This window comes from Azospirillum sp., assembly GCF_035628975.1.
Lineage (GTDB): Bacteria > Pseudomonadota > Alphaproteobacteria > Azospirillales > Azospirillaceae > Azospirillum.
Window position 1 is genome coordinate 1 of the sequence record NZ_DASPIS010000072.1, and the last position, 56111, is coordinate 56111.

57 protein-coding genes and 1 pseudogene (1 of these 58 running past the window's edge) are annotated in these 56111 nt (G+C 67.4%); 28 read left to right on the top strand and 30 right to left on the bottom strand.

The window, feature by feature from the left end; genetic code table 11:
• A partial coding sequence (locus VD964_RS16050) for a flagellin (protein ID WP_414637165.1) occupies positions 1-894 on the bottom strand: 894 nt, incomplete at its 3' end.
• A gap of 366 nt (positions 895-1260) precedes the next feature.
• Here VD964_RS16050 and VD964_RS16055 point away from each other — a divergent pair.
• Complete coding sequence (locus VD964_RS16055) at positions 1261-1728, top strand: RidA family protein (RefSeq protein ID WP_324869541.1); 468 nt, start codon at positions 1261-1263, stop codon at positions 1726-1728.
• Between the two features lie 105 nt (positions 1729-1833).
• Positions 1834-2997 carry a GNAT family N-acetyltransferase gene (locus VD964_RS16060; protein WP_324869542.1) on the top strand — a complete coding sequence of 388 codons (1164 nt, stop codon included), beginning with the start codon at positions 1834-1836 and terminating at the stop codon, positions 2995-2997.
• A gap of 3 nt (positions 2998-3000) precedes the next feature.
• On the opposite strand, the gene VD964_RS16065 is transcribed toward VD964_RS16060, so the two are convergent.
• The 3 genes from VD964_RS16065 to VD964_RS16075 form a co-directional block, all read right to left on the bottom strand.
• A complete protein-coding gene (locus VD964_RS16065; protein ID WP_324869543.1) occupies positions 3001-4113 on the bottom strand; it encodes a CoA transferase in 1113 nt (370 codons plus the stop codon).
• Positions 4114-4313: 200 nt separating this feature from the next.
• On the bottom strand, positions 4314-5354 hold the full coding sequence (gene moaA / locus VD964_RS16070; protein ID WP_324869544.1) for a GTP 3',8-cyclase MoaA: 1041 nt from the start codon (positions 5352-5354) through the stop codon (positions 4314-4316).
• Between the two features lie 133 nt (positions 5355-5487).
• Positions 5488-7542 (bottom strand): 4Fe-4S binding protein, encoded by a 2055-nt coding sequence (locus tag VD964_RS16075; protein ID WP_324869545.1) that lies wholly within the window; start codon positions 7540-7542, stop codon positions 5488-5490.
• Between the two features lie 160 nt (positions 7543-7702).
• On the opposite strand from VD964_RS16075, the gene VD964_RS16080 reads away from it, so the two are divergent.
• The gene (locus VD964_RS16080) at positions 7703-7984 is read left to right on the top strand and encodes a type II toxin-antitoxin system ParD family antitoxin (RefSeq protein ID WP_324869546.1); all 282 of its coding nucleotides are present in this window, start codon (positions 7703-7705) and stop codon (positions 7982-7984) included.
• The gene (locus tag VD964_RS16085) at positions 7981-8196 is read left to right on the top strand and encodes a type II toxin-antitoxin system RelE/ParE family toxin (protein WP_324869547.1); all 216 of its coding nucleotides are present in this window, start codon (positions 7981-7983) and stop codon (positions 8194-8196) included. Before VD964_RS16080 ends, VD964_RS16085 begins: the two co-directional genes overlap by 4 nt.
• A 126-nt stretch (positions 8197-8322) precedes the next feature.
• Here VD964_RS16085 and VD964_RS16090 read toward each other — a convergent pair whose 3' ends face one another.
• Both VD964_RS16090 and VD964_RS16095 read right to left on the bottom strand, forming a co-directional pair.
• Positions 8323-9180 (bottom strand): substrate-binding domain-containing protein, encoded by an 858-nt coding sequence (locus tag VD964_RS16090; RefSeq protein ID WP_324869548.1) that lies wholly within the window; start codon positions 9178-9180, stop codon positions 8323-8325.
• Positions 9181-9302: 122 nt separating this feature from the next.
• Positions 9303-10001 (bottom strand): ABC transporter permease, encoded by a 699-nt coding sequence (locus VD964_RS16095; RefSeq protein WP_324869549.1) that lies wholly within the window; start codon positions 9999-10001, stop codon positions 9303-9305.
• 87 nt (positions 10002-10088) lie between these two features.
• Here VD964_RS16095 and fdhD point away from each other — a divergent pair, with 87 nt between their 5' ends.
• The 11 genes from fdhD (at position 10089) to VD964_RS16150 (ending at position 19812) form a co-directional block, all read left to right on the top strand.
• Positions 10089-10970, top strand: coding sequence for a formate dehydrogenase accessory sulfurtransferase FdhD (gene fdhD, locus VD964_RS16100; RefSeq protein ID WP_324869550.1), 882 nt, complete (start codon positions 10089-10091; stop codon positions 10968-10970).
• Complete coding sequence (mobA, locus tag VD964_RS16105) at positions 10960-11619, top strand: molybdenum cofactor guanylyltransferase MobA (RefSeq protein WP_324869551.1); 660 nt, start codon at positions 10960-10962, stop codon at positions 11617-11619. Before fdhD ends, mobA begins: the two co-directional genes overlap by 11 nt.
• Positions 11619-12128, top strand: coding sequence for a DUF3305 domain-containing protein (locus VD964_RS16110; protein ID WP_324869552.1), 510 nt, complete (start codon positions 11619-11621; stop codon positions 12126-12128). Before mobA ends, VD964_RS16110 begins: the two co-directional genes overlap by 1 nt.
• Positions 12125-12682 carry a DUF3306 domain-containing protein gene (locus VD964_RS16115; RefSeq protein WP_324869553.1) on the top strand — a complete coding sequence of 186 codons (558 nt, stop codon included), beginning with the start codon at positions 12125-12127 and terminating at the stop codon, positions 12680-12682. The genes VD964_RS16110 and VD964_RS16115 overlap by 4 nt, the downstream gene beginning before the upstream one ends.
• A 449-nt stretch (positions 12683-13131) precedes the next feature.
• Positions 13132-13758, top strand: a complete 627-nt coding sequence (locus VD964_RS16120; RefSeq protein WP_324869554.1) for a TorD/DmsD family molecular chaperone — start codon at positions 13132-13134, stop codon at positions 13756-13758.
• A 17-nt stretch (positions 13759-13775) separates the two neighbouring features.
• On the top strand, positions 13776-14030 hold the full coding sequence (locus VD964_RS16125; protein ID WP_324869555.1) for a formate dehydrogenase: 255 nt from the start codon (positions 13776-13778) through the stop codon (positions 14028-14030).
• A 13-nt stretch (positions 14031-14043) separates the two neighbouring features.
• Positions 14044-16944: a formate dehydrogenase subunit alpha gene (locus VD964_RS16130; protein ID WP_324869556.1), complete on the top strand. Its 2901-nt coding sequence runs from the start codon at positions 14044-14046 to the stop codon at positions 16942-16944.
• 18 nt (positions 16945-16962) lie between these two features.
• A complete protein-coding gene (gene fdh3B / locus VD964_RS16135; protein WP_324869557.1) occupies positions 16963-17640 on the top strand; it encodes a formate dehydrogenase FDH3 subunit beta in 678 nt (225 codons plus the stop codon).
• Positions 17641-17642: 2 nt separating this feature from the next.
• Positions 17643-17837, top strand: coding sequence for a hypothetical protein (locus VD964_RS16140; protein WP_324869558.1), 195 nt, complete (start codon positions 17643-17645; stop codon positions 17835-17837).
• 25 nt (positions 17838-17862) lie between these two features.
• The gene (locus VD964_RS16145) at positions 17863-18918 is read left to right on the top strand and encodes a formate dehydrogenase subunit gamma (protein ID WP_324869559.1); all 1056 of its coding nucleotides are present in this window, start codon (positions 17863-17865) and stop codon (positions 18916-18918) included.
• A gap of 204 nt (positions 18919-19122) precedes the next feature.
• A complete protein-coding gene (locus tag VD964_RS16150; protein ID WP_324869560.1) occupies positions 19123-19812 on the top strand; it encodes a class II aldolase/adducin family protein in 690 nt (229 codons plus the stop codon).
• 15 nt (positions 19813-19827) lie between these two features.
• Here VD964_RS16150 and VD964_RS16155 read toward each other — a convergent pair whose 3' ends face one another.
• The 10 genes from VD964_RS16155 to VD964_RS16200 all read right to left on the bottom strand — a co-directional run bounded on the left by VD964_RS16155 (position 19828) and on the right by VD964_RS16200 (position 29773).
• A complete protein-coding gene (locus VD964_RS16155) occupies positions 19828-21831 on the bottom strand; it encodes a HAMP domain-containing sensor histidine kinase (RefSeq protein WP_324869561.1) in 2004 nt (667 codons plus the stop codon).
• A gap of 191 nt (positions 21832-22022) precedes the next feature.
• Positions 22023-22823 carry a class III extradiol ring-cleavage dioxygenase gene (locus VD964_RS16160; RefSeq protein ID WP_324869562.1) on the bottom strand — a complete coding sequence of 267 codons (801 nt, stop codon included), beginning with the start codon at positions 22821-22823 and terminating at the stop codon, positions 22023-22025.
• A gap of 175 nt (positions 22824-22998) precedes the next feature.
• On the bottom strand, positions 22999-23478 hold the full coding sequence (locus VD964_RS16165; protein ID WP_149223115.1) for a F0F1 ATP synthase subunit B: 480 nt from the start codon (positions 23476-23478) through the stop codon (positions 22999-23001).
• The gene (locus tag VD964_RS16170; protein ID WP_149223116.1) at positions 23475-24125 is read right to left on the bottom strand and encodes an ATPase; all 651 of its coding nucleotides are present in this window, start codon (positions 24123-24125) and stop codon (positions 23475-23477) included. Before VD964_RS16170 ends, VD964_RS16165 begins: the two co-directional genes overlap by 4 nt.
• A 94-nt stretch (positions 24126-24219) precedes the next feature.
• A complete protein-coding gene (locus VD964_RS16175) occupies positions 24220-24444 on the bottom strand; it encodes an ATP synthase subunit C family protein (RefSeq protein WP_012973363.1) in 225 nt (74 codons plus the stop codon).
• Between the two features lie 80 nt (positions 24445-24524).
• Positions 24525-25268: a F0F1 ATP synthase subunit A gene (locus tag VD964_RS16180; protein WP_149223117.1), complete on the bottom strand. Its 744-nt coding sequence runs from the start codon at positions 25266-25268 to the stop codon at positions 24525-24527.
• A gap of 12 nt (positions 25269-25280) precedes the next feature.
• A complete protein-coding gene (locus tag VD964_RS16185; protein ID WP_324869563.1) occupies positions 25281-25649 on the bottom strand; it encodes an AtpZ/AtpI family protein in 369 nt (122 codons plus the stop codon).
• 251 nt (positions 25650-25900) lie between these two features.
• Complete coding sequence (locus VD964_RS16190) at positions 25901-26515, bottom strand: SCO family protein (protein WP_324869564.1); 615 nt, start codon at positions 26513-26515, stop codon at positions 25901-25903.
• Between the two features lie 75 nt (positions 26516-26590).
• Positions 26591-28801, bottom strand: a complete 2211-nt coding sequence (locus tag VD964_RS16195; RefSeq protein WP_324869565.1) for a bacteriohemerythrin — start codon at positions 28799-28801, stop codon at positions 26591-26593.
• Between the two features lie 216 nt (positions 28802-29017).
• Positions 29018-29773: a PhoH family protein gene (locus VD964_RS16200; protein ID WP_324869566.1), complete on the bottom strand. Its 756-nt coding sequence runs from the start codon at positions 29771-29773 to the stop codon at positions 29018-29020.
• 795 nt (positions 29774-30568) lie between these two features.
• On the opposite strand from VD964_RS16200, the gene minC reads away from it, so the two are divergent.
• The 8 genes and pseudogenes from minC to dgcA all read left to right on the top strand — a co-directional run bounded on the left by minC (position 30569) and on the right by dgcA (position 38887).
• Positions 30569-31336 carry a septum site-determining protein MinC gene (gene minC / locus VD964_RS16205; RefSeq protein WP_246024252.1) on the top strand — a complete coding sequence of 256 codons (768 nt, stop codon included), beginning with the start codon at positions 30569-30571 and terminating at the stop codon, positions 31334-31336.
• Positions 31337-31430: 94 nt separating this feature from the next.
• Positions 31431-32246 (top strand): septum site-determining protein MinD, encoded by an 816-nt coding sequence (gene minD / locus VD964_RS16210; RefSeq protein WP_149223123.1) that lies wholly within the window; start codon positions 31431-31433, stop codon positions 32244-32246.
• A pseudogene (minE, locus tag VD964_RS16215) lies at positions 32243-32491 on the top strand (cell division topological specificity factor MinE); the annotation flags it as partial. The gene minD and the pseudogene minE, both read left to right, overlap by 4 nt.
• A gap of 393 nt (positions 32492-32884) precedes the next feature.
• Positions 32885-34297 (top strand): CRTAC1 family protein, encoded by a 1413-nt coding sequence (locus VD964_RS16220; protein WP_324869567.1) that lies wholly within the window; start codon positions 32885-32887, stop codon positions 34295-34297.
• 239 nt (positions 34298-34536) lie between these two features.
• Positions 34537-35061, top strand: coding sequence for a PAS domain-containing protein (locus VD964_RS16225; protein ID WP_324869568.1), 525 nt, complete (start codon positions 34537-34539; stop codon positions 35059-35061).
• The gene (locus VD964_RS16230; protein ID WP_324869569.1) at positions 35036-36364 is read left to right on the top strand and encodes a methyl-accepting chemotaxis protein; all 1329 of its coding nucleotides are present in this window, start codon (positions 35036-35038) and stop codon (positions 36362-36364) included. Before VD964_RS16225 ends, VD964_RS16230 begins: the two co-directional genes overlap by 26 nt.
• 378 nt (positions 36365-36742) lie before the next feature.
• The gene (locus VD964_RS16235) at positions 36743-37789 is read left to right on the top strand and encodes a methyl-accepting chemotaxis protein (protein WP_324869570.1); all 1047 of its coding nucleotides are present in this window, start codon (positions 36743-36745) and stop codon (positions 37787-37789) included.
• A gap of 105 nt (positions 37790-37894) precedes the next feature.
• Complete coding sequence (gene dgcA / locus VD964_RS16240) at positions 37895-38887, top strand: N-acetyl-D-Glu racemase DgcA (protein ID WP_324869571.1); 993 nt, start codon at positions 37895-37897, stop codon at positions 38885-38887.
• A gap of 182 nt (positions 38888-39069) precedes the next feature.
• Here dgcA and VD964_RS16245 read toward each other — a convergent pair whose 3' ends face one another.
• Positions 39070-39480 (bottom strand): 4a-hydroxytetrahydrobiopterin dehydratase, encoded by a 411-nt coding sequence (locus tag VD964_RS16245; RefSeq protein ID WP_324869572.1) that lies wholly within the window; start codon positions 39478-39480, stop codon positions 39070-39072.
• A gap of 154 nt (positions 39481-39634) precedes the next feature.
• Between VD964_RS16245 and VD964_RS16250 the strand changes: the two genes are divergently transcribed.
• Positions 39635-40240 (top strand): uracil-DNA glycosylase, encoded by a 606-nt coding sequence (locus tag VD964_RS16250; RefSeq protein WP_324869573.1) that lies wholly within the window; start codon positions 39635-39637, stop codon positions 40238-40240.
• 47 nt (positions 40241-40287) lie between these two features.
• Here the strand turns inward: VD964_RS16250 and VD964_RS16255 are convergent, their stop codons facing one another.
• Positions 40288-40947: a class I SAM-dependent methyltransferase gene (locus tag VD964_RS16255; RefSeq protein WP_324869574.1), complete on the bottom strand. Its 660-nt coding sequence runs from the start codon at positions 40945-40947 to the stop codon at positions 40288-40290.
• A 142-nt stretch (positions 40948-41089) separates the two neighbouring features.
• Between VD964_RS16255 and VD964_RS16260 the strand changes: the two genes are divergently transcribed.
• Positions 41090-41935, top strand: coding sequence for a CHAP domain-containing protein (locus tag VD964_RS16260; protein ID WP_324869575.1), 846 nt, complete (start codon positions 41090-41092; stop codon positions 41933-41935).
• A gap of 225 nt (positions 41936-42160) precedes the next feature.
• Here VD964_RS16260 and ubiA read toward each other — a convergent pair whose 3' ends face one another.
• Positions 42161-43108: a 4-hydroxybenzoate octaprenyltransferase gene (gene ubiA, locus VD964_RS16265; RefSeq protein ID WP_324869576.1), complete on the bottom strand. Its 948-nt coding sequence runs from the start codon at positions 43106-43108 to the stop codon at positions 42161-42163.
• A gap of 232 nt (positions 43109-43340) precedes the next feature.
• Here ubiA and VD964_RS16270 point away from each other — a divergent pair, with 232 nt between their 5' ends.
• From VD964_RS16270 to VD964_RS16280, 3 genes are all read left to right on the top strand, one after another.
• The gene (locus tag VD964_RS16270; RefSeq protein ID WP_324869577.1) at positions 43341-43724 is read left to right on the top strand and encodes a response regulator; all 384 of its coding nucleotides are present in this window, start codon (positions 43341-43343) and stop codon (positions 43722-43724) included.
• Between the two features lie 169 nt (positions 43725-43893).
• The gene (locus tag VD964_RS16275) at positions 43894-44673 is read left to right on the top strand and encodes a 16S rRNA (uracil(1498)-N(3))-methyltransferase (protein ID WP_324869578.1); all 780 of its coding nucleotides are present in this window, start codon (positions 43894-43896) and stop codon (positions 44671-44673) included.
• Between the two features lie 48 nt (positions 44674-44721).
• Positions 44722-46086, top strand: a complete 1365-nt coding sequence (locus VD964_RS16280) for a glutamate--cysteine ligase (protein WP_324869579.1) — start codon at positions 44722-44724, stop codon at positions 46084-46086.
• A gap of 170 nt (positions 46087-46256) precedes the next feature.
• Here VD964_RS16280 and fdxB read toward each other — a convergent pair whose 3' ends face one another.
• The 11 genes from fdxB to VD964_RS16335 form a co-directional block, all read right to left on the bottom strand.
• On the bottom strand, positions 46257-46550 hold the full coding sequence (gene fdxB / locus VD964_RS16285) for a ferredoxin III, nif-specific (protein WP_324869580.1): 294 nt from the start codon (positions 46548-46550) through the stop codon (positions 46257-46259).
• A gap of 55 nt (positions 46551-46605) precedes the next feature.
• A complete protein-coding gene (locus tag VD964_RS16290) occupies positions 46606-46806 on the bottom strand; it encodes a CCE_0567 family metalloprotein (RefSeq protein ID WP_310114587.1) in 201 nt (66 codons plus the stop codon).
• A 31-nt stretch (positions 46807-46837) separates the two neighbouring features.
• Positions 46838-47293 carry a NifX-associated nitrogen fixation protein gene (locus VD964_RS16295; protein WP_324869581.1) on the bottom strand — a complete coding sequence of 152 codons (456 nt, stop codon included), beginning with the start codon at positions 47291-47293 and terminating at the stop codon, positions 46838-46840.
• 2 nt (positions 47294-47295) lie between these two features.
• The gene (nifX, locus tag VD964_RS16300) at positions 47296-47694 is read right to left on the bottom strand and encodes a nitrogen fixation protein NifX (protein WP_324869582.1); all 399 of its coding nucleotides are present in this window, start codon (positions 47692-47694) and stop codon (positions 47296-47298) included.
• Positions 47695-47732: 38 nt separating this feature from the next.
• Positions 47733-49103, bottom strand: a complete 1371-nt coding sequence (nifN, locus tag VD964_RS16305) for a nitrogenase iron-molybdenum cofactor biosynthesis protein NifN (RefSeq protein ID WP_324869583.1) — start codon at positions 49101-49103, stop codon at positions 47733-47735.
• A 5-nt stretch (positions 49104-49108) separates the two neighbouring features.
• Positions 49109-50515 (bottom strand): nitrogenase iron-molybdenum cofactor biosynthesis protein NifE, encoded by a 1407-nt coding sequence (nifE, locus tag VD964_RS16310; protein WP_324869584.1) that lies wholly within the window; start codon positions 50513-50515, stop codon positions 49109-49111.
• A gap of 351 nt (positions 50516-50866) precedes the next feature.
• A complete protein-coding gene (locus VD964_RS16315) occupies positions 50867-51004 on the bottom strand; it encodes a hypothetical protein (RefSeq protein WP_324869585.1) in 138 nt (45 codons plus the stop codon).
• Positions 51005-51120: 116 nt separating this feature from the next.
• Positions 51121-52680 carry a nitrogenase molybdenum-iron protein subunit beta gene (nifK, locus tag VD964_RS16320; RefSeq protein ID WP_324869586.1) on the bottom strand — a complete coding sequence of 520 codons (1560 nt, stop codon included), beginning with the start codon at positions 52678-52680 and terminating at the stop codon, positions 51121-51123.
• A gap of 31 nt (positions 52681-52711) precedes the next feature.
• On the bottom strand, positions 52712-54151 hold the full coding sequence (gene nifD, locus VD964_RS16325) for a nitrogenase molybdenum-iron protein alpha chain (RefSeq protein ID WP_111065782.1): 1440 nt from the start codon (positions 54149-54151) through the stop codon (positions 52712-52714).
• Between the two features lie 201 nt (positions 54152-54352).
• Positions 54353-55249, bottom strand: a complete 897-nt coding sequence (gene nifH, locus VD964_RS16330; RefSeq protein WP_098740339.1) for a nitrogenase iron protein — start codon at positions 55247-55249, stop codon at positions 54353-54355.
• A gap of 437 nt (positions 55250-55686) precedes the next feature.
• Positions 55687-56111: the 3' end of a hypothetical protein gene (locus tag VD964_RS16335; RefSeq protein WP_324869587.1), read on the bottom strand. The gene runs 889 nt beyond the window's last position; 425 of the gene's 1314 nt are visible here — the last part of the coding sequence; the start codon falls outside the window, past its right edge; the stop codon is at positions 55687-55689.

Here is a 56111-nt window from a genome sequence, read left to right on the forward strand (position 1 = left end):
GCTGAAGGTCTGGCCTTCGACCGTGATGCTGAAGATGTCGCCTTCTTCGACGGTGCCCTTGACGTTCACACCCGATGTCTGCGGGTTGCCAGCCGTGGCGGGCGTCGCCAGGTTGGTCGTCATCGTCTGGGTGTTGTCGAAATAGGAGATCGTGCGGCTTTCGTTGCCGTCCGACACGATGAAGTCGCGGGTGCGGCCGTTGGCGCCGCGGACTTCGATCTGGACGTCGGAGAAGCTGCCCAGCGTGCTGGACATCGTGCCCGACAGCTTCAGGCCGGTCAGGCCATGGGCGTTCTCGGCCTTGGAGATGTCGGCGGTCTTGCCCTCCACCGAGCCGTCGCCCTTGATGCGGATCGAATAGGTGTCGGGGGCGATGACGTTGGTGACGCGGGCGTTGTCTACGCCGGTGATGGTGTTGACGGCGGCACGGGACTCGCTGGTGCTGTCCATGCTCATGCCGTTGCCGTTGATCAGGTTCTTGCCCTGATAACCGCTGTCGGCGGCCAGCTTGTCGATCTGGTCCTTCAGCGTGTTGAACTGGGCGGCCAGCGACTTGCGGGTGGCCACGGAGGCGGCGTCGGTGCCCAGCGCGGCGTAGGCGGCGGTGGTCAGGCCCTTGGCCTGGTCGACCAGCGAGTCGATCGAGGTCAGGCCCTTGTCGGCGGCCTGGATGGTGCTGATCGACTGGCCCATCGCGTCCTTCAGCGACGACAGGTCGCCGGCACGCTGGTTCAGGCCCTTGGCGGCGAAGAAGGAGGTGGGACCATCCAGAGCCGAGTTGATCTTGTTGCCCGTCGACAGGATGTTCTGCTTCTTGTCGATACCGGCCTGCGTGCTCTGCAGCTGCAGCAGGTTCGTGCGCATCGAGGCGGTCAGGGTCACATTACCGGCCATGGTCCTAGTCTCCTTCTGAGGCTGTCCCCGCCCTTGGTCATTTGACCGGCGAGGCAACGTGCGTTTTCCTGACACCACTGTTTCAAGCGCCGTGCCAACTGCAGTGGTGTGCCATAAGTCACTGATTTCCCTATGGAATAAAAATAGGTCGGCAAAAAGGGCAGGGTTGGGGCGAGCCCGGCCGGCGGCAGGCCCGAAAAAGATTCCCGGAATCTTTTGCCGGTGACGGACGGTTCTGCCGATGTGGCCGGCGGTAAGAATCTTCCCACCGCCTTGCCGGCGCGGCTATGGTCTGGCTCCAAACCGCGTCCCAAACATCGAACGCATGGCCCCGACGCGGGCCACAGCAGGGAAGGGAGAAGCATCATGACCGGTCGGATCGACGCGCGCCTGGCGGAACTGGGCATCGAACTGCCGCAGGCCGCGGCCCCGGTGGCGGCCTATGTGCCCTACACCCGTTCGGGCAACACCCTATACATCTCGGGCCAGGTCACGGTCTGGAACGGCGAGCGCAAGTTCGTCGGCAAGGTCGGCCAGGACTTCACGGTGGAGCAAGGCAAGGAAGCGGCGCGCCTGTGCGCGCTGAACATCCTGGCCCAGGCCAAGGCCGCGCTGGGCGGCGACCTGGACCGCGTCACCCGCGTGCTGCGGCTTGGCGGCTTCGTCAACTCCGGCCCGGACTTCCACGATCATCCGCTGGTGATCAACGGCGCGTCGGAACTGATGCGCGACGTCTTCGGCGAGCCGGGGCAACATGCCCGCGCCGCGGTCGGCGCCCCGTCGCTGCCCGGCAACGTCGCGGTCGAGGTCGACGCCATCCTGGAAGTGGCCTGACCCGCGTCCCGGCGGTGCGGGCGCCTTGCCGCCCGGCGCCGACGGCGCCTTGCCGCAAAGCGGCATGAGGCTTACCTCCTTGCCATGGTTCAAGGAGACGCATGCATGCCCGACGGCAACGACGCCATCACCGTCAAGGTTCTGACCGGGGTCGGCGAGGCGGACCAGCAGGGCTGGGACGCCTGCGCCGGTCCCGGCAACCCGTTCCTGTCCCACGCCTTCCTCCTGGCTCTGGAGGAATCGGGATCGGCGGCCGGGAAGTCCGGCTGGCAGCCCAGCCATCTCGCCGCCTATGACGGCTCCGGCCGGATGGTGGGCGCGGTGCCCGCCTATCTGAAAAGCCATTCCTACGGCGAATATGTCTTCGACCATGCCTGGGCCAACGCCTATGAGCGGGCGGGCGGCAGCTATTACCCCAAGCTGCAGGTGGCGGTGCCCTTCACGCCGGTGCCGGGGCCGCGCCTGCTGGTGGCGCCGGGACCTCAGGCGGATGCCGTCGCCGACGCGTTGATTTCGGCGCTGGAGCAGGTGGCGGAACGTTACGGCGTCTCTTCCGCCCATGTCACCTTCCCGGAGCGCGCGGACTGGGACCGGCTGGGCAGGGCCGGCTGGCTTCAGCGGACCGGCGTGCAGTACCACTGGCACAACCGCGGCTATGGCAGCTTCGACGAATTCCTGGAGGCGCTGAACTCCCGCAAGCGCAAGGCGATCCGCAAGGAGAGGCGCGAGGTCGCCGACAGCAGCGTCCGCCTGCACACCCTGACCGGCGACGAGCTGAAGCCGGAGCATTGGGACGCCTTCCACCGCTTTTATATGGACACCACCGACCGCAAATGGGGCGGCGGCTATCTCAACCGCCGTTTCTTCCAGCTGCTGGGCGAGACGATGGCCGACCGGGTGGTTCTGGTGATGTGCGAGGATGGCGGGGAGTGGGTGGCGGGGGCGCTGAACCTGCTGGGCGACGATGCGCTGTACGGCCGCAATTGGGGCTCGGACGGCCGCTACCGCTTCCTGCACTTCGAGGCGTGCTACTACCGCGCGCTGGATTTCGCCATCGAACGCGGGCTGGCGCGGGTCGAAGCGGGTGCGCAGGGCGAACACAAGATCCAGCGCGGCTATTTGCCGGTGCCGACCTACAGCGCCCATTGGATCGCCGACCCCGGCTTCCGCCGCGCCGTGGACCGCTATCTGGCACAGGAACGCCCGGCGGTGGAGGCGGAGATCGAGGCGCTGGGCGACGAGCTGTCGCCCTACCGGCGGGAGGGCTGAGCGCTACGCCCAGCCGGCCAGCACCGCTGCGGCATCGCTCTCCCGCAAGGGGGCGCGTTCCGGCGGCGGGGCGCCGTCGACGCGCAGGCCCATCAGCGTTTCCACCAGCGGTTCCGGCCCCTCCGTGACGCGGACCTGCCCGCGAGCGGCGACATGCGGGTGGGCGGGCACCTCCGCCAGTTCGGGCAACGCCTCGAAACAGCAGTCGACGGGATCGAGCAGGGCCTTCCACTCCGCCAGCGTCCGCATCGCGAACAGGGCCTCCAGCTCCGCCGTCAGGGCGGTCTGGGGCAGGGGGTCGTCCTGGCGGGCGATCCAGTCGGGGCGGCCGACCGCCTCGCAGAAGCCTTGCCAGAACTTGGCCTCCAGCGCCGACAGGGTGGCGAAGCGGCCATCGGCGGTGCGATAGATGCGATAGCAGGCGGCACCGCCCGACAGCAGCGCCTCGCCGCGCTTCGGCATGGTGCCGCGTGCCGCCGCGGTCAGGGTCAGCCCCTGCCAGCCCAGCACCGATTCCATGATCGACAGGTCGAGGAAGCAGCCCTGTCCCGACCGCTCCCGCCCGAACAGCGCGCCGGCCACCGCCAGCGCCGTCTGCTGGGCGGACGCGAAATCGGCCACCGGCAGATAGCTGATGACCGGCCGGTCCGGCAGCCCGGAGGCATCGAGCCCGCCGCCGACCGCCATGTAGTTCAGGTCGTGCCCGGCCCGCGTGGCGTAGGGGCCGTCATAGCCCCAGCCCGACAGGCTGGCATGCACCAGCCGCGGATTGATCTGCCGCAGCCGCTCTCGCCCCAGCCCCAGCTTGTCCATCACGCCCGGCCGATAGCTCTCGATCAGTGCATCGGCCTTCGCCAGCAGATCTTCGAGCGCCTTGCGCCCCTCCGCCGACTTCAGGTCGAGGCGGATGACGGTCTTGCCGGCGTTCAGCAGCTTGTAGGCGGCGGTGGTGCCGTCGCTGTCCGTGGGACCCAGCCGGCGCAGCGGATCACCCGTCGGCGGCTCCACCTTCACCACCGTGGCGCCCAGGTCGCCCAGCAGCTGGGCCGCATGCGGCCCCGGCAGATACTGGCCGAGGTCGATGACGCGCAGGCCGGTCAGGAAGGGCAGGGGCATGGCGGTGCTCGCTCTTGGTTGGTGGTGGGGAAGCCCATACACGCGCTGCCCCCTCCCCATCCCTCCCCCACCTTTGGTGGGAGAGGGGGCAGGAGCTTTGCGGGAGTTCCTCAACGGACGGCGGCAGTTCCCTCTCCCGCGGAGCGGGGGAGGGTTAGGGAGGGGGCATCGGAGCGAGAGGCTTCACAACCCCTGAACCCTCACCCCCCCGTAACGCTCATATGCCGCCCGACGGCCGGACCCTGGTGGCGGCGGTCGATGATGAAGTCGTGGCCCTTGGGCTTGCGGGTGATGGCCTCGCGCACCGCGTCGATCAGCGGGCCGTCCTCGTCGCTGACGCGCAGCGGCGTGCGCAGGTCGGCGGCGTCCTCCTGGCCCAGGCACATGTACAGCGTGCCGGTGCAGGTCAGCCGCACGCGGTTGCAGCTTTCGCAGAAGTTATGGGTCAGCGGCGTGATGAAGCCGACGCGCTGCCCGGTCTCCTCCACCCGCACATAGCGGGCGGGGCCGCCGGTGCGGTGATCGCTCTCGGTCAGGGTCCAGCGCTTCTGCAACTCCGCCTTCAGCATGGTCAGCGGCCAATACTGGTCCATGCGGGCGCCCTCGCCGATGTCGCCCATCGGCATGACCTCGATGAAGGTCAGGTCGAAGCCCTGCTCGCCGCACCAGGCGACCATGCGGTGGACCTCGTCGTCGTTCACGCCCTTCAGCGCCACCGTGTTGATCTTGATCTTCAGCCCGGCGTCCTTGGCCGCCTGGATGCCGCCCAGGATCTTGTCCAGCTTGCCCCAGCGGGTGATGGCCTGGAACTTGTGCGGGTCGAGCGTGTCCAGCGACACGTTGATGCGACGCACGCCGGCCTCGTACAGCCCGGCGGCATGCTTGAACAGCATGGTGCCGTTGGTGGTCAGCGTCAGCTCGTCGAGATCGCCCGACTCGATGTGGCGGCCGAGCGAGCGGATCAGCCGCATCACGTCGCGCCGGACCAGCGGCTCGCCGCCGGTCAGCCGCAGCTTGCGCGTGCCGAGCTTCACGAAGGCACTGCACAGCCGGTCCAGCTCCTCCAGCGTCAGCACCTCCGCCTTGGGCAGGAAGCTCATGTCCTCCGCCATGCAATAGACGCAGCGAAGGTCGCAGCGGTCGGTCACCGACACGCGCAGATACTCCACCTTCCGGCCGAACGGGTCGATCAGCGGAGCGGTGGCGGCTGACGGCAAGGCTTCGGACACTGGCTCTATCATCGGTGGACTCCACGGGCGGCCGCTGGCGGGCCGCCACAGTATATGTTCGCTACACATACGATGTGCAACGATCGCGGGAGCGTATTCCACATCACGGTATGCCGACTTTGACGGTGATCAAGAGTTCGCGGCGTCACATCAGCTTTTGTCGCACTGCCGCCAGTTGTGCTTCCCTCTGGGCCTCTTCGCGTTCGCGCAGGTCGTCGTCGGTGGTGCGGGGCACCGGCGGCCGGCCCAGGGCGAAGGGCTCGTCGCTGCGCTCGAACTGGTCGCGGACGCGGCAGTCCTCGCACATGCGGATGCGGTTGGCGGCCTCCGGAGTCGCGAACATCGAATGCTTGCCCGCCAGCGTCGCCACGATCTTGTCGATCGCCGACTTGGCAGCGAAGGGCTTGCCGCAGGACACGCAGCAGAAGGGCTCCTCCTCCTTGATCACCGTCGCGCCGCGCGCCTGATCGCGGAAATCGATCTCCGGCACCAGCGAGATGACCTTCTCCGGGCAGGTGGTCTTGCACAGGCCGCACTGCACGCAGGCATCCTGGGCGAAGGACAGCATTGGCTTGTCGGCATTGTCGAGCAGCGCCCCGGTGGGGCAGGCGCCGACGCAGGACAGGCAGAGCGTGCAGCCCTCGACATTCACCGACACCCGGCCAAAGGGGGCGGCCGGCGGCAGCGGCAGCACCTCCACCGGAGCGGGGGCCACCTTGTGCAGGTGGCGCAGCGCCAGCATCGTCACCGTGCGCTTCGGCCCCATCGGCAGGAACATGCCGGCCTCGACCGGGTCGGCCGGCAAGGCCCACAGCTCGTCCGCCACCGCGTCGGGGTCGGCGGCGTCGATCACCGCCACCCGGCCGGAGCCGTAGCCGAGACCGCTGAAGGCGGCTTCCGCCAGCCCGACCTGCGAGGCCAGCCCGGCGGTTTCCCCCTCGTTCTCCGGCCCGGTCAGGACGCGGACATGGGTGCAGCCATAGGAGAGGGCCAGGGCGAACAGGTCGATGCCGACCTGCGTCACCTCGTGCAGGGCGAAGGGCAGCACGCGGGCCGGCAGGCCGCGGCCGTGCCGGGACATCATGCCGACCAGTTCGTCGCCATGGCGCGGGTCGTGGATCAGCAGGGCGGGGGCGACGCCACCGGCCTTCCGGTAGGTGGTCAGCAGCGTGCGCAGCCGCTCATACACCGTGGTGGCCGGCGGCAGGGCGTAGGTGGCGGCGCCGGTCGGGCAGACCGCGGCGCAGGACCCGCAGCCCGCGCAGACATGCGGGTCGATGGACACATGGTCGCCGTTGGGCGTGACCGCACCGGTCGGGCAGACGTCCAGGCAGCGGGTGCAGCCGGTCTTGCGGCTGCGCGAATGGGCGCAGAGATCGGCCTTGAAGTCGACGAAGCGCGGCTTCTCGAACTCGCCGACCAGATCGGCCATTTCCAGCAGGGCGTTGGCCACCTGGACCGGGCTGTCGGGATCGGGGCGGATGTAGCCGTCGCGGCGCTTGTGGTCGGGGAACAGCGGCGTGCCGCCGGTGAGGTCGAGGATCAGGTCGCAGCGGGCCGACGCCCCCTGCCGCACCGGCTCGAACCCCAGCGTCCCGCGCGAGGAGGGCAATGACGGGGCGTAGTCGTCCACCACGATCTCGAAGGCGCCGACCCAGCCGCGCCCGCTGCGGATGCGCCCGCGGAAGATCGCGACGTCCATCACCTGCGGCGGCGCGATATCCTTGGGGTTGGCCAGCAGGACGGTGACGTCCAGGTGCTTCGCCAACTGCCGCCCGGCCTCGATGGCGCGCTCGTCTGTGCCGTAGACCAGGCAGGTGCCCTGAGAGGTCAGGGTCAGGGCGCCGGTGGGCGGGATCGGCAAGGCGGCCTCGGCCAGCAGCGCCGCGATCTTCGGCAGGGCCTCCGCGCCCTCGTCCGACCACCCGGCGCGCTCGCGGATGTTGGTGAAGGTCAGGGCGGTGTCCGGCGCCACCTCCGCCGCGATCTCGCTGAACAGCGGTGCTTCCTGCGTGCAGGCGACCAGCAGCGGCTGGCCGTTGGCGACCGCCTTCTCGAAGCGGTCGAGTTGCGCCCGGCACAGCTGGGTATGCACGGTGACGGCGCTGCCATCGCCGCATGCCTTGCCCAGCGCCGCCCCGTCCAGCGCGACGCTGTGCGCGCAGTCGCAGACGAGCACCGTCCGATCGCCGATCTTCATCGTCCCAAAAACTCCTGTCGCTTGGGGCTGACGCCCCTGGCCTGCCGACACTCATATGGGGGAATGCGGCGCGATGGGAACGGGAATCTTATCGGGATCGGGTTGTCACTGATTGCCGCGATGACAAACTTTGCTATACTTGGCTATCCGGAGGCGGACGATGAACGTATCCCTTACCCCCGAACTGGAACGGCGGATCGAAGAGCGCGTGGCAAGCGGGCTGTACGGTTCGGCCAGCGAGGTGATGCGCGAGGCGCTGCGCCTGTATTTCCGCATCGACGAAGCCAATGGGCGTGCGTTGGAGCGGCTGAACCGGGACATCGGCGACGCCATCGGCCAGTTGGACCGTGGAGAGGGGATAGCCCCGGAGGATGCCCGGCGCCTGTCAAAGGAGCGCATCGCCGCGCGCCGGCAGGCAAAGGGTGGTTCGGACCAGCGGTGAGCGGCCTTTACACCCTGGCGCCATTGGCGCTCGACGATCTCGACGCGATCCATGTTTTCATCGAGGATGCCGAGGGCGCCGATGCGGCCGACCGGCTTCTCGACTCACTCTACGACTCCTTCGAACGGATCGCCGCCAGCCCCGGCCTGGGTCATCGCCGCCCCGATCTGACCGGCTACGATGTCTTCTTCTGGACGGCTTTGCGGTGGTAAGCGGTGATCTACCGAAAAGCGTCGGCGGTCGAGATCGTTCGGGTCATCCCTTGGCGCCGCATGGAACCCGTCCTGCTGACACCCGCCGGCGGCCTGTGGATGTGACCGCCGGCTTTGGTGAGGTCCTTACGCCCCCGGTTCGTTGGCGTTGGGGAAGAACAGCTGTTCGCCGTTGATGGTGTAGTCGGCGATGGCCTTCTGGCCCTCGGCCGAGACCAGCCAATCGACGAAGGCCTGCCCGTCGGCCGCCTTGACGTGGGCGAACTTGGCCGGGTTGACCAGCATCGCGCCATACTGGTTGAACAGGCGCTTGTCGCCCTCCACCAGCACCGTCAACGGGCCACGGTTCTTGAAGTTCAGCCAAGTGCCGCGGTCGGTCAGCGTATAGCCGTTCATCGCGGCGGCGGTGTTCAGCGTCGGGCCCATGCCCTGGCCGATGGAGCGGTACCAGCTCTCCTTGGGCTCCGCCTTGGTCGGGTCGAGGCTGGCGGTCTTCCACAGCGCGAGTTCGGCCTTGTGCGTGCCGCTGTCGTCGCCGCGCGACACGAAGGGGGCCTTGGCGGTGGCGATCTTCGACAAGGCGGCGGCGACGTCCTTGCCGCCCTTGATGCCGGCCGGGTCGACGGCCGGGCCGACGATGACGAAGTCGTTGTACATCACCGGCTTGCGCAGGGTGGAGAAGCCTTCGGCGACAAACTTCTCCTCCGACGGCTTGTGGTGGACGAACAGCACGTCGGCGTCACCGCGCCTGGCGAGATCGATGGCCTGTCCCGTGCCCTTGGCGACGACCCGCACCTCGATGCCCGTCTTGGCGGTGAATTTCGGCAGGATGGAGCCGAACAGGCCGGAATCCTCGGTCGAGGTGGTGGAGGCCACCGTAATGAAACGGTCGGCGGCGGATGCGGCCGACGGGACGGCGACCTGGATCAGGCCGGTCAGAGCCGCGGCGGCGGCAACCCCCAGCACGAACGAACGGCGCAGCATCACTTCACTCCTCCCACAGGCGTTGTTGCTTGAAAGGCATAGCGCATGCCGGTCGCACTTGCAAAGGCTTGCCAAGCTTCCGTCAGTTTTGCCGCATGCCGGAAAAAGCGGCTTCGACCGGCTCAGGCGCGCTCGCCGGTCTCCTTCAGCAGGGATGCGGTGAGGTTGACGGCAAGCGACAACGTCATCAGGACGAGACCGAGCGCCAACGCCATCGGCAGGTCGCCCTTGCTGGTCTCCAGCGCGATGGCGGTGGTCATGACGCGGGTAACATGCTCGATGTTGCCGCCGACGATCATCACCGCACCGACCTCCGCCGACGCGCGCCCGAAGCCGGCCAGCACGGTGGTGACGAGGCTCCATCGCGCTTCCGCCAGAAGGGTCGCCAGCCGCCGGAACGGCCCGGCGCCGGTGACGCGCAGCAGATCGTCATACTCGACCAGAAGATCCTCCACCGTCTGGCGGGAGAGGGAGGCGACGATCGGCACGATCATCACCGTCTGGGCCACGATCATCGCGGTCGGCGTGAACAGCAGCCCCAGCACCCCGAACGGGCCGGAGCGCGACAGCAGCAGATAAACCACCAGCCCGACCACCACCGGCGGAAGCCCCATCAGCGTGTTCAGCACGATGGCGACCACACGCCGCCCCGGAAATCTCAATGCGGCGACGGCGGCACCCAGCGGCAGGCCGATCGACGTGGCGGCGGCGACGGCGGTCAGGCTTACCCGCAGCGACAGCCCGACGATCTGCATCAGCCCGTCGTCCAGCGTGGCGATCATGGATACGGCCAGCGCCATGGCCTGGGAAAAATCGTGCATGGTGTCCAGATCAAAAATGAAATTGCTTGGGCCGGGGACTTGTCCGAAGACCGGCGCTCGCCCACACTCGCGCGCATGAGCCCTATCATGAGTCTTAAGACCTTCACCATAGCGCCCGACCCGGCGGACCCCAAGCTGACGGAGCGCGTCCGCGGCCTGGACCAGGACGGCCGCGAGATCGAAACCGCCGTGACGGTGGAACGGCCGCTGACCCTGTACCTGAACGGGCAGGAGATCGTCACCATGATGACGATCGGCGACTATCCCGACTGTCTGGCCGTCGGCTATCTGCTGAACCAGAACATGCTGCGGCGCGACGACCGCATCACCGGCATCGACGTGGACGAGGAGACGGACACCGTCGTCGTCCGCACCGAGCGCGCGACCGATTATGAAGCCAAGCTGAAGAAGAAGACGCTGACCTCCGGCTGCGCCCAGGGCACCGCCTTCGGCGATGTGATGGAGACCTTCGAATCCGTCAGCTTGCCGACCGATCTGCGGCTCCGCACCTCGTGGATCTACGCGCTGTCCAAGCAGATCAACCTGCAGCCCAGCCTGTATCTGGAGGCCGGGGCCATCCATGGCTGCGTGCTGTGCCAGGAGGACCGGCCGCTGGTCTATATGGAGGATGTCGGCCGCCACAATGCGGTGGACAAGGTCGCCGGCTACATGCACCTGAACGGCATTCCGGCCGGGGACAAGATTTTCTACACCACCGGGCGCCTCACCTCTGAGATGGTCATCAAGACGGTGCAGATGGGCATTCCGATCCTGGTCTCGCGCTCCGGCTTCACCGCCTGGGGCGTGCAGCTGGCGCGGCAGGCCAACCTGACGCTGGTCGGCCGGGCCAAGGGCAAGCGCTTCATCGCGCTGGCCGGCACCGACCGGCTGGTCTTCGACACCGATGCCGCCGGGGCCGACGACGAGGACCGCCGGCATGGACGCAAGGGAAGTCGCGATGACGACTGAAACACAGCATCGGGATATCGGCCACCGGGATATTGGCGGCGTCCTGCTGGCAGGCGGCCTGTCGCGCCGGATGGGCGGCGGCGACAAGTGCCTGCGACCGCTGGGCGGCCAGACCATCCTGGAGCGGATCGTCGCCACCGTCCGCCCGCAGGTCGGCCCACTGGTGCTGAACGCCAACGGCGACCCGGCCCGCTTCGCCCATCTGCACCTGCCGGTCGCCGCGGATGTGGTGGAGGGCTATGCCGGCCCGCTCGCCGGCGTGCTGACCGGCATGGAGTGGATGCGCGGCACCGCCCCCGGCGTCGCCTGGGTCGCCAGCTTCGCCACCGACGCGCCCTTCATCCCGCGCGACCTCGTCACCCGCATGGTGGCGGCGCTGGAGCGGGAGGGCGCCGACCTCGCCTGCGCCCGCTCGGGCGGGCAGGAGCATCCCGTCTTCGGGCTTTGGCCGATCCGTCTGGCCGGCGACCTGCGCCGGGCGATGGTGGAGGAGGGCATCCGCAAGGTCGATGCCTGGACCGCCCGCTACCGTCTGGCCGTCGCCGATTTCGATTTCGAGCCGGCCAATTCTGTGGATCCCTTCTTCAACACCAACCGGCCGGACGATCTGGCCGAGGCGGAACGCCTGCTGGCGTCGGGACGCGTGTGATGACGGAACCTCTTGGCCCCCAATCGCTGGAGCGCATCGAGACCATGCCGCTGGGCATCGTGGTGGAGCGCCGCCGCGGCGTCACCGCCTGGGCCGACTGGAGTTGGCGCCCGGTGTCGGTCATTCCCGGCGCCGGCCCGGTGGAGCCGCCTGGTCGCGTCCTGATGGAGGGCGAGGGCTGGAGCCACAGCCATGCCGCCACCCTGACGCTGGAACTGTTCCGCACCGACACCGAAGGCTACCGCCTGAACCTGTCGCAGGACCCGCCGCGCCTGTGGGTGGTGATGCGCCCCGGGCCGGACGGCGAGGAGCTGGTGCCCTTCACCGTCACCGCATCGGCCCATGAAGGGGAGGGCTATCAGGTCGGCGCCGACGTGGTGGAAACCGTGCCGATGCCGGATGAGGTGATCGCCCTGGTCCGTGATTTCGTCGAGCAGCACCATGTCGACGTCCCCTTCCACAAGCGCGAACGTAAGCGCCATTTCGAGAAGGATGAACGGCGGCGATGAGCGGCGAAGCCTTCCTGTCGCGCTGGTCGCGCCTGAAACGCACTGCCGTCAAGCCGGAGCCGGAAGCCGTAGACGTTGCGCCGTCTGTCGAGGAGAGCGCTGCGCTTCCGGTCGCAGTTGCCGACGAGGTGCCGGCTGATCCCGCGGAGCCGAACGCTCCTGCAACGGCTGACGGCGAAACCGACGACCCTCTGAAGGACCTGCCGCCGATCGAGGAACTGACCGGCGAGTCCGACTTCACCCCCTTCCTGCGCGCCGAGGTGCCGGAGGATCTGCACCGGCAGGCCCTGCGCAAGCTGTGGACCTCCGACCCGATCTACGCCAACGACGACGGGCTGAAGGATTACGCCGACGATTACGCCAGCCTGTTCACCGGCAACGTCCCGGTGAAGACCCTCTACCGCGTCGGCGAGGGGTTCCTGAACATGCTGGACGAGGCGGCGGAGGGGAAGGAGCCCTCTCCCATCCCTGCTGCCGATGCCGAACTTGCAGAGGCAAGCGATACCTCCTCTCCCCAACAACCAATCCCCTCTCCCCCCCGGGGAGAGGGTTAGGGTGAGGGGGACGCGTTGCGGAGCTTCAATCACCCCGCGCAGTCCCCTTCGTCCCAAAATCCTCCTCATGCATCCCCCTCACCCCGACCCTCTCCCCAGGGGGGAGAGGGGGAAGCCGCCGCGTACCTCCCCCCCTCGCAATTGTCCCCTCAAATTGCGACCAATCGTCGCGCCAGATTAGACCCCTTCGAAACTCAGGGGCGCTCTGTTAGCGCGAGCATAGCGCAGCGACAAAGATTCATTTGTCTCCCCTTCCGGACGCGTCCTTAGTTGACAAAAGGATAGGTTCAGTCCTTCTATTATCTGCCTGCGCAATGCTAAGCCACTGTAAGGTAAAGGCTTTTCGCAGGTGCATCAAAAGGGGTTTCGGACGGGGCCAACGGACGGCGCGTGGTGTGACCGCGGACGCCGGCATCCCCGTCTGTGTGTCCGGGAGGAGTTTGCGGCACGTGTCGAGGGCCGTCGATCATACCGTTTCCCCCGCGGTCGCGGAGGAGGAACTGCTGCGTGCGCAGGTCTACGCCCTGCTGGCGCGCCTGTTGTCGCGCGCGCCCGACGCGGACTTCCTGGCCGCGCTGGCCGGCGTGGCGGGGGAGGGCGGCGAGTTCGGCGCGGCTCTCGACCAGCTGGCCGAAGCGGCGCGCGGCAGCGACCCCGCCGCGGTGGAGGAGGAGTTCACCACCCTCTTCATCGGTGTCGGCGGCAGCGAGCGCACCCCCTACGGCTCCTACTACCTGACCGGATTCCTGAACGAGAAGCCGCTGGCGGAACTGCGCGTCGACATGGCGCGGCTGGGCATCGCCCGCGCCGACGGCGTGAGGGAACCGGAGGATCACATCGCAGCGCTGTGCGAGATGATGGCCGGCCTGATCGGCGGCGAGTTCGCGCCGGAGGAAGGCGGCACGGTCGGTCTCGAGGCGCAGCGGGCGTTTTTCGACCGCCATGTCGGCTCCTGGGCCGGGCGGTTCTTTGCGGATTTGGAGACCTCGCCGTCGGCCCGCTTCTATCGGGCGGTCGGTGCGGTCGGACGAAGTTTTCTGGCGGTCGAGGCGCGCGCCTTCGACCTTGCGGCGTAAAGGTGAGGAGCGAAGCCATGACGCGGAACGCGGTCAAAGCCAAAGAAGAAGCTGCCAAGCAGCACCAGGACACGCAGAACACGGACAAGACGCTCGCCCGGCGCGACCTGTTTCGCGTCGCCGGCCTGGGCGTCGGTGCGCTGGGCGCCGTCGCCGCGGGGGTGACCGCCACCGGCGGGACCGCCGAAGCCGCTCCGGCGGAGACGACGACCTCCACCGGCTACCGCGAGACCGACCATGTCCGTCGGGTCTACGAACTGAGCCGCTTCTAAGAGGAACGCCCCGATGCTCATCAAGAAAAGCTCGGCCACCTCGGGCGGCCGTCACCTTGCCCGCACCCTGTCGCAGACGCTGGCCTCCGCCACCGGCGTCACGGTCGACCGTCGCGCCTTCCTGCGCACCTCCGGCATCGCCGCCGGCGGCGCCGCGCTCGCCTCCGCGATGCCGTTCGGCATGGTGAAGAAGGCCGACGCCGCCACCGCGGCCGCCGTCGCCGGCGCGCCGGTCAAGCAGGTCAAGTCGATCTGCACCCACTGCTCGGTCGGCTGCACCGTGGTGGCCGAGGTGCAGAACGGCGTCTGGATCGGGCAGGAGCCCGGCTTCGACAGCCCGATCAACCTGGGCTCGCACTGCGCCAAGGGCGCCTCGGTGCGCGAGCACGCCCACGGCGACCGCCGCCTGCGCTATCCGATGAAGATGGTCGACGGCAAGTGGACCCGGATCAGCTGGGACCAGGCGATCGAGGAGGTCGGCTCCAAGCTGCTGTCGATCCGCGAGCAGTCCGGCCCGGATTCGGTGTTCTGGCTCGGCTCCGCCAAGCACAGCAACGAGCAGGCCTATCTGTTCCGCAAGTTCGCGGCGTTCTGGGGCACCAACAACGTCGACCATCAGGCGCGCATCTGCCACTCCACCACCGTGGCCGGCGTGGCGAACGTCTGGGGCTACGGCGCCATGACGAACAGCTACAACGACATCCAGAAGTCGCGCGCGCTGTTCTTCATCGGCTCCAACGCCGCCGAGGCGCACCCCGTCGCCATGATGCATGTGCTGAAGGCGAAGGAGCAGAACAACGCGCCGCTGATCGTCGCCGATCCGCGCTTCACCCGCACCGCCGCCAAGGCCGACGAGTACATCCGCTTCCGTCCGGGCACCGACGTGGCGCTGGTCTGGGGCATCCTCTGGCACGTTCTGCAGAACGGCTGGGAGGACAAGGACTACATCGCCAAGCGCGTCTACGGCTTCGACGACATCCGCGCCGAAGTCGCCAAGTGGACGCCGGAAGAGGTGGAGCGCGTCACCGGCGTTCCGGGTTCGCAGCTGAAGCGCGTCGCCCGCACGTTGGCCTCCAACCGTCCGGGCACCCTGGTCTGGTGCATGGGCGGCACCCAGCACCACATCGGCAACAACAACACCCGCGCCTATTGCGTGCTGCAGCTGGCGCTGGGCAATGTCGGCATGGCCGGCGGCGGCACCAACATCTTCCGCGGCCATGACAACGTGCAGGGTGCGACCGACTTCGGCGTCACCTCCGACAGCCTGCCCGGCTATTATGGCCTGGCCGAGGGCGCATGGCGCCACTGGGCGCGTGTCTGGGAGGTGCCGTACGACGACGTGCTGGCCCGCTTCAAGGACAAGAAGCTGATGGAGGCTACCGGTATTCCGGTGTCCCGTTGGTTCGACGGCGTCCTGGAAGCCAAGGAGAACCTGGACCAGCCGAACCCGGTCAAGGGCATGGTCTTCTGGGGCCACGCGCCGAACAGCCAGGTCCGTCTGCCCGACATGAAGAAGGCGATGGAGAAGCTGGAGCTGCTGGTCGTCGTCGATCCGTTCCCGACGATGACCGCCGTGCTGCCGGACCGCAAGGACAACTTCTACCTGCTGCCGGCCGCCACCCAGTTCGAGACGGTCGGGTCGCGCACCGCGTCCAACCGCTCCGTCCAGTGGTCCGACAAGATCATGGAGCCGCTCTTCGAATCGAAGGTCGACCATGAGATCATGTACCTGTTCGCGAAGAAGTTCGGCTTTGCCGGGCCGCTGTTCAAGAACATCAAGGTCGAGGGCAATGTCCCGGTGATCGAGGACATCACCCGCGAGTGGAACCGCGGCATGTGGTCCGTCGGCTACACCGGCCAGTCGCCGGAGCGTCTGAAGCTGCACATGCAGCATCAGGCCACCTTCGACAAGACGACCCTGCGCGCCGTCGGCGGTCCGTGCGACGGCGATTATTTCGGCCTGCCGTGGCCCTGCTGGGGTACGCCGGAGATGAAGCATCCCGGATCGGCCAACCTGTACGACACCTCGCTGCCGGTGGCCGAGGGCGGCGGCGCCTTCCGCGCCCGCTTCGGCGTCGAGCGCAACGGCGTGACGCTGCTGGCCGAGGGCTCCTATCCGGAAGGGTCGGAGATCAAGGACGGCTATCCGGAAGTCACCATGGCGATGCTCCAGAAGCTGGGCTTCGACAAGGACCTGACGGAACAGGAACTGGCGGTCATCCAGAAGATCGGCGGCGACAAGATCGGCGCCGTGTCCTGGACCACCGACCTGTCGGGCGGCATCCAGCGCGTGGCGATCAAGCACGGCCTGAACCCGCCGGGCAACGCCAAGGCGCGCTGCGTCGCCTGGAACTTCCCGGACCCGGTTCCGATCCACCGCGAGCCGCTCTACACCCCGCGCCGCGATCTGGTCGCCAGCTACCCGACCTATGCGGACACCAAGTCCTGGCGCGTGCCGACGCTGTACAAGTCCATCCAGGACCGCGACGTGTCGAAGGAGTATCCGATCATCCTCACCTCCGGCCGTCTGGTCGAGTATGAGGGCGGCGGCGACGAGACGCGCTCCAACCCCTGGCTGGCCGAACTGCAGCAGGACATGTTCGTCGAGATCAACCCGTTCGACGCCAACAACGCCGGCATCAAGGACGGCCAGATGGTGTGGGTTGAAGGCCCGGAGAAGGGCAAGGTGAAGGTCAAGGCCATGGTGACCGAGCGTGTCGGCCGCGGCGTCGCCTTCATGCCCTTCCATTTCGGCGGCGTGTACCAGGGGCAGGATCTGCGCTCCAAGTACCCGGCCGGGGCCGACCCGATCGTCCTGGGCGAGGCCGCCAACACGGCGACCACCTACGGCTACGATTCGGTGACCCAGATGCAGGAAACCAAGACCACCCTTTGCCGCATCCAGGCGGCCTGACGCGCGGGAGTTTGAACCATGGCCCGGATGAAATTCCTGTGCGACGCCGAGCGCTGCATCGAGTGCAACGCCTGCGTCACCGCCTGTAAGAACGAGAATGAGGTCCCCTGGGGCATCAACCGCCGCCGCGTCGTGACCATCAACGACGGCAAGCCGGGGGAGCGGACGATTTCGGTCGCCTGCATGCATTGCTCCGACGCGCCCTGCATGGCGGTCTGCCCGGTCGACTGCTTCTACCAGACCGCCGAAGGCGTGGTCCTGCACAACAAGGACCTGTGCATCGGCTGCGGCTACTGCTTCTACGCCTGCCCGTTCGGCGCGCCGCAGTATCCGCAGGCCGGCAACTTCGGCACCCGCGGCAAGATGGACAAGTGCACCTTCTGCTCGGGCGGTCCGGAGGCCGACAATTCGGAGGCCGAGTTCAAGAAATACGGCCGCAACCGTCTGGCTGAAGGCAAGCTGCCGCTCTGCGCCGAGATGTGCTCGACCAAGGCGCTGCTGGCCGGTGACGCCGACAAGGTGTCGGACATCTACCGCGAGCGCGTGACTGCCCGCGGCTTCGGGTCCGGCGCCTGGGGCTGGGGCACCGCCTACCAGACCAAGTCCGGTCAGGAACGCGGCCAGCCCGGCGGCTCGCTGTTCCAGGGCACCGGCGGTGCGGCCGGCGGGATTCCTGTGCAGAAGCAGGGGCTGTGACGGTGACGATGGTGAAGGCGCGCATTGTCCTGCTTGCGTTCGGCGCTTCGCTCCTCCTGGCCGGGTGCCAGGAGGACGCGACCCCGCGCCCGATCCATCTGGACAAGGGCGTCTACCGGGGCGCGGCCGACACGCCGCGCACCGCGGACGAGGTGCGCGCGCTGCAACAGCGCGCCGCCTATCAGGGTGTGCGATAGGGAGCGTCCGATGGAAGGTCATCGCATGAAGGCGGCTATCGCCGCTCTGCTGCTCGGGATCGGCCTTGCCGCCGGCGCGGCACTGCCTGCCGCCGCCCAGTCCAGCGTCCGCGTCGGCGGTCCGGTCGATCAGCAGGCGGATACCCGGCAGATCGACCGCGAAGCGCCGCCGGTGCCCACCCAGGTTCCTGGGAAGAGCGTCGCCGAGGGCTGGCACGGCATCCGCCTGGGCGAACAGGGCACCGTCTCCATCCCCAACAAGCAGGCCGGCGTCCTGATCCAGTCGGAAGGCGAGGCCTGGCGCGCGGTGCGCAATGGGCCGCTCAGCCAGTACGGCACCTGGGTGCTCGCCGGCATCATGGCCCTGCTGGTGCTGTTCTTCCTGGTCCGCGGGCGCATCCGCATCGACGGCGAGAAGACCGGCCGCACCATCCAGCGCTTCAACGCCTTCGAGCGCGGCGTGCACTGGCTGACCGCCGGCAGCTTCGTCGTGCTCGCGATCTCCGGCCTGAACGTGCTGTACGGCCGCTACACGCTGCTGCCGCTGATCGGGCCGGAGCCCTTCGCCGCTTTTACCCATTACGGCAAGCTGGCGCACAACTTCCTTGGCTTCGCCTTCATCCTGGGTGTGGCGCTGATCTTCGTCCTGTGGGCCCGGCACAACATCCCGTCCCGCCATGACCTGACCTGGTTCCTGAAGGCAGGCGGCCTGTTCTCAAAGGGCGTCCATCCGCCGGCGCACAAGTTCAACGGCGGTCAGAAGATCATCTTCTGGTCCACCGTGGTCGGCGGTGCGGCGCTGGGCTTCACCGGCGTGCAGCTGATCTTCCCCTTCAGCTTCGCGACGCTGGAGGAGCTGCAGCTCTACCAACTGCTCCACGCCGCCATCGCGATCATCATGATCGCCATCATCCTGGCGCACATCTACATCGGCTCCGTCGGCATGGAAGGCGCCTTCGACGCCATGGGCGACGGTCAGGTCGAGCTGCAATGGGCGCGCGAGCACCATTCGCTGTGGGTCGAGGAAGTGACCGGCGAGAAGATCAGCCACGGCCATCACCACGGGACGCCGGCGGAGTAGGGTGCCGGCGGCGATTGCCCCCTCCCTAACCCTCCCCCACCTACGGTGGGAGAGGGAACTCCGTCGTCCTTGCGCCTGACTCCCTCTCCCGCGATCGGACCGGCCTTTGGCCGGCCGAGAGCGGGGGAGGGTTGGGGAGGGGGCAATCGGCGCAACGGCGAACCCAGTGGACAGCCCTTAGCAACCACCCCGGACGCGCCCGCCATGACCACCCATCTTGCCGAACGCCAGGCCGTGATCGACGGCTGCCTCGCCATGAACCGGCTGGGCATCAACCAGGGCATGTCGGGAAACCTGTCTCACCGGGTGGAGGGTGGATTCCTGGTCACGCCGACCAGCATGCCCTATGACGCCATGACCCCGGACGACATCGTCGAGATGGGTTTCGACGGCACCTATCTGGGCAACCGCCGGCCCTCGTCGGAATGGCGGATCCATCGCGACATCCTGCGGGCCCGGGCGGACGTGACGGCCGTGCTGCACGCCCATCCGACCTTCGCCACAGCGTTGGCTGTGCATGGCCGCGGCATTCCGTCCTTCCATTACATGGTGGCGCTGGCCGGCGGCGATTCGATCCGCTGCGCTCCTTACGCCACCTTCGGCACACAGGAGCTGTCGGACCACGCACTGACGGCGCTGGACGGGCGGCTGGCCTGTCTGCTGGCGAACCACGGCATGATCGTGCTGGGAACGAGCGTTCAGTCCGCCCTGTCCCTGGCCGTGGAAGTCGAGACGTTGGCCCGGCAGTATCTCCATGCCCAGCAGTTCGGCGAACCGGCGATCCTGCCGCCCGACGAGATCGCGCGGGTGGCGGAGAAGATGCGCCGGATGAAATACGGACAGCCGGTCGACGACAACGACGCGCCGGAAGACACCGCGCGTCCGCGCTTCTGATTGTCACGCGTCCGGTTACGGCCCGATCTGCGTCATCGACGTGCTGCCGGCGAGATGGCCGGCGGGCTTCAGCGTGGCAACCCGCAGCAGCGGCTTGGCATTCCCAACCGCCTCCACCTGCAGCGCACGTTCTTCCGCCGGTGCTTCATAGACGGCGGGAAGGGCGATGGTGATGCGGGTGCCCTGGCCGGGTTCGCTCGCCACCTCGATGTCGCCGCCCAGCATTGCGGTGTAATGTCCGACCAATGTCAGGCCCAGCCCGGCGCCGCGCGGCTTGCCCTGACCGCGGGTTGCCACGGTACCGTTGCCGGCCCCTTGGACGAAGGGCTGGAACAGCCGGCCGGTCTGCGCGCTGGGGAAACCGCGGCCGCTGTCGGTCACGGTGAAGCGGTACCAGCGGGAGCCGTTGCGCTCCACCCGCTCCGCCGACAGGGTGACCGTGCCCTCCTGCGTGAACTTGCAGGCGTTGTCGAGCAGGTTCAACAGGGTCTGCCGCACCTTGGTGAAGTCGGAATGCATCTGCCCGAGCCCGGTGGGGGCGGTCAACTCCAGCGCATTGCCGTAGAGGTCGGCGGCGGGCATCGACCGCTCGCGCGCCTCGGTCAGCAGCCGGTTGATGTCGAAATCCTGCAGGCAGACGTCCATCGCCCCGGCTTCGATCTTCGCATAGTCCATCAGGGCATCGACCAGGGTGGTCAGCTGCTCCCCGGTCCACTGGATATGCTCGACGTCGGTCGCCAGTTCGTCGACGCCCAGCCGGTGCAGGTCGGTCATCAGCGACTGGCTGGCATTGACGATCTCGGTCAGTGGGCCGTGCAGTTCCTGGCCCATATTGACGAGGAAGTCGCTCTTGGCCCGGCTTGCGGCCTCGGCCATCGCCTTTTCCCGCAGCAGGCGGGTGTGTTCCACCTCCGCCTCGCGGCGTTCGCGTTCGGTATCTTCAGTGGTGCTGCGCAGGGTTTCCACCGCACGCGCCATGGCGGCGATCTCGTCCTGCCCGGTCAGCGCCGGCAGCGTCACGTCGGTGCGGCCGGCGGCCAGAGCCGTCACCGCGGTCGCCATGGTCTTCATCGGCGCCGCCACGCTGCGCTGGACCAGCCAGAGCGCCAGCAGCCCGGCCAGCAGAACGGCACCGCCGATCCACAGGGCCACCGTGGTGTAGCCCGACAGCCCGTTCGCCAGCGTGCCGCGCAAGGCCTGGGTCCCGGCCTCCGCCCGGCGGCGGATCTCGCCGAGATTGGCGGCGATCCCGGCGGCGTTGGCGGCCATCGCCTCCGCGCGCAGGGTGTCCTCTTCCGCGACGGCCGATTCAATGGCGGTCAGCACGCCGCCGGCCTTGGAGAGCAGGGCCGATACCTCGTCGATCGACTGCTTGGTGCCGGGGACCCACAGGTAGCGGTTCATTTCCGCCAACCGGTCGCGGGCGACCGCGAGCTGGGCGCGCATCGCCTCTGCATCCTGGGGATCGCGGCGGTCGATGAAGCGGGTCAGATGGTCTTGCATCAGCAGCACGGCGATGGCCGCGTCACTGGCCAGAGCGGTCGAATCGACGCCGCCGGCACTCTTGAGATGGTCCAGCCTCTGGCGGGTCTGGGCGACCATCGGCTCCAGCACGCCGGTGATCTGGCCGTTGCGGTCGCTGCGCAGGGCGATGACCTTCTGCACCGCGGCCCAATAGTCGTCGAGCGCCGACTTGGCCTTGTCGACGCCCTGGCGATCCGCGATCTCCGCCGCGCCCCTGGACAGGGTGTCGAGCCGTTCGCGCAGCGTGTCATGCCGCCAGGAGGCGTCGAGCAGGCTCTGGTCGTCGCCGTAGGTCAGATGGTCGCGCACGGCGACCTCCAGGTCGCGCAGGCTGACATCCGCGTCCGCCGCAGCCTGCGACAGGTCGGCGCGGCCGGAGAAGGCGCCGATGTCGCGCGACACCGCGTGGAACCAGCCGAGTCCGACCAGCGCCAGCAGGGCCACAAGCCCGAGCGCGATACCGAAGCCCGTGCTGACCCGGGCCGACACGGTCATGTCGCGGAATCGGGTCCGGCGGCCGCTCCGGGACAGAATGCCGTTCCGCTTCACACCGACTCCCGCTTGCGCTGTGCCTGACGAGTTGCATGGGTGGCCACAACCGTTGGCCGGCTCCCGCGCGGCGCGGATTGTAGCTCGGTGATCCCCTCAGGCAAACAGACAAGTGTGCGACGGAGTACCGCCAAAGGTCAGGAGTCGTCCCCGGAGGTGAAGGCATAGGCATGCATGCCCAGGCTGCCATGCTCGAATCCCGCATGCAGCCGCTCCGTCCTCGGCTGGGGCCCGGCGGCGCCGAACGCCACCGGCAGCGGCAGGAAATGCTCGTCGCTGGGATGGGCGAGGCGGGCATCCGGGCTGGCGGTCAGCCAGTCGCCGAGGGCTTGGGTGTCGCCGGCCTCCAGCGTCCGGTCCAACCAACCGGCGAAGCCCGTCGCCCAGGCCGCGGTGCCGGTCCCGCCGAACCGAAATTCCCGCAGATTGTGGACCGCGCCACCGCTGGCGAGGATCAGCACGCCGTCCCGCCGCAGCGACGCCAACCGCCGCCCCAGCGCGATGTGGTCGGCGGCGCTGCGGTGGGGCATCACCGACAGCTGCGCCACCGGGATGTCGGCATCCGGATACATCAGCATCAGCGGCACCCAGGCGCCATGATCCAGGCCCTGCGCCGGGTCGATCGCCGCGCCGGTCAACTCCGCGACCCGGTCAGCCAATGCCGGGGCGCCGGGGGCGGGATAGCGCATGCGGTAAAGCGCGTCGGGGAAGCCGTAGAAGTCGTGAATGGTCTCAGGCGCCGTTGCACCGCTGACCGCGGGGCCGCGGGTCGTCCAGTGGGCGGATACCGCCATGATGGCGCTCGGCCGGCCGAGCCTGTGGCCGAGCCCGGCCAGGAAATCGCGGCCGGTGCTGGTCTCCAGGACCAGCGTGGGGGCGCCGTGGGAGACGAAGACCGACGGGAACGGGGCGGCGGACGGCTGGGCGAAGGAGGACATGGACGAACGGAACTCCGGCCGGGCGGTGGGGGAGGGCGGCGACTGTTCCATTCGAGCAAAGAAAAACCCCGGCGCCTAGGCCGGGGTTTTTCGAAAGTCCGTTGCTCACGCCGCAACAATGGTCAGGGGACCCGTGCCGCTGCGGAACCCGGTTACTCCAACCGGTGGGGACCGATCAGTGCAGGTGCTTCGGCAGCTCGCCGATCGACTGCTCGATCAGCTTGTCGGCCTGCATCGGCGGCAGGCCGCCGGACAGGACGCGCTTGCTGGCGCCGATGGCGACGTCGACGGTCAGGTTGCGGACCTCGGCCAGCGCCGCGGCTTCCGCCTGGGCGATGCGGTCCATGGCCTGGGCCTCGCGGCGCTTCAGCGACGCTTCCAGGTCGGTTCCGGCCTGGGCCCGCAGACGGGCGGCTTCCTCGCGGGCATGGGCCAGGAAAGCCTCCGCATCCTTCTGGGCGTCGGCCAGACGGCGCTGGTAGCCGTTCAGCAGGGCCTGGGCGTCCTTGTGCAGACGCTCGGCCTCGTCCAGTTCGGAACGGATGCGCTCGGCGCGGCCGTCCAGCATGGTGCCGATGGCGGCCGAGGCCTTCTTCCAGACCAGGGCCACGAAGATGACGAAGGCGACGAAGACCCAAAATTCAGGTGCGTTCATCCCCGGCGCTCCTCAAGCACGGCCGCGACGGCGGCATCCGCCTGGGCCTGATCGACCTCGACACCGGCCAGACGGCCGGCGATGTCGCGGACGATCCCGGTCGATTCGGCGCGGATGTTGGCCAGGGCCTGATCCTTCGCCGCAGCGATGGACGCCTCGGCGCTGCGCAGACGCTCGGTGATGTCGGCGTTCAGCTGGGCCTGGCGGGCCTGGTTGTTCGCCTCGATATCGGCGCTGGCCTGGGCGATGACGCCCTGGGCCTCGCTGCGGGCGCCGGCGAGGGACTTCTCGACCTGGGCCAGGATGGCCTCGGCCTCTTCCTTCAGCTGGGCGGCCTTGGCGAGATCACGCGAGATGCGTTCCTGCCGCGCTTCCAGAACCTCGGCCACGCGCGGAAGCGCTTTCTTGGACATGAGGTAGTAGAGAACGCCGAAGGTCAGAGCCAGCCAGAAGATCTGGGTCGGGAAATTGGCGGGATTGAGCTGCGGCAGGCCGCCGGAAGCGTGCTCGCCGCCGTGCGCCGCGTCCGGAGCGTGCTCCGCCGCGGCCGCCAGGACGGTGCCGGCCATCGTGGTGAGGGTGACGAGCGAGGCGCCCGCCACTCCCGACCAGCGGGCCAGCCGGCCTTTGGCCAACAGGTTCGGCATGATCGGTCCCCCTAGGCAAAGGAGCGGCGCCGAAACTTCGCTTAAGAAGCCCGGCGCCGCGTCAGAGCTGTTTTTTTTAAAAGCCGCTCTGGCCTTAGGCGAACAGGATCAGGAAGGCGATCAGCAGAGCGAACAGCGCGACGGCTTCCGTCAGCGCGAAGCCCAGAATGCCGATCGGGAAGACCTTCGGCTGGACGGCCGGGTTACGGGCGATCGAGCCGATCAGGGTCGAGAAGATGTTGCCGATACCCAGGCCGACACCGGCGAGGGCGATGACAGCCAGACCGGCACCGATGAACTTGGCGGCTTGAGGATCCATTGTACTCTCTTCCTCTAGGTAAGGGTGAACTTGTTGGAACTTGAGGTGGACAGGAGGTCCGGCCTTTCGCCGGGAGCCGCTTAGTGCAGCTCCAGAGCGTCGCGGATGTACAGGCAGGTCAGGATCGAGAAGACGTAGGCTTGCAGGAAAGCCACCAGGAACTCGAAGCCGGTCAGGGCGACGTTGATCGCCAGCGGGACGAGGCCGGTGACGAAGCCCAGCGCGCCGAGACCGCTGATCATCATGACCGTGAAGCCGGCAAAGACCTTCAGCATCGTGTGACCGGCCATCATGTTGGCGAACAGTCGGATCGAGAGGCTGACGGGGCGCATCACGTAGGAGATCACCTCGATCGGGATGAGGATCGGGGCGAGCGCGATCGGAGCGCCATGCGGCATGAAGAAGGAGAAGAAGTGCAGGCCGTGCTTCAGCAGGGCCAGGATGGTCACGAACACGAACACCGTCGCCGCCAGCGCGAAGGTCACGATGATGTGGCTGGTGAAGGTGAAGGTGTAGGGGATCATGCCGATCATGTTGCCGATCAGCACGAACATGAAGATCGAGAACACGAACGGGAAGTAGGGCTTGGCGTCGTGGCCGGCGTTGTCGCGCACCAGGTTCGCGACGAACTCGTAGAACATCTCGGCCAGCGCCTGCAGACGGCCGGGAACCATCGACTTGTTCGCCATGCCCATGACCAGCAGGGCGTAGATCGCCGCCACGGCCACGACCATGAAGAAGGCCGAGTTCGTGAAGGACACGTCGTAGCCGCCGAGCACGATCTGGAACAACGGGTTGATTTGGAACTGGTGCAGCGGATCCAAGGTCGTCCTCGCTCAGTGTGCGTCGCCGTCTTGGCGCTCGTTGTCGTCCCCAGTGGGCCGGCGGTAGCCGGCGGCGATGCCGAAGCCGGTGACGGCCCGGTAGACGTTCAGGACTCCCGCCGCGGCCCCAAGGAAGAACATGACGATCAGTCCCCAGGGCGCGGTGCCGAGCCAGCGATCGAGCAGAAGCCCGCCGCCGACGCCGACGATCATGGCCGCAACAAGCTCCGTCCCGATGCGCCAGGCGGTGGCGAGGGCGCCCTGCGGCGGACGATGGTATTTGCTACCAGGTCCGCCAGACCAGCCGCGTTGTCCCTCACGCGCCTTCCGCAACCGGGCTTCGAGGTCACCCAAAGGATCGGGGGGCGTTTTGTTGTCCATTCCGCCTCTCAATCACCCTTGGCACTCGTTGGCTCGCAGCCATGCGAAAGCGGCGAGACCATACGGGTGGGGCGTTACCCTGTCAAGTCGCAAAACCTGCGGTGTAAACCATTGAAAAGATTGAGAAAGACAGGAAATGTCGCGGATTTTGCCGCGGTGCGGCGCGTTGTCCCGCTCCAGCATGCGAAAAAACCCGGTGGTATGACCGCTTTTCCGGGGTTTTTGAGGGCTTTTCACCCCCTCTGCGCAGCTCAGCCGGCGATCCGTCCGGACAGATCCTGCACGATCTTGTCGGCCCCGGTGCCGCCGGGATACACGCCGACGAACTTTCCGTCCGGCCCCATCAAATAGATGAAGCTGGAATGGTCCATCAGGTAATCCTCGGGCTTTCCATCCTTCTGCGGCGCTTTGGCGTAATAGACGCGGTAGACGCGGGCGGCATCGCGCACCTGCTCCGCCGTGCCGGTCAGCCCGACCAGCCGGGGGTGGAACAACGCCACATAATCGTTCATGTGCGCCACAGTGTCGCGGTCCGGATCGACCGTGATGAAGACGGGCTGCACCTGCTCCGCCTTCGGACCCAGCTTGTCCAGCGCCTGGGTCATCACCCCCAGTTCGGTCGGGCAGACGTCCGGGCAGTAGGTATAGCCGAAATAGATCAGCATGTACTTGCCGCGGAAATCGGCGTCGGTGACGGTGCGTCCGCGGTTGTCGGTCAGCGCGAAGGGCCCGCCGATGGGTACGGCGGTCTTCGCGCCGGCTTCCACGGTCGTTGCGGCGTTGCGCACCTGCCACCAGGCGACGCCGGCGGACACGGCGATGGCGAGGACGGAGGCGGCGGCGATGCGGATGAGTCGTGCCTTCATGATGCGTCAGGAATGGGGCCGCCTGCCGCCCAGGTCAAGAGGCAGGGCGCGGTCAGTCCGTAGGCCATATGCCCGTCACGCCGCCCGTTTGGCCGTAGACGGCTCGATTGCACCGCCGGCCGTGCGGCGAATGGCGGCCAGATGCTCGCCGATCCGCTTGTCGGCGCGCTGGATGTGTTCGAACAGCCATTCGCGGGTCAGGGCCAGCAGTTCGTCGGCCACGGAGTCGCCGGCATCCAGCCGGCGGCGCAGGTCGCCGGCCCGGGTGCGCAAAGCCTCGTGCTGGGCCTTGTGGGCCTTGGCGTCGGGATAGCCGCATTGGTCCATCAGCCGCTCCTCCTGCTCGAAATGCAGGACCGTGTAGGCCATCAGCCGGCCGATCGCCTCACCGAGCGCCCGGCGGTCGCCGGTGTTGCCGCCGGAGGAGCCCTTCGCCCGCCGCGCCAATGAGGCAGCCTCGTTCATCAGCGCGATCAGGATCATATGGTCGGTGTCGATTCCCTCCTCCCCGACCGCCAGGCTGTCGGTCCAGGGCATGAAGGTCTCCGACCCGTCCGGCGCGGCGTCGTGAAGCGCGGCGAGCGGTGCCGCATTGATCGCCTCGACATTGACCAGGAAGGCGTCAACCATTCCGCGCAGCCCCTCTGCCTGCCGCGACAGCCCGCCGGCGGCGTCCAGCAGCGCGCCGGCCGACCGTTCGGTCTCCAGCGCCGCGTCGGACACGGCGTCGATGCTGGTGGAGACCTGCCGGGTTCCCTCCGCCGCCTCTCCGGCGCTGCGGGCGATCTCGCCGGTTGCCGCGCCCTGTTGCTGGACGGCGGCGGCGATGGAGGTGCCGATCTCGTCGCTGCGGGCGACGATGGTTCCGATCTCGCGGATGGCGGCGACGGCGGTCCGTGTGGCTTCCTGCACCTCGGCGATGTGGCGGGCGATCTCCTCCGTGGCCTTGGCGGTCTGGTTGGCGAGCGTCTTCACCTCGCCCGCCACCACGGCGAACCCCTTGCCCATCTCGCCGGCCCGTGCCGCCTCGATGGTGGCGTTCAGCGCCAGCAGGTTGGTCTGGCCGGCGATCCCGGCGATCAGGTCGGCCACTTCGCCGATCTTCTGCGCGGCTTGGCCCAGGCCGTCGATCCGCTCCCCCGCCTTGTGCGAGGCTTCCACCGCCTGGGTGGAGATGGCCGACGAGGTCACCACCTGCTGCCCGATCGCCGCGATGGAGCCGGTCAACTGCTCCGCCGCCGAAGCGACGGTCTGCACGCTGCTCGACGCCTGCTGCGAGGCGCCGGCGACGGAGGTCGCCTCGCGCCGGTTGCGGTCGGCGGTGGCGGACAGGGCGCGGGCGGTGGTCTCCAGCGTGCCGACGGCGGTGCCGACGGTGCGGATGGTTTCCGCGATGGTGGCGTCGAAGCGGTCGGTCAGCCGTTTCAGCGCCTGGGCGCGCTGCTCGCCCACGCGATGCTCGATCTTCTGCCGCTCCCAATGGCCGGCAAGATCGATCTGCTGGACGCGGAAGACCTCCACGGTGCGGGCCATGGCGCCGATCTCGTCGCCGCGGCCGAGACCGGGCACGGCGACCGCGCTGTTGCCGCCGGCCAGATCCTGCATGACCCGGCCCAGCCCGCCGAGCGGCCGGACGATGGCCCGGCTGACCAGCAGCGCCAGAAGCCCGGCGGCCAGCGCGATCAGCAGCCCGGTGCCGGCCAGCCGCCACGCGGCGCGGCGGAAGGCGTCGTCGACGTCGTCGATGTAGATGCCCGATCCGACCAGCCAGCCCCACGGGGCGAATCCCTTGACGTAGGACAGCTTCGCCACCGGCTCCGCCGACCCGGGCTTCGGCCAGAGGTAATCGACGAATCCGGCGCCCTCGGCCTTCACCACGCGCACGAAATCCTGGAACAGCAGCTTGCCGTTGGGGTCGGCGTTGCGCGACACGTCGGTGCCGTCCAACTCCGGTTTGATCGGGTGCATGACCATGCGGGGGCTGAGGTCGGTGACGAAGAAATACTCTTCGCCATCGTGACGCAACGCCTTCAGCGCAGCCTTCGCGCCGGCCTGCGCCTCGGCGCGGGAGAGGGCGCCGGCACGTTCGCGCGCCTCGAAATGGGTGATCAGGCTGTGGGCGATCTCCACCACGTTGCGGGTCTTGTCGCGACGGTCGGCCATCATCTCGGCACGCAGCCCCATCAGGCTGACCACGGCGATCAGGACGAGCCCGACACCCGCCGCCGCCAGGATCAATGCGATCTTGCCCCGGATGCTGATGCGTTCGAACACGGCAACGGTCACGGCTGCGGCCCCCTCGGCGATGTCCTTAAAATTTTGTGGACATTTGCCGGGGTTGGCTCGGCCGTCAAGCCTATTTGCTCGTATATCCTATGTTTCGTTCAACTGAATGTCATAAATGCAACCATAGCAGGGTGTGAGAGGCGAGGCCGCCGACATCGAGGGGCGGGAGGCGCCGCATCGACGCCTCCCGTGCAACATTGCGGCGAATGGCCGCGGTCAGAGCACCGTCAGCATGCTGGCGACCAGCGGATGGCGGACGATGTCCTTCTCGGTCAGGCGGGCGACGGCGATGCCCTCCACCGCCTCAAGCCGCCGGGCGATGTCGGCCAGCCCGGACAGGTTGTCCAGCAGGTCGGTCTGGTCGGGGTCGCCGGTCAGCACCATGGTGGAATGCCAACCCAGCCGGGTCAGCAGCATCTTGATCTGCGCGTAGGTGCAGTTCTGCGCCTCGTCGATCACCACGAAGGCGTTGTTCAGGGTTCGGCCGCGCATGAAGCCCACCGGCGCGATCTCGATGGTGCCGTCGGCCATCATCATCCGCAGCCGCTTCGACCCCAGCCGGTCGGTCAGCGCGTCGTAGAGCGGGCGCAGGAAGGGCGCCATCTTCTCGTGCATGTCGCCGGGCAGGTAGCCGATGCTCTCGCCGGCCTCGATCGCCGGGCGGGAAAGGACGATGCGGTCGACGCTGCCCGATTCCAGGGCCTCCACCGCCGAGGAGATGGCGATGTAGGTCTTGCCGGTGCCGGCCGGTCCGAGCGCCACCACCAGATTGTGCGTCTTGATGGCGTCCATCAAAAGCTTCTGGTTGGGGTTCTGCGGCTTGACCTTGCGGATATAGCTCTGGTCGCGGCGGTCGTCGCTCCCACCAAGCGGATCCCAGCCGGTGGCGGCGGGGCTGCTCATGCCGGGGAAAAGCGGGTGGACGGTGGAGTCGCCCGCCGCGGCGATGCCTTTGCTGGAACGCTTGGCCATGTCGCATCTCCTCGAATGGTGGGGGTGGCGCCGGAGTCAGGCACGCCGGCATCCGGGCACAAAAAAACCTCCCGCAAGGGGAGGCTCGATCGGGCGCGTGGATGCTCGCTGATGAGTGCTTCGCCGGGCGTTGCTGCCGGGCGTCGTGCCGGATCCGGACATGCCGGTGCGGGCCGACGGGGGAGGTGCTCTATAAGCGAAACAAGGTGCAAGAGAACCTCGTCGTCGTTGGAAGCCACGCATCCTGACTGTACCGGTCCCACCGCACGGCGTCAGGCAAAATTGCGGCCGACGCGAAATATTCATACTAGATGTGGTGTGGGTGCCGCAGGAAACCCGAAGGGGCGGGGTTGGTAACCCTTTCCGCCGAGCCGCATCGGCCGCCGGATGGCCTTCCGGCTGATGCGGCCGAAAGGCTTTGCCGCTGCCGGACGCTTTGATTACACTGTGCGGCCACGGGGGAAATCGAACGATATGCTGCAACCCTGGCCTGTCCGCGCAGGTGGGCGGCCGCGGCCCGAGGCCGTCGCTGTCGGCGATGGCCGGGCGGGGTGGGGATTTGTCCGTCGCCGGGCGATGGCCCGGCGTTCGGGCGCGGCATTCGATTGTCACCCATGGGGGCGGGGAAACTCTTGAATCCAACCGCTGCGGACGGCTAGAAGGCGCGGATTGGCTGGCTCGATGCCGGTGCCGGGCGCGATGGCGGTCGGCTCCGGACCGGACGCAGGACGGAACCAGACGCATGGCGGACCGGACGCACGGCACGGGACGGCAGGAACGAACGGGAAGGCTACGGTGAGCAGCGCCAGTCAGGTCGCCGAACGGGATGTGCCGTTCCAGTTGCGTGGCAACTCCTTCACCATGATGGTGCTGAAGGTCTTTGCTCCGACATCGCCGAATTTCTTCACCCAGCTGAACGTCAAGGTGCGCCAGGCGCCCAACTTCTTCCACAACGCGCCGGTCGTGCTGGATTTCGACGACCTGCCGGAGTCCATCGTCTTCGACCTGGGCGCCTTCGTGGCGCAGGTGCAGGCGTTGAACCTGCTGCCGGTCGGTTTCCAGGGCGGACCGCAGGCGGTGCGCGAGGCGGCGATGAATGTCGGCCTGACGCCGATGCCGTCGGGCCGCGCCGCCAAGCTGGAAGAGGTGGTGAAGGCCCCCGATCCCCGCCAACCGGATCAGCAGGCGCCGGTCGCCGCGCCGCAGGTGCTGATCGAGGTCGTCCACCGCCCGACCGTGGTGGTGACCGAACCGGTGCGCTCCGGCATGCGGGTCTATGCCGAAAAGACCGACCTGATCGTCACCAGCTCCGTTTCACCGGGGGCGGAGTTGCTGGCCGACGGCAACATCCATGTCTATGGCGCATTGCGCGGCCGGGCGCTGGCCGGTTTCTCCGGCGACACCAACGCCCGCATCTTCTGCCACAGCCTGGAGGCGGAGGTGCTATCGGTCGCAGGCAATTATCGCATCAGCGAAGACATCGGCAGTGACTTTTACAAGAAAGCCGTGCAGGTTTTCCTGCGCGACGGCGTCCTCAGCATGGACCTTCTGAAGACGGGCTGAGACGCGGTAGGATAGGATCTTTTCCGAAGGGTGAAATCTTCGGAACGTCTATGGTATCGGTGACGGCAACTTTGGGATTATGGGAGAGGCTCCGTTGAGCAAGATCATCGTCATGACCTCCGGCAAGGGCGGTGTCGGCAAGACGACCTCGTCCGCGGCCTTCGCGACCGGACTGGCGCTTCGCGGCTTCAAGACGGTCGTCATCGACTTCGACGTCGGCCTGCGCAACCTGGATCTGGTGATGGGTTGCGAACGCCGGGTGGTCTTCGACTTCATCAACGTCATCAATGGCGAGGCGAAGCTCAACCAGGCGCTGATCAAGGACAAGCGGATCGAGAACCTCTACATCCTCCCGACCTCGCAGACGCGCGACAAGGACGCGCTGACCCGCGAGGGGGTGGAGAAGGTCCTGAACGAGCTGTCGAAGGAATTCGACTACATCCTGTGCGACAGCCCGGCCGGCATCGAGCGCGGCGCCCTGATGTCGCTCTATTTCGCCGACCACGCGATCATCGTCACCAACCCCGAAGTCTCGTCGGTGCGCGACAGCGACCGCATCCTGGGCGTACTGAACTCGCGCTCCCGCCGGGCGGAGCAGGGGCTGGAGCCTGTGACCCAGCAGCTTCTGCTGACCCGCTACGATCCGGAACGGGTCGAGAAGGGCGAGATGCTGAAGGTCGACGACGTGCTGGAGATCCTGGCGATCCCGCTGCTCGGCGTCATCCCGGAAAGCCAGGCCGTGCTGCGCGCCTCCAACGTCGGCATGCCGGTGATCCTCGACGAGGTCTCCAACGCCGGCTTGGCCTATTCGGACGCGGTCGGCCGCTTCCTGGGCGAGGACATCGAGCATCGATTCGTCACCCCCCAGAAGAAGGGCCTGTTCAGCCGGCTCCTGCGGAGGAGCGCATGAGCATCTTCAACTTCTTCCGCGCGGCGCCGCGCGCGTCGGCCGTCCAGGCCAAGGAGCGTCTGCAGATTGTCATGGCGCATGAGCGCGCCGGGCGCAGCGGCCCCGACTATCTGCCGATGCTCCAGCAGGAACTGCTGGCGGTCATCGCCAAATACGTCAACATCGACGAGAACAAGGTCGAGGTGAAGCTCGACCGCGGCGGCGATTGTTCGACGCTGGAGGTCAACATCGAGTTGCCGGCCCGCGAGCAGGCCAAGGCCGCAGCCGCGGCCAAGGCGGCGGAGAAGCCGGCCGGCAACGACGATGCCGCGGCCAAGCGTGCGGCCGGCAACTCGGGCGCGAAGAAGCGGATCTGAGACGGGGGCGGCACCCGTTGCTGCCTTCGCCTGAACCTCCGGGATCCCTCCGGTGCAGCCGCGCCGGGGGGATTTTTGCGTTTGGGGCTTCCGCATCGCACATCTGCATCGGACATAGGCCGCCCCTGATCATCCGTCCGGGTTTACGGGCGGGCGGGGACGGGGTATCAACAGGGATACGCCGCACGAAAGGCCAATGGCTCCAAAGGCCTGCCCGATGACAGGTCCGGGGGCCGGACGGGACTGTTGGCGACGGACCGACCACGGGACAAGAGGGTGCCGATGTTCCTCGATTGCTCGTCGCTGATCGCCGAGAACCCGCCGCGGCCATCGAACGGAATTGCGGTCACGGACATCGACGGCGACGGGGCCTTCGAACTGGTCGTGGCCGGCTACCGCACCGCCAACCTCGTCCTGAAATGGGTGGACGGCCGGCTGGTCGACGTCGCCGGTCCGCTGCTGGCCGATCCCGCCGGTCCCGCCTTGGGGCTGGCCGCCGCCGACATCGACGGCGACGGGCGGGAAGAGCTTTACGTCGTCAACTGCGACCGCGCCACCGGTTCCAAGGACATGGCCGACCGGCTCTTCGCCTGCTTCGGCAAGCATTGGATCGACCTTTTCGCCCAGGCGGAGAATGCCGGCGCCGCCAACCACACCGCCGCCGGCGCGGTCGCGGCGATGGACCGCTGGGGGCATGGCCGCTACGGCTTCCTGGTGGCGACGGACGGCGGGCCCCTGCACCTGTACGAGCTGACCCGCCGCGGCCGGCTGGAGGATGGGGCGGAGGAGGCCGGGCTGGACTCGATCGGCGCGGCACGCGGCGTCACTGCCCTGTCGATCGTCTCGGACCACATGGATGTGGTGACGGTCAACGACGGCGGTCCCAACGAGCTGTTCCGCAACCTCGGCGACGGCAATTTCGAGGAGATCGCGGAAGAGCGCGGCATCGCCGATTCGCGTCCGTCCGGCCGTGCGGTGGTGGCGCTGGACGCCGACGGCGACGGGCTGTTCGATCTGGTGGTCGGCACCTGGGACGGGGCGCAGCGCTATTTCCAGCAGCGCATGGGCGGCGGCTTCGTCGAAGCGGCCGGTGCCGATTTTTCGATGCCCGGCCGCATCTTCACCGTCGTCGCCGCCGATTTCGACAATGACGGCTATGAAGAGCTGTTCTTCCATGCCCATGGCGAACCGAATCGCCTGTTCGGCTGGCGCAACGACCAGTGGCAGGAATTGGAGCTTGGCGACGCCGCCGAGCCGAAGGGCCTCGGCACCGGTGCCGTCGCGGCCGACATCGATGGGGACGGGCGGCTGGAACTGATCCTGGCGCATGGCAGTTCTCATGGCGGCCACGGCTCCCATGGGGGCGGCCAAGGCGCAGAGGGCAGCGCGCAGCCGCTGTCGGTCTTTCGTCCGGAGGCGACCAACAATGGCTGGCTGCGCGTGCAGCCGCTGACTCCCTTCGGGGCGCCGGCCCGCGGTGCGGTGGTCAGCCTGACCGTCGGCGGACGACGCCAGCGCCGGGCGGTGTGCGCCGGCTCCGGCTATCTCTGCCAGGGCGAACCGGTCGCCCATTTCGGGTTGGGGCCGCTCCATGCGGTGGAGCAGGTGGAGGTGCGCTGGCCCGACGGCACCGTGGTGACGGTGGACAACCCGCCGGCCGACCGTCTGCTGATCGTTCCCTATCCGCCGGAGTAAGGCAGCTGATCCGCCCTACCGTCCGTACCCAAATATTTCAGCACCGCAATAGGTAGGGTCTTTCCTGCAAGCTTCCGTCACATTACAGTGCAAATCGTTGCGGCGCCCGCGGTGCGGGGCATCGCGCGGCATGCCGATCCGGACATAATCCGTCCCTGCCGCCGGTTTTCGTCGTGACGGGAGCATGCCAGGACCGGCGTGATCCCGGCGGGTCAGGGATGCGGGAGACCGGAAGGCACATGGCACGACGCGACGTTCCCCTGACGGGGGTGGAACGCTTCTTCGACCCGGATGAAGTCATCGTTTCCAAGACGGACCTGAAGGGGCGGATCACCTACGCAAACCGGGTGTTTCAGCAGGTCGCCGGCTACAGCGAATCGGAGCTGATGGGCGCCCCCCATTCCATCGTGCGCCATCCCGACATGCCGCGCTGCGTCTTCAAGCTGTTGTGGGTCACCCTGGAGGCGGGGCAGGAGATCTTCGCCTATGTCGTCAACCGCGCCCGCAACGGTGACCATTATTGGGTCTTCGCCCATGTCACGCCAAGTTTCGACGTGGACGGGCGGGTGATCGGCTACCACTCCTCCCGCCGGGTGCCGGAGCGGTCGGCGCTGGACAAGGTCATCCCGCTCTACCGTCAGCTCCTCGAAATCGAGGACAGCCACGCCGACCGCAAGCAGGGGATGGAGGCCGGATTCGCCGCCGTCCTCGCCCTGCTGGCCGAAAAGGGAATCGGGTATGACGAATTCGTCTTCTCCCTCTAACGCGTCGTCCCTGACCCGGGCCGGTTGGCTGGTCGCGCTTGGCCTCGTCGCGCTGGCGGTCCTGCTGGTCGTGGAGCTGCTGAATGCCGGCGGCGTCGCTTTGCGCGCCGGTCTGGCGCTGGCCGGGCTCGCCACGCTGGGCGGGGCCGGTCTGTACCTGCGCCGCGCCGGCGCGGTGGTGCGGCAGCTGACCGCGGTCAACCGTGCCGTCGCCGCCGGCGATTTCGAGGCGCGGGTGATCGGCATCCGCGAGGGCGGGGCGCTGGGCGAACTGATGCACGCCACCAACGATGCCATCGACCGCACCGACGCCTTCGTGCGCGAGGCGACGGCCTCCATGCATGCGGTGTCGGAGCACAAGTATTTCCGCCGGATCGTGCTGCGCGGCATGCAGGGCGGCTTCCTGCACGCCAGCCGCACCATCAATGCGGCGACCGAGAGCATTTCGCAGAAGGTCGCTGGTTTCGCCGGCGTCACCCAGCGCTTCGAGGGCCAGATCCAGAGCGTCTGCAGCGAGGTGGCCGACACCGCCCATCAGTTGGAGGTCTCCGCCCGCACCATGGAGACGGACGCGACCCAGGCGACCGGCAAGGCCTCGTCGGTCGCGGCCTCTGCGGCGCAGACCGGCAGCAATGTCGGCAGCGTCGCCGCCGCGACGGAAGAGCTGTCCGCCTCCATCGCCGAGATCGCCCGCCAGATCGGCGACGTCGCCCGCGTCGCCGAAACCGCGGCCGGCGAGGCCGAGCGGTCGAACGCGTTGGTCGCCACGCTGTCGGGGGCGGCGCGCACGGTCGGCGACGTCATCACCCTGATCAACGACATCGCCAGCCAGACCAACCTTCTGGCCCTGAACGCCACGATCGAGGCGGCACGGGCGGGGGAGGCCGGCAAGGGCTTCGCCGTCGTGGCGCAGGAGGTGAAGCGGCTGGCCGACCAGACCGCCAAGGCCACCGGCGACATCGCGGCCCAGATTGCCGGCATCCAGTCCTCCACCGACGAGGCGGTCGGCGCCATCGTCGGCATCGGCCGCACCATCACCTCGATCAACCAGATCGCGGCCGGCATCAGCGCCGGTATCGAGCAGCAGGGCTCCGCCGTGCGCGAGATCGTCGTCAACATGGAGCAGGCCGCCGCCGGCACCCGTGCCGTGTCCGACGACATCCGCGAGGTCACCGATGCCGCCGGCCGCACCAGCGGCACCGCGCACGAGGTGTTCGCCGCGTCCGAACGCATGGCGGCCGAAGCCGACCGCCTGACCCGAGAGGTCCAGCGTTTCCTTGACGAGATGCATCGCGTCGCCTGACGGCGCTTTCCCGGCGTGGTGACGCGCATCGCATCAACTGCCCGGCGAATGTGCACAGCATGTGCATGAGATCCCGCAATGCGGAATTGATCTGGCGTATTTCCAGGCGGCGCGGACTTTTTATTACGAATTTAGCGAGAAATCGTGTTACCAGTCGGCAATATGGCTGGCGTATGACTGCCGACGCCACGACCCGTTGAGCAACCTCACGCCAGCCTGCCTTTAGTTTCAGCATCTTAACCGTACGACACTTCCGAAACATCCGGACCAAGGGTGTCGTCCGCGGCCAAGTGCCGCGGAAATCGGGAAGGGTGGGTGGCCCGCGGAGAACCGGCGACCGTTGGCACGGCTTTTGATGAAGGGGAAACAGGGACGGTCATGACGGGGGACAAGACGATGAGCATGGCGGGCACCGATCTGTTCGAGCTGTCGCGGGGCGTGCTGGATGTTGCCTCGAAGAAGGTGTCCTTGATCGAGGACATCACCCGGCGCACCAAGATGCTGGCGATGAACGCCTTGATCGAGGCGGCGCGGGCCGGCGACGCCGGGCGCGGCTTCGCCGTCGTCGCCAACGAGGTGTCGGAGATCTCGACGCAGGTCAACAGCATCACCAAGGAACTGCGGTCGGAGATCGTCGCCCGCGTCGATCACCTGACCACCACCGGCAGCGCCATGGTGCAGGAAATGCACGGCAAGCGGCTGGCCGACCTGTCGCTGAACATGATCGAGATCATCGACCGCAACCTGTACGAACGGTCCTGCGACGTGCGCTGGTGGGCGACCGACAGCGCGGTGGTCGATTGTGCCGCCGACCCGGGCGAGGAGGCGCGCCGCCATGCCTCGCGCCGGCTGGGCGTGATCCTGGAATCCTACACCGTCTACCTCGACCTCTGGATCGCCGATCGCAACGGCACCGTCATCGCCAACGGCCGGCCCGACCGCTATCCGGGGGCGCGCGGCGCCAACGTGTCGGACGAGCCCTGGTTCCGCCAGGCGCTGGCCACCCGCAACGGCAGCGAGTTCACGGTCGGCGACGTCGCCCGCAACCGCAGCCTGGACGACCGTGTCGTCGCCACCTATGCCACGGCCATCCGCCGCGACGGCGAGTCGGACGGCGACGCAATCGGCGTGCTCGGCATCTTCTTCGACTGGGAACCCCAGGCCGCCGCCGTGGTCGAGGGCGTGCGGCTGGAGGCCGGGGAGCGCGAGAAGTCGCGTTGCCTGCTGCTCGACGCCCGTCATCGGGTGATCGCCTCGTCCGACGGGCGCGGCCTGCTGACCGAGACGGTGCCGCTGCGTCGCAATGCCGGCTCCATGGGCCACTACATCGACGACAGGAACCGCATCGTCGGCTATGCCCTGACCCCCGGCTACGAGACCTACAAGGGGCTGGGCTGGTACGGCGTGATCATTCAGGAACGCTGACACAGGAACGCTGATACGGCGGCCTCGGCTGTCGCCTTCACTGTCGCGGAAAAGGGCAGGGCCGGGATACACTCCCGGCCCTGTTCCGTTTCGGGGTTCGCGATCATGTCCGCCCAACAGTTGACCGTCCGCCGGGAGAGCTTCCCGATCCGCGGCTCTTTCCGCATCTCGCGCGGGGCCAAGACCGAAGCCGCAGTGGTGGTGGCGGAGGTGACCGACGGTCCGCACTGCGGCCGTGGCGAATGCGTGCCCTACGCCCGCTATGGCGAGAGCGTGGACGGAGTCGTCGCTGCACTGGAGGCGAGGGCAGGCGCGGTGGCCGGTGGGCTGGACCGCGATTCGCTGTCCCGGCTGATGCCGCCGGGGGCGGCCCGCAACGCGTTGGATTGCGCCCTGTGGGACCTGGAGGCCAAGCGCAGCGGCGTGCCCGCCTGGAAGCTCGCCGGGCTGGCCGAGCCGCCGGGGCCGCTGGTCACCTGCTACACGCTGAGCGTCGACGAACCCGAGGCGATGGCCGCCGCGGCGCGGGAACGGGCGCCGCGCCATCCGCTGCTGAAGATGAAGCTGACGGGGGAGGGCGACCTCGACCGGGTCCGCGCCGTCCGCGCCGCCGCGCCCGCCGCCCGGCTGGTGGTGGACGCCAACGAGGGCTGGACGCTGGATCAGTTGCACCGCTTCGCTCCGGTGCTCGCCGGCCTGGGCGTCGAGATGATCGAGCAGCCGCTGCCCGCCGGCCAGGACGATGCCCTGCGCGGAGTCGCCTGTCCGGTGCCGCTGGGCGCCGACGAATCCTGCCACGGGCTGGAATCGCTTGAGAAGCTGCGCGGGCTCTATCAGGTGGTGAACGTCAAGCTGGACAAGACCGGCGGCCTGACCGAGGCGCTGGCGATGACCCGCGCCGCCCATGCCATGGGGTTCGAGGTGATGGTCGGCTGCATGGTGGCGACCTCGCTGGCCATGGCCCCGGCGATGCTGGTGGGGCAGGGGGCGCGCTACGTCGATCTCGACGGCCCGCTGCTGCTTGCCTGCGACCGCGAGCCGGGGCTGCACTATGACGGCGCGGTGGTCCAGCCGCCGCTGGCGGAGTTGTGGGGGTAGGGGCAGCACTTTGCCCCCTCCCTAACCCTCCCCCGCTTTCAGCGGGAGAGGGGACTGCCGCCGCTCCGCGCTACACTCCCTCTCCCGCGATCGGACCGGCCTTTGGCCGGCCGAGGGCGGGGGAGGGAAGGGGCCCACGCTGTTAAGCGTGGGAAGGGAGGGGGGCATCCAAAGCGTCCGCCTCACGCCCCCTGCACATAAGGCGGCGGCGGGGTTCCCACCGATGCCGGCACATAGGGCGCGTCGGCCAGCCCGTTGACCTTCGCGGCCATGATGAAGTCGTTCTCGTGCAGGCCCTTGATCTTGTGGGTCCAGAACGCGACCCGGCAGTGGCCCCAGCCGAAATGGATGTCGGCGTGGTGGCCTTCGGCCTCGCACAGGGTGCCCACCTGATTGGCGAAGGCCTGGGCCTGGACGAAGTCGGGGAACTTGAAGTCGCGCTCGATGCGGTCGGGGTCTTCCTTCATGACCCAGCCCGGCACCTGCACCAGATAGGAGGCGGCCATCGCGCGGTCCATCGGCGGTATTCCGCCGCGGCAGGGCTCGCAGGTCTTGCCGGCCAGCTCCTGTGTCGCCGGTGTTTGCGGTGTCATCCCGGTCTCTCCCTTGTTTGCAGGTTGGGCTTGTTTGTAGGTTGGGCGGTCTGGGCTGGAACCTTACCGCCTACAAGCTTGGGTTCGGGCAGGCGCTTCGGCAAGCCCGGCGCCCCGACTGCGCCCATTTGGCAAGATTTCTGGAAGCGATCCGATGACCGACCTGCGCACCGACATGCCCTTCGCCGATTACCAATACCCGACCAAGCCGGTCGACGGGCCGCGGCTCGCCATCGTCGGCGAGGCGCCGGGGGCGGAGGAGGCCCGGCAGGGCACGCCCTTCGTCGGTCGCAGCGGCAAGCTGCTGGACGAATCGCTGGCCGCCGTGGGGATCGAGCGGGCGGAATGCCTGGTCGCCAACGTCTTCCGCTACCAGCCGCCCGGCAACAAGGTTGGGCATTTCTTCGCCTCGCGCGCCCGCGCCCGCAAGGAGGGGCGGGAGATCGACGAGAGCTGGGGCGCCTTCGGCACGTCCGATCGGCTGCTCGCCGAGTTCGCCGGCGAGATCGAGCATCTGCGCGCCACGCTGACCGAATACCGTCCGTCGGTGATCGTGGCGCTCGGCCGCACGCCGACCTGGGCGCTGACCGGAGAGAACGGCATCCTGCAGCTGCGCGGCAAGGTGCTGCCCTGCCGGCTGCTGGAGGGGGTGGAGGTGGTTCCGACCTTCCACCCCAGCTACCTGCTGCGCGGCCAGCTGGTGGAACAGCCGACCTTCCTGGCCGACCTGCGGCTGGCCGTCTCGCGCCTCAGCCGTTAGATCGGATTACGTAAGATCGGAATCGATCTGACGTGTGAATCTGATCGCTAAATCTGAGCCAACAGGCGCCAGATCGCCGTTTCGCGCGCCTCGCGGTCCTCCAGCTCCAGCGAGGTCGGGACGGTATAGCTCGCCACCTTCTCGACACCGCCGGCGGGGAAGTAGGCGCGGCCGGGATCGCCCAGCAGGACCAGCGTTCCGGTCGCCGCGATCTCGCGCAGCCACGCCGTCACCCGTTCGGCCATCGGCTTCTCGTAACAGACGTCGCCGGCCAGCACGACGTCGATGCCCGGCAGCGGCCGGCCGACCAGATCGGCGCTGACCGCCTTGAGCTCCACCCCGTTGGCCTCGGCATTCAGCGCAATGGCGGCGAGCGAGAAGCGGTCGATGTCGCAGCACTGGACCCGCGCCGCCCCCGCCATCATCGCGGCGATGCCGACCAGCCCGGTGCCTGCGGCAAAATCGAGCACCGACCTGCCGGCCACCAGCTCCGGCCGGTCGAGCAACAGCCGCGCCACAGCTTGTCCGCCCGGCCAAGCGAAAGCCCAGTATGGCGGTGGCAAGTTCGTGGCGGCCAAGGTCTCTTCGGTGGCTTGCCAGAGGGGCGTGACCTCGGTGGCAAGATGAAGCTGGATTTCCGGCAACAGCGGCGTGGTCGTCAGCGCCGTGTTGTCGCGGACGAAATCTTGCGGAGATGCGTTGTTCATACGAGGCTTCCCGAGGGACTCCGCTGTTGGGGGTATGCTGGTCGATGGCTTTTGAATGTTACACATTTCAAACGGTGTAGACACAGCTGCGAACCCGTGTTACCCGTTCTCGCCAGGGGAAAACAGAGGGATTGGGGGAATCATGCGGCAGAGGGGAACCGCCATCGGCCTTTCGTTTGCGGCTTTGATCGCGCTCAGCCCCCTCACCGTGTCGACGGCTGCCGCACAAGACGGCGATTGCGTCCGCACCGTCCGCTCCATCTCCGATTTCACGATCCGTGGCGACGCCTGGACTTGGTGGGACCATGCCGCCGGCCAGTATGACCGCGACCAGCGCCCCGCCGTCGGTTCCGTCCTCGTCTTCAAGCGCACCGGCCATATGCGCCGTGGCCACGTCTCGCTGGTCAGCGCGGTGATCGACCGCCGCACCATCGAGGTGGACCACAGCTGGATTGATGGCGACGGGCTCCGCCGCGGCATGCGGGTGGTCGACGTTTCCCGCAACAACGACTGGTCCGCCGTCCGCGTCTGGCACGAGCCGACCGACCAGATGGGCCTGCGCGTCTACGCCGCCTACGGCTTCATCATGCCGGAGGGGGAGGAGGCTTCCCCGCGCGGCGGCCGGATGCTGGATGCCGGCGACCGCGGCATGGACCAGGGCTTCAGCAGCAGCCCGCGCGGCCGTGCCAAAGCCAATGGCCCGCGCATGATGGAAGCGTCGCTGCACCCGCAGAAGGGCCACAGCGTCTCGGTGCCCGGCCGCAAGCCGCAGAGCCTGCCGGCCACCGCCGTCGCCTCCCATGCCAAGCCGCAGCGCACGGACGTCGCGGTGCTTCCAGTCCGCAAGCCGGGCGCCTCGCATGCTTCTGCGGCCCCGGTGACCGTCGCCGAGGTCACCTCCCCCGGCAGCCGCCGCACCGTTGCCCCCGGCCGCAAGCCCGGTTCGACCAGCTCCGTCGCCCAGCTGGCCGATACCAGCGAGCGCTGAGCGGGGTAGTTTTCAGGCTTTCAGGAAGGGCGGGGCTTTGCTCCGCCCTTTTTGTTTGTGGGGGGTGTATGAGCGTCGGTAGACGATGCCCCCACCCCAACCCTCCCCCGCTTACGCGGGAGAGGGGGCCTTATGCGAGGCGGCGGCAGTCCCCTCTCCCTCGAAGAGGGGGAGGGTTAGGGAGGGGGCAATCGAAAAGCCAACCCCCTCCCCACCAACGCCTCCCTAAATCTTCCCGGCCAAAATCGCCGCCAGAACCAGCCAGCCGAACCAGCGGTTGGACTTGAACTTGTCCAGGCAGTCGCCCTGATCGTCCGGCCGCCATGTCGCGACCTGCCAGGCCAGTTGCAGCGCCGCCAGCGACAGCACCGGCAGGAACAGGCCGCCCAGACCGGCGAGGCGGCCGGCGATGCCGATGCCGACATAGGTCAGGGTGTAGAAGCCGTAGATCCAGATCTTGCTCTGGTCGCCCAGGCGCAGCGCGGTGGACTTCACGCCGATCCGGGCGTCGTCCTCCTTGTCCTGGTGGGCGTAGATGGTGTCGTACCCCAGCGTCCAGGCGATGCCGGTGACATAGAGCGCCAGCGCCGGCCAACCGACATCGTTCTGCACCGCGGCCCAGCCCATCAGGGCGCCCCAGTTGAAGGTCAGGCCCAGGAAGGCCTGCGGCCACCAGGTGATGCGCTTCATCAGCGGATAGGTGAAGACCAGCGCCAGCGACAGCACGCCCAGCCCGATGGCCATCATCCCCAGCTGCAGCAGGACCAGCAGCGACACCAGCAGCTGAAGCACCAGGAACGCCAGCGCCTGACGCACCGACACCTGTCCCGACGGGATCGGGCGGGAGCGGGTGCGTTCCACCATCGCGTCGAACTTGCGGTCCAGGATGTCGTTGACGGTGCAGCCGGCGCCGCGCATCAGAACGGCGCCGATCCCGAACAGCGCCATCAGCCAAAGCAGCGACGGCCAGTCGCGGAAGGGCTGCGGCATCGCCAGGGCCACGCTCCACCAGCAGGGGAACAGCAGCAGCCATGTCCCGATCGGACGGTCCAGCCGTGCCAGCGTGACATAGGGGCGCAAAGCTGCCGGCACGCGGCGGGCGAGCCACCCGTCTTGGCGGATGTCTGTAAAGCCTGAGTCGGGAAGAGTGGGACCGGTGGAGGCGGTGGGCATGACGGCGGCGTTCCCGCTGTGCTATTGAGATGTCTGAACAGGCAATCAGCGCGAAGGTATCGGGCTGCCGTCCAGGCGGCAAGCACGCTGCCATGGCCGGGTGCGAGGTGGGTGCGGCGTTAGGCCCGGGCTGTCGCTATGGAAAATAGCAGGTCGGGGGCTTGCACGCGCCAAAATCGCACCAATACTGTTTCTTCGTTGTAACCTCAGCGGTCTGCTATCTTAAATGGACATGAACGCAACACCGGACCGTTTCGCCATCGTCATCGACGACGAGTCGATCATATTGGCCGGGATGGAGATCATGCTGGACACCTGGGGCTACCGGGTACTGGCCGCCGAGGATGTGGAAACCGTCCTGGCGAAGCTGCCGGGCCATCCGGTTCCGGACGTGATCCTGTCCGATTACCGGCTGCGCGACGGCTGGTCGGGCATCACCGCCGTGCGTGCGGTGCGCGAGGCCTGCGGAGTTGCCGTTCCCGCCATCATCCTGACCGGCGACACCGGCGCCGAACTGATGGCCGCGGCCAAGGCCGAACAGGTGCGCATCCTGCACAAGCCCGTCCAGCCCAACGACTTGCGCCGTCAGATCGAGGCCGTGATCGCCCCAGTCTGATCGCCCCAGTCTGATCGCAGCGGTCCGGTCGCGAAAGCCTGATCCCCCGCGCTCCGGCCCGCCATCCGTTTTCCGCGCACCGCCCCTGCGCGTCACCGTTGTCTCTGATGTGCTGACTTGCACGCCCGCAGCCGGCTATAGTCGGCGCCGCCCCGCGGAGACGACAGCCATGGCCGACCCGATCAAGACCCGCCTGTATGTGGACAGCCCGCTGGCCGAAGGCCAGTCGGTCGGGCTGGACCATGAGCGCGCCCATTTCCTGCGCCATGTCCTGCGGCTCGACCGCGGCGATCCGGTCGCCGTGTTCAACGGCCGCGACGGCGAATGGCGCGCGGTGATCGATGGCTTCGGCAAGGGCTGGTGCTCGCTGACCGTGGCGAACCAGCGGCGGGAACAGGACACGACTCCGGACCTCTGGCTGCTGTTCGCCCCGCTGAAGAAGGGCCGCATCGACTTCGTCGCCGAAAAGGCGACGGAGATGGGGATCTCCCGCCTCTGGCCGGTCTTCACCCGCCGCACCGATCCCAACCGCGTCAACATCGACCGCCTGCGCGCCAATGCGGTGGAGGCGGCCGAGCAGTGCGAGCGCCTGAGCGTACCGGAGATGGGCGAGGCTCTGCCGCTGGACCGCGTGCTGGCCGGCTGGCCGGCCGACCGCCGGCTCTATCTGTGCGCGGAGGCCGGCTCCGCCCGCCCCATCGCCGATGTGCTGCGCGACGCGCCCCCCGGTCCCGCGGCCTTGCTGGTCGGGCCGGAGGGCGGCTTCGACCAGTCGGAACTTGACGAACTCGCCAAACTCCCCTTTGTTGTTCCGGTGGGATTGGGTCCGCGCATCCTGCGGGCCGATACGGCGGTGGTGGCGGCGCTGGCTTGCTGGCAGTCCTTGGCCGGGGATTGGACTGCCGGGGGAAGCGACCGGCGTCCGCCTTTCCGCGCGCCGACCCCTTAACCGGCCGCCATCCGGCCGTTCCTCCGTCCACTTCCCGCGAGAGACTTCATGTCCGCACCCCCGACCACGCGCGGCGAACCCATCACCGACCGCCGCCAACTGGTGGCCTATCTCGAATCCGGCAGCAAGCCGGCGCCGGACTGGCGCATCGGGACCGAGCACGAGAAGTTCGCCTACCGCACCTCCGACTTGCGGCCGCTGCCCTATGACGGGCCGGACGGCATCCGCGAACTGCTGACCCGCATGACCCGCTTCGGCTGGCAGCCGGTGGAGGAAAAGGGCAACATCATCGCGTTGGTCCAGGACATGGCCAACATCACGCTGGAGCCGGGCGGGCAGGTCGAACTGTCGGGCGCGCCGCTGGAGACCCTGCACCAGACCTGCGCCGAGGTGCACCGCCACCTGCGCCAGGTGAAGGAGGTCGGGTCGGAGCTTGGCATCGCCATGATGGGGCTGGGCTTCCAGCCGAAATGGACGCGCGACGACATCCCGTGGATGCCCAAGGGCCGCTACAAGATCATGCGCGACTACATGCCGAAGGTCGGCTCGCTCGGCCTCGACATGATGACGCGGACCTGTACGGTGCAGGTCAACCTGGACTTCGCGTCCGAAGCGGACATGGTGAAGAAGTTCCGCGTGTCGCTGGCCCTGCAGCCGATCGCGACCGCGCTGTTCGCCATGTCGCCCTTCACCGAGGGAAAGCCGAACGGCTTCCAGAGCTTCCGCAGCCACATCTGGACCGACACCGATCCGGACCGCACCGGCGACATCCCCTTCGTGTTCGAGGACGGCTTCGGTTTCGAGCGCTACGTCGACTACCTGCTTGATACGCCGATGTACTTCGTCTACCGCGACGGCACCTACATCGATGCCGCCGGCCAATCCTTCCGCGCCTATATGGACGGCAAGCTGCCGGCCCTGCCGGGCGAGCTGCCGCTGATCACCGACTGGGCCGACCACACCACCACCGCCTTCCCGGAAGTGCGGCTGAAGAAGTATCTGGAGATGCGCGGCGCCGACGGCGGTCCGTGGCGCAGCCTGTGCGCCCTGCCGGCGCTGTGGGTCGGGCTGCTCTACGATCAGGTGGCGCTGGATGCGGCCTGGGATCTGGTGAAGGACTGGACGACCGAGGAGCGCGCGCATTTGCGCGCCGAGGTGCCGCGGTCGGGCCTGCGCACCAGCTTCCGCGACCGCAGCGTGCGCGAGGTGGCCCGGGAGGTTGTGGCGATCGCCCGCGACGGGCTGGCTCGGCGTGCCCGCAACGACAATTGGGGCGACGACGAGACCCACTTCCTCGACACCCTGCAGGTCATCGCCGAGACCGGCCGCAGCCCGGCCGACGAGCTTCTGGAGAAGTTCAACGGTCCCTGGGGCGGCAGCGTCGATCCGGTGTTCAAGGAGTATGCGTACTGAGGGGAGCGGGGGCTTTGCCGAGGTGAGGCCCCCTCCCTAACCCTCCCCCTCTTCGAGGGAGAGGGAACTGCCGCTGCTCTGCGACCAACTCCCTCTACCGCCAAAGGCGGGGGAGGGAAGGGGCGCAAGCTGCAAAGCTTGGGAAGGGAGGGGGCACCCGGGCGAGGCCCCTACGCCGCCACCGCGACATGCGTGATGCAGTTCTTCGAACACACCTTGGAGCAGCTTTCGCAGCCGATGCAGTTGGCCGCGGTCTCGACCGTCATCACCTTCTTCTCGGCCTCGTCGTCGAAGGCCTCGACGACGTCGCCGTCCTCGGTCAGGCCGATCATGTTCAGCACGCCGCGGCCGCAGACCTTGAAGCAGCGGCCGCAGCCGATGCATTGCTTCTGATCGATGGTTTCGACGAATTTCGGGGTCCAGCTCTGACCACCCCGGGTGGTGCCGGTCAGGAACTCAGCCATGGGAATGCTCCTCTCGGGAAAGGGTGCGCCTAAGCTTTTTTGAAAATGGAGGGGATCACGCCTTCTCCAGCGCCTTCAGCGCCGCCCGCTTCTCGGTCAGGGTCTTGAAGGCGTCATAGGTTTCCTGCGCCACCGTCAGGATGGTCTGCCAATTCTGCGGAAGCTCTTCCGACAAATCGTGCAAATCCATCTTCTTCTGCGTGGCGCGGGCGTTCAGCTTCTTGATCTCGTCCTTCAGGGCGTCGATGTCGCTCATGGTCGTGCTCCCAAGGGCTTGAAGAACCGGCTCAGAGGTTTGCGACCTCGGGGTATTCCCGGATCAGCGCCACCGCGTCCTCGACCAGCTTGGCGCCGTCGGCGGCCAGTTTCTCGATGCTGGGGAAGCCGAAGCGGTGGACGTCGCGCAGGGTTTTCGACACCACCACCAGCCGGCCGGTGGTCAGGATCATGCGGCCGAAGCCCTCGTGGCTCATCTTCATCATCGGCGAGGCCATCATGCCGGTCTGCTTTTCGACCGTGACGCCGACCGCCTTGTAGAACAGCTCCAGCCGCCACAGCGTGTCCGGGTCGGGATCGCCGATGATCGGGATGGCGGCGCGCGCCTCCTTGTCCAGGATGAAGGGGGCGAGCAGAGCCTCGTCCGGCTTGCCTTCCCAGGCGCCATAGCTGTCCTCGGCACGGAACAGCAGGACCAGCGTCTTCACGAACTGGTCGGCGACGGACACTTCAGCCAATTCGGCCATGCTCAGACCTCCTCCTCGTCGAAATGGAATTGCGGCGTCTCGCCCATCGCCTTGCGCAGCCAGGGCGGCGGGTTGCCGTTCAGCGTCTGGACCAGCTTGTCGAGCAGGGCGGGGATGGTTTCCGTGGCCTCGACCTTCACCGGATGGATCTTCTTCGCCACCACGCGGGCGGCGGCCGAGGCGCCGATGGCCGACAGGTAGATGATGGCGACGTCGGCCAGCGCCTCCAGCTTGGGCACCAGCTTGTCCTCGTTGCCGTCCTCGAACATCGAGCCGCCGAACTGGAAGGTCTCCAGAAAGGCATGGCCCTGGCGGTCGACCCGATAGACGGCGATGTTCTTGGCCCAGCCGAAATGCGCATCGACGTGCTGCATGTCCTGGGTGCAGAAAGCGACCTTCATCGATCCTCCTTGTGTCGGGCGGGGGGCCTGCACCACGCTCAGACGGCGTTGCATCCGCATGATCCGCCTCCGCAGCCGTGCGATTCGCCCGATTCGTGGTTCTCGTGGTCCATCTCGCGGGCGAGGAACAGGTTGCCGATCTCGCACAGCAGCTCGCGCGTGCCGCGGTAGCCGACCTGGACGCGCAGTCCCGCACCCAGCCGGTCGAACATCGGCAGGCCCATGCGGTGCAGCGGCACGCCGATCCGCGCGGCTCCCTGCCGACCGTGCGAGTTGGAGACGATCAGGTCGACGTCGCGGGCCAGCGTCTCCAGGTCGGAATGATCGCCGACCATGATGGTGGCGGCCTTCAGCCGTTCCAGAACCGGACTTTGAGTCGGCGACACCGCGGCGACCACCTCGGCCCCCATGTCGGTGAGGAAGCTGGTGACGGCGTAGAGCAGGTCGGGTTCCAGCGCCACGGCGATGCGCTTGCGGCTGTAGAAGAAATGCCCGTCCAGCATGGCGTCGACCAGGGCCTCGCGCTGGCGCCGCAGCCGGGCCGGCGCCGGCTTGCCCGACAGCTCCATAGCCAAGCGGACCAGCTTGTCCGATGCCTCCAGCCCGGTCAGCCGGCTGAAGAAATGGCTGGGCACGTCGGTCTTCAATTCCAGCGCGTTGCCGGCGACCCGCATATGCTCGCCGATCACGATGGTCGCGGCCGAGGCGCCCATGGCGCGGATCTGCTCCACTGTCACGCCGCCCAGCGATGTGGCGGTGAAGTCGGTCGGTTGGCGGCCGGACATCGACAGCGACAGGTCGGGCAGCATGATCGGCGACAGGCCGAAGCCCTCGATGATGTCGCGCAACTCCTCGACATCGCCGGGCGACAGGTGGCTGCCGGCCAGCACATTGACCTGGGTCGGGATGCGCACCGGCGACGGTTCGACCAGCCGTTCCACCATTGCGGTCACTGCGGCGGCGAAGCCGTCCTCGAACCCGCCGGCGAAGTCGGGGGTGTTGGCGAAGACCAGGGCGGTGTCGGCCATGTCGGGGTTGCGCTGGCGGAACAGCGTGTACTGTCCGCCCATGTCCTCGCCCTTGGTCTCGGTCACGCCGGTGGTGGCGACGCCGATCATGGCGGGCTTGTTGCGCTCCACGATGGTGCGGATCGCCTGCTCCAGATTGTCGTAGCCGCCGAGGATGGTGGCGACCTGATCCATCGCCGTGGTCTGCAACGGGATCGCCTCGCGGAAATGGCGGACCAGCAGCACCAGCCCGAAGGCGGTGCAGCCCTGCGACCCGTGGAACAGCGGCAGGCAGCGGTCTATTCCGAGATAGGCCAGCGCCGCGCCCAGCGGCTGGCTCATCTTCAGCGGGTTGGTGGAGGCAGCCTTGGCGGCGGAGGGGAAGCGCTGGATGTGGGACATCGGTCTCACTCCGCCGCAAGAAGGGTGGAGGACGGGCCGGACTCCCACGGTGCCGGCTGGCGGACCTGACGCCAGATCGGGTTGGACAGCGTCTTGTCGATCTCCTCGCAGAGATTGACGATGCCGTCATAGCCGGCATAGGCGTGGTGGCGCTCCTGGTTGATGTCGAGCCAGGGAACCTTTGCCTTCAGCGAGATGAACTGCGACCGGCCGCCGGACATCATGATGTCGGCCTGATCGTCGGCCAGCATCTTGTAGATGTCGCGCGGCTTCAGATCGTCCCACTGGTGGAACTCCTCGCCCTTCATCTTCTTGATGCGCTCCTTGTCCTCCTTGGTCGACTTCTTGGTGGAGGTGCCGAGGATGGTCAGCCCGGCGCCTTCCAGCGCGCTGACCATCGACCAGCTCTTGACCCCGCCGGTGAAGAGGAGGACGCGCTTGCCCTCGAAGCGCGGCTTGTAGGGTTCCAGACGGCGCCAGACGCGGCTTTCCTCCCGCGCGATCACGCCCTCCGCCCGGTCGATCAGGGCCTTGTCGGCGCCGCGCTCCACCAGCATGCGGGCCATGGTGCGCAGGGTGTCCGACATGTCGGACACGCCATAGAAGGACCCCTCGAAATAGGGGATGCCGTAGCGCTCCTGCATCTTGCGGCCGACATTCACCAGCGCCTGGCTGCACACCATCATGGTGACGCGGGCGCGGTGGGCCTGGGCCACCTCGTTGTAGCGGCCGTCGCCGGAAATGCAGGACAAGAGGCGGATGCCGATTTCGTCCAGCAGCGGCTTGACCAGCCACAGCTCTCCCGCGAGGTTGTATTCGCCGATGATGCAGATGTCGGTGGGGGTGGTGTATTCCGGCTCCACCGTGCCGATGACATGCTCAAGCAGGGCCTCGCCGGCCAGCTTGTTGCCGAGATTCTTCGATCCGACGAAGCCCGGCGCATCCACCGGGATCACCGGCTTGCCCAGCTTCTGCGTCGCGAACTTGCAGACCGCGGCGATGTCGTCGCCGGTCATCGCCGGCACACAGGTCTGATAGACGAAGACGGCCGGCGGGTCGTATTGCTGAACGATCTCCTTGATGGCGCGGTAGAGCTTCTTCTCGCCGCCGCCGATGACGTCCAGTTCCGACAGGTCGGTGGTGAAGCCGGTGCGGTAGAGCTGCGGGCCGGAGGATTGCGAGCCGCGATTGTCCCAGCTGTTGCCCAGGCAGGCGATCGGTCCATGGACCAGATGGGCGGCGTCGGCGATCGGCTGCAACACGATCATCGCGCCGTCATAGGCGCAGCCGCCGGCCGCCGCGCCAGGCTTCAGCGACTTGGTGCAGCCCTTCTTCTTCTCCTTGGCCGACTTTGCCTGATTGGTCGCGCAGCCCGGTTCGTTGAAGACGTCCTGGATCTTGTCCTGGAGCATGCCCGCTCTCCCATCCTGGCGCCGGAAATGGCTCTGCGGAACCTGTTGCAGGGGGCGTGCCAGAAGGTAAGTTGTTGATAAGCAATGATTGTCGGGTTCCACGGCCCTGTCCGATAGATGACAATAGGGGGCCGGGGCGGGCGTCTTGTCGGGTGTCGCACATGGGGGGTGGAGCGGCATCCAACTCCCTCTCCCCCCGGGGAGAGGGTCGGGGTGAGGGGGATGCATAGGATGGATTCTCGATAAAGGGCCGCCGCGCGTCCCCCCTCACCCTAACCCTCTCCCCGGGGGGAGAGGGGATTCCATGGTGCATCGGGGTCGGTGCATCCCGTAGGCGATCGCCCGCCCGCCTCAGCCGGCGCGCACCTCGCGGATGAAGCGGTCGACCTCCACCGACAGCTGCTCGGCACCGACGGGGGTTCCGGCGCGAATGACGCACCTTGCAAACGGGATCCAATGCGCAAAAAGAAACCCGGAGCGCGCCGTCACCGACGCACTCCGGGCTGGGGAGGTTGCCGTCGGGCCGGGGGGATGGAAACCCCGGCCCGACGGGTAGACTGGAACCGATGCTTGATCCGATGCCTGAACTGCTGTCGGCGTGCCGGTCAGCGGATCAGGTCGAACGAGTAGTCGGTCTGGCCGACGATGTTGGTGTTGGCGTCGATGTCCTCGAAGATCCGGTCAAGGATCCGCACCAGCACGTTCAGCGCGCCCTGGTAGCCCCAGGTCGGGTAGCGGTGGTGGTGGTGGCGGTCGAAGATCGGGTAGGTCAGGCGGATCAGCGGAACCTTGGTGTCGCGCTCCAGATACTTGCCGTAGCTGTTGCCGATGATGTAGTCCACCTTGTCGGTGAAGATCAGCGAGCGCAGGTGCCACAGGTCCTTGCCGCCATAGGCCGCACCGGACTTGCCGAAGGGCGAGCCGTCCAGCACCTTCTGGACCTGCTTCTCCCACTTCTTGGAGCCCGAGGTGGACAGGATGTGCACCGGCTCCGCACCCAGTTCCAGCAGGAACTTGGTCATGCCCAGGCAGAAGTCCGGGTCGCCATAGACGGCGAAGCGCTTGCCGTGCATGTGGGTGTGGCTGTCGGCAATGGCGTCGACCAGCCGGCCGCGCTCCAGCTTCAAGCTGGCCGGCACCGGCTTGCCCGACAGTTCCGCCAGCTTCAGCAGCAGCTCGTCAGTGGCGGTGACGCCCATCGGGTAGTTGAACTTGGCGACGTCCTGGCCCTTCTCCTTGCAGAATTGCAGGGTCTGAGTCGTGTTGTACTCCTGCATGGAGATGGTGGCCTTGGCATGCAGGGCCTCCTTGGTCTCCTCGATGGTGGTGCCGCCGTCATACATGCGGTACTCGCCATCCATCGGCGTGTCGAAATTGTCGGACACGTCGGACAGGATCTGCAGCTTCAGGCCGAACTCGCCGGCGATGCGCTTCAGTTCGCGGTTGTTGCCGACGGCGAAGCCGTCGAAGCCCGGGATCAGGTTGATCTGCTCGGTCTTGGGCGTGTCGAAATTCTCCGACGTGCCCCAGAAGTTGCTCAGGATCCCCTTGATCATGTTGTCGTAGCCGACGATGTGGCTGCCGACGAAGGCCGGGGTGTGGGCGAACGGCACCGGGAAGTCGGCCGGCACGCTTTCCTTGTTCTTCGCGTTGGCGATGAAGCCCTGCAGGTCGTCGCCGATCACCTCGGCCATGCAGGTGGTCATCACCGCGATCATCTTCGGCTTGTAGAGCGCATAGGCGTTCGCCAGGCCGTCGATCATGTTGTTCAGGCCGCCGAACACCGCCGCGTCCTCCGTCATCGACGAGGAGACCGCGCTGTTCGGCTCCTTGAAGTGGCGGGTCAGGTGGGTGCGGTAATAGGCGACGCAGCCCTGGGAGCCATGGACGAAAGGCAGGGTGCCCTCGAAGCCCTGGGCGGCGAACATCGCGCCGATCGGCTGGCAGGCCTTGGTCGGGTTGATGACCACCGCTTCACGGGCGAAGTTCTTCGCCTTGTAGTCCTCGGACTTGGTCCATTCGGAAACGCGGGCGACTTCCTCGTCCGAATGGCCGTACTCGAACTCGGTCTTCTTCTTCTCGAACATCGCCGCATATTCGGGCTGCCGGAAGAGGGTGTAGTGGTCGAGGACCTTGTCGGCGCTCTGCGAAAGCTTGTCGGTCATTCTCAAATTCTCCTGTTCCAGAGGCCGATGGTCAGAACGGGGCCTTCATCACGCCCCAGACGGGGTTGTTGATGGCCAGGTCCATGTCGCGGGCGAAGATCGCGAAGCCGTCATAGCCGTGGTACGGGCCGGAATAATCCCAGCTGTGCATCTGGCGGAACGGCAGGCCCATCTTCTGGAACACGTACTTTTCCTTGATGCCCGACGCGACGAGGTCGGGACGCATCGCCTCGACGAACTTCTCCAGTTCGAACGCGGTGACGTCGTCGTAGATCAGCGTGCCTTCCTTCACATAATGGGGCGTGCGCTGATAGTCGTCGTTGTGGGCGAACTCGTAACCGGTGCCGATGATCTCCATGCCGAGGTCATGGTAGGCATCGACGACGTGGCGGGGACGCAGGCCGCCGACGTAGATCATGACCTTCTTGCCGTCCAGCCGCGGCTTGTACTTGGCGATGACCGCATCGACCATCGGCTGGTAGCGGGCGATGACCTTCTCGGCGTTCTCCTTGATCTTGTCGTCGAAGAGAGCGGCGATCTTGCGCAGGGACTCGGCGATCTGGCTCGGGCCGAAGAAGTTGTATTCCATCCAAGGAATATTGTACTTCTCTTCCATGTGGCGCGCGATGTAGTTCATCGAGCGGTAGCAGTGGATCAGGTTGACCTTGGCCTTCGGCGTGTTCTCCAGCTCGGCCATGGTGCCGTCGCCCGACCACTGGGCGATCACGCGCAGACCGATCTCCTCCAGCAGGATGCGGGAAGACCAGGCGTCGCCGCCGATATTGTAGTCGCCGATGATGGTGACGTCATAGGGGGTGGAGACGAAGTCGGCCTTGGGTTCCGTCTTCTCGAACACCCAGTCGCGGATGGCGTCGTTGGCGATGTGGTGGCCCAGCGACTGGGACACGCCGCGGAAGCCTTCGCAGCGCACGGGGATGACCGGCTTGCCGATTTCCGCCGACTTGGCGCGGGCGACCGCCTCGATGTCGTCGCCGATCAGGCCGATCGGGCATTCCGACTGGATCGAGATGCCGTTCACCAGCGGGAACAGCTCGTTGATTTCCTCGATGACCTTGTGCAGCTTCTTGTCGCCGCCGAAGACGATGTCCTTCTCCTGGAAGTCGGAGGTGAAGTGCATCGTGCCCCAGCTGTCCACGCCGGTGTCGCCGATGTAGTAGTTGCGGCGGCCGGACCAGGAGTAGTAGCCGCAGCCCACGGGCCCGTGGGAGATGTGGATCATGTCCTTGATCGGACCCCACACCACGCCCTTGGAACCGGCATAGGCGCAGCCGCGGATCGTCATGACGCCGGGGATGGACTTGACGTTCGACTTGACGCCGCAGTCCTTGGCCTCGGCCTCCAGCACGTTCAGGTGCTTGGCGCGGCGCTTGCGGGACTTTTCGGGATAGGCTTCGAGGACTTCGTTGACGAGGTTCTTGACGTCGACCGTGGTGTTCTCGGACAGGCTCATAGCCGGCCTCCTGCTTGAATATTCCGCGCCGCTTCAGCGCGTGACCGAGCCCCTCCCTCCCACGCCGACGTCGCCCGGCCGGAACCGGTGGGCAGTCGTTGGGTCGACGTCGTGCGGGGCTGGGGAAAAGGGCCAGTGTTCAGGCGGTCCCCCCTGCGCGGGGGCAGGGGGGCCGGTAGGCAACCGTCGCTACGCCCGGGATCAGGCGCCGGCCTTCGCCGCTTCCTTGGCAGCCAGCTCGGCGAGCTGCTGCTCCTCGGTCTTCATGATGCCGAAGTCCATCAGCATCTCTTCCAGCTCTTCCATGGTGATCGGGGTCGGGATGCAACCCTGGCCCGAGTTCGCGTGGATCTTGTTGGCGAGCGCGCGGTATTCGCCGGCCTGCTTGCTGTCCGGGGCGTATTCGATGACCGTCATGCGGCGCAGCTCGGCGTGCTGCACGATGTTGTCGCGCGGCACGAAGTGGATCAGCTTGGAACCGAGGCGCTTGGCCAGCGCGTCGGCCAGATCCCATTCCTTGTCCGTCTGACGCTCGTTGCAGATCAGGCCGCCGAGACGGACGCCGCCGCTGTGCGCGTACTTCAGGATGCCCTTGGCGATGTTGTTGGCGGCGTACAGCGCCATCATCTCGCCGGACATGACGATGTAGATTTCCTGGGCCTTGTTCTCGCGGATCGGCATGGCGAAGCCGCCGCAGACCACGTCGCCCAGCACGTCGTAGGACACATAGTCCACGTCGTCGTAGGCGCCGTTCTCTTCCAGGAAGTTGATCGAGGTGATGACGCCGCGGCCGGCGCAGCCGACGCCCGGCTCCGGACCGCCGGACTCGACGCACTTGATGTTCTTGTAGCCGATCTTGAGGACGTCCTCGAGTTCCAGATCCTCGACCGAACCGGCCTCGGCGGCCAGATGCAGGACGGTGTCCTGGGCCTTTGCGTGCAGGATCAGGCGGGTCGAGTCGGCCTTCGGATCGCAGCCGACGATCAGGATCTTCTGATCCAGCTCGACCAGCGCGGCCAGCGTGTTCTGAGAGGTGGTGGACTTGCCGATACCGCCCTTGCCGTAAAAGGCGATCTGACGCAGAGGCGCTTTGGCCATGTGGGTCGCTCCTGTGCTTGGGTCGTGGGACTGTGCTTCGATCCGGTGCGGCCGGTTCGTGGCCGCTTCGGATTTCATGGATTGCACGACCCGTGCCAGAGCGGTAATGCCTGATAAGTAACTGAATCTATTATGTTATTTGGTGTGGCGACGCGTGCCTTCTCTTTGTCGGGGTCCCGACACACACGACAAAGCCCGACATTTTGTCGGGTCTTTTCGTGGGGGCTATGGGGAGGTGTCGGCTTTCGAATGCCCCCACCTAACCTCCCCCGCTCTCAGCGGACCTACGGTCCGCCTGCCGCGTCAGCACAAAGCATAGCTTTGTGCGAGAGCTGGGCGGGGAAGGGACTGTCGCCGCATGGCGGCAAAGCTCCTGTCCCCCTCCCCCGCCCAGCGGGGGAGGGTCGGGGTGGGGGCAATACATCGCAGAGGCTATCCTACCGCCCCTCGCCCAAAGCCTCGCTCGCCACGACGATGCGCAGCGCCAACTCCTCCACCGCCTCGTCGCGGTCCATGTCGTAGAGAAGCTGTGCCAGCAGCCGGCCGCGCGCCACCAAGCGACGGGCCAATGCCGGATCGGCGGGCTTCGCCAGCAGCGCCTCGACCAGCCTTTCGCCGGTCAGGCGGGCCAGCGCGTCGCAGCGGTCGATCAGCCGCTGCTTCAGCGTGTCCACGGCGGCGGGGCGGCCGGCGTGGGTCAGGTCGGCGCAGAAATGGTGCAGGCTGCGCAGCTGGCGCAGCAGCGCCGCGAACAGAAGGTCGTCCAGTTCGCCGCCGACCGCCGCCTTGCCGACAAGATCGAACAATGTGTCGGAAAGCCGCCATGCCGCCGAAAGCCAGTCGTTCATCGCCTTGCGGTCTG

Coding starts and splice junctions, on each gene's coding strand:
- VD964_RS16080 (WP_324869546.1), top strand. CDS start 7,703: ATGAACGTATCCCTTACCCCCGAACTGGAACGGCGGATCGAAGAGCGC.
- VD964_RS16290 (WP_310114587.1), bottom strand. CDS start 46,806: ATGAGCGACATCGACGCCCTGAAGGACGAGATCAAGAAGCTGAACGCC.
- fdh3B (WP_324869557.1), top strand. CDS start 16,963: ATGGCCCGGATGAAATTCCTGTGCGACGCCGAGCGCTGCATCGAGTGC.
- VD964_RS16165 (WP_149223115.1), bottom strand. CDS start 23,478: ATGAACGCACCTGAATTTTGGGTCTTCGTCGCCTTCGTCATCTTCGTG.
- VD964_RS16235 (WP_324869570.1), top strand. CDS start 36,743: ATGACGGGGGACAAGACGATGAGCATGGCGGGCACCGATCTGTTCGAG.
- VD964_RS16060 (WP_324869542.1), top strand. CDS start 1,834: ATGCCCGACGGCAACGACGCCATCACCGTCAAGGTTCTGACCGGGGTC.
- VD964_RS16200 (WP_324869566.1), bottom strand. CDS start 29,773: ATGGCCAAGCGTTCCAGCAAAGGCATCGCCGCGGCGGGCGACTCCACC.
- nifE (WP_324869584.1), bottom strand. CDS start 50,515: ATGCTCCAGGACAAGATCCAGGACGTCTTCAACGAACCGGGCTGCGCG.
- VD964_RS16225 (WP_324869568.1), top strand. CDS start 34,537: ATGGCACGACGCGACGTTCCCCTGACGGGGGTGGAACGCTTCTTCGAC.
- VD964_RS16115 (WP_324869553.1), top strand. CDS start 12,125: ATGAGCGGCGAAGCCTTCCTGTCGCGCTGGTCGCGCCTGAAACGCACT.
- VD964_RS16075 (WP_324869545.1), bottom strand. CDS start 7,542: ATGAAGATCGGCGATCGGACGGTGCTCGTCTGCGACTGCGCGCACAGC.
- VD964_RS16150 (WP_324869560.1), top strand. CDS start 19,123: ATGACCACCCATCTTGCCGAACGCCAGGCCGTGATCGACGGCTGCCTC.
- VD964_RS16160 (WP_324869562.1), bottom strand. CDS start 22,823: ATGTCCTCCTTCGCCCAGCCGTCCGCCGCCCCGTTCCCGTCGGTCTTC.
- VD964_RS16145 (WP_324869559.1), top strand. CDS start 17,863: ATGAAGGCGGCTATCGCCGCTCTGCTGCTCGGGATCGGCCTTGCCGCC.
- VD964_RS16175 (WP_012973363.1), bottom strand. CDS start 24,444: ATGGATCCTCAAGCCGCCAAGTTCATCGGTGCCGGTCTGGCTGTCATC.
- VD964_RS16295 (WP_324869581.1), bottom strand. CDS start 47,293: ATGGCCGAATTGGCTGAAGTGTCCGTCGCCGACCAGTTCGTGAAGACG.
- VD964_RS16065 (WP_324869543.1), bottom strand. CDS start 4,113: ATGCCCCTGCCCTTCCTGACCGGCCTGCGCGTCATCGACCTCGGCCAG.
- moaA (WP_324869544.1), bottom strand. CDS start 5,354: ATGATAGAGCCAGTGTCCGAAGCCTTGCCGTCAGCCGCCACCGCTCCG.
- VD964_RS16250 (WP_324869573.1), top strand. CDS start 39,635: ATGACCGACCTGCGCACCGACATGCCCTTCGCCGATTACCAATACCCG.
- dgcA (WP_324869571.1), top strand. CDS start 37,895: ATGTCCGCCCAACAGTTGACCGTCCGCCGGGAGAGCTTCCCGATCCGC.
- VD964_RS16230 (WP_324869569.1), top strand. CDS start 35,036: ATGACGAATTCGTCTTCTCCCTCTAACGCGTCGTCCCTGACCCGGGCC.
- nifX (WP_324869582.1), bottom strand. CDS start 47,694: ATGAAGGTCGCTTTCTGCACCCAGGACATGCAGCACGTCGATGCGCAT.
- VD964_RS16255 (WP_324869574.1), bottom strand. CDS start 40,947: ATGAACAACGCATCTCCGCAAGATTTCGTCCGCGACAACACGGCGCTG.
- VD964_RS16275 (WP_324869578.1), top strand. CDS start 43,894: ATGGCCGACCCGATCAAGACCCGCCTGTATGTGGACAGCCCGCTGGCC.
- nifH (WP_098740339.1), bottom strand. CDS start 55,249: ATGGCCAAAGCGCCTCTGCGTCAGATCGCCTTTTACGGCAAGGGCGGT.
- VD964_RS16170 (WP_149223116.1), bottom strand. CDS start 24,125: ATGCCGAACCTGTTGGCCAAAGGCCGGCTGGCCCGCTGGTCGGGAGTG.
- VD964_RS16095 (WP_324869549.1), bottom strand. CDS start 10,001: ATGCACGATTTTTCCCAGGCCATGGCGCTGGCCGTATCCATGATCGCC.
- VD964_RS16185 (WP_324869563.1), bottom strand. CDS start 25,649: ATGGACAACAAAACGCCCCCCGATCCTTTGGGTGACCTCGAAGCCCGG.
- nifD (WP_111065782.1), bottom strand. CDS start 54,151: ATGAGCCTGTCCGAGAACACCACGGTCGACGTCAAGAACCTCGTCAAC.
- VD964_RS16130 (WP_324869556.1), top strand. CDS start 14,044: ATGCTCATCAAGAAAAGCTCGGCCACCTCGGGCGGCCGTCACCTTGCC.
- nifK (WP_324869586.1), bottom strand. CDS start 52,680: ATGACCGACAAGCTTTCGCAGAGCGCCGACAAGGTCCTCGACCACTAC.
- VD964_RS16155 (WP_324869561.1), bottom strand. CDS start 21,831: ATGACCGTGTCGGCCCGGGTCAGCACGGGCTTCGGTATCGCGCTCGGG.
- VD964_RS16245 (WP_324869572.1), bottom strand. CDS start 39,480: ATGACACCGCAAACACCGGCGACACAGGAGCTGGCCGGCAAGACCTGC.
- VD964_RS16110 (WP_324869552.1), top strand. CDS start 11,619: ATGACGGAACCTCTTGGCCCCCAATCGCTGGAGCGCATCGAGACCATG.
- VD964_RS16055 (WP_324869541.1), top strand. CDS start 1,261: ATGACCGGTCGGATCGACGCGCGCCTGGCGGAACTGGGCATCGAACTG.
- mobA (WP_324869551.1), top strand. CDS start 10,960: ATGACGACTGAAACACAGCATCGGGATATCGGCCACCGGGATATTGGC.
- fdhD (WP_324869550.1), top strand. CDS start 10,089: ATGAGTCTTAAGACCTTCACCATAGCGCCCGACCCGGCGGACCCCAAG.
- VD964_RS16125 (WP_324869555.1), top strand. CDS start 13,776: ATGACGCGGAACGCGGTCAAAGCCAAAGAAGAAGCTGCCAAGCAGCAC.
- VD964_RS16190 (WP_324869564.1), bottom strand. CDS start 26,515: ATGAAGGCACGACTCATCCGCATCGCCGCCGCCTCCGTCCTCGCCATC.
- VD964_RS16270 (WP_324869577.1), top strand. CDS start 43,341: ATGAACGCAACACCGGACCGTTTCGCCATCGTCATCGACGACGAGTCG.
- fdxB (WP_324869580.1), bottom strand. CDS start 46,550: ATGGCTGAGTTCCTGACCGGCACCACCCGGGGTGGTCAGAGCTGGACC.
- VD964_RS16280 (WP_324869579.1), top strand. CDS start 44,722: ATGTCCGCACCCCCGACCACGCGCGGCGAACCCATCACCGACCGCCGC.
- nifN (WP_324869583.1), bottom strand. CDS start 49,103: ATGTCCCACATCCAGCGCTTCCCCTCCGCCGCCAAGGCTGCCTCCACC.
- VD964_RS16260 (WP_324869575.1), top strand. CDS start 41,090: ATGCGGCAGAGGGGAACCGCCATCGGCCTTTCGTTTGCGGCTTTGATC.
- VD964_RS16220 (WP_324869567.1), top strand. CDS start 32,885: ATGTTCCTCGATTGCTCGTCGCTGATCGCCGAGAACCCGCCGCGGCCA.
- ubiA (WP_324869576.1), bottom strand. CDS start 43,108: ATGCCCACCGCCTCCACCGGTCCCACTCTTCCCGACTCAGGCTTTACA.
- VD964_RS16090 (WP_324869548.1), bottom strand. CDS start 9,180: ATGCTGCGCCGTTCGTTCGTGCTGGGGGTTGCCGCCGCCGCGGCTCTG.